The following is a 57,671-nucleotide window of genomic DNA, read 5'->3' as shown; positions in this document are numbered from 1 at the left end:
GAACATATGTAATTAGTGCAAAACTTAAAGATGCAGAGGAAGGAAATCCTTATGCAAAAGCTAGTACATATGTTGAAGTTATTTATAGCAGTGATTTTTATAACGAGGAAAAGTTCAAAGCCGCATTTCCGGATGAGGCTTTCGGATTTGAGGTGTTGAAAGCTTTAGACGCAGTAACCGGTAGTGTTTATAGTGTGGATTACAAAACAGTAGATTGGCAAAGGGTTAATGATGTACGATTATCCCAAATTAAGCATTTATACGTTTCTAATGATGGCGTGTCCGATTTAACAGGATTGGAAAAGCTAAATGGACTACAAAATCTAAATATATCCTATTCAAAGATCAATGGGTTTCCAAACGATATCGAAAGCAAGCTTTCAAATCTGAAATCTTTGAGCCTTTCCGATAATGTAAACGCAATCACTGTACCTAAATTTGCAAATCTTACTAACCTTATATGTGGTTATGTATCCAGTCAGGCATTGTCAGTAGTCCAGAATATTACAAAGGATTCAATAGATTCAATTTGTTCCATGAAGAATTTAAAGAGCTTGTCACTTAATAATGCAAAAGATTTGAATCAAAATTTGGTTCTGGCTAATTCTATAGATTATACCAAGCTTCAAAACCTCGAAAAATTGGAAATTTTAAACAATGGATTTGAAGAGCTGCCGAAGGGTATTGAAACACTAAAGAACCTTGTGTCAATTGACTTATCATATAATAATTTAAAGTCATTGCCAAGCTATTTCGAAACATCCTTTCCTAACTTACAGGATATATCGTTAAAAAGTTGTAAGCTGGAATCATTTCCTGATGTTATCTCGAAATTAACAAATTTGTATACTTTGGATCTAGGAAGCAATGATTTAAAAGAAATACCCAAAGACAAAGGGCTTGCAGCATTAAAGAACTTAAAATGGTTAGACCTTAGTAAATGCGAATTAGCAACATTTCCTGAGGACATTTTAAAACTTAATAACCTTAATTATTTATATTTATCCCATAATAAAATTAAAAGCCTGCCTTCTAACATGGATGCAATATGGAATCTGTGGTCTTTGGATATATCAAATAATGAATTTGAAAGATTTCCAGAAGAAGTTCTCAATCTATATACTTTAAAGGGATTATCACTTAATGAGAATGTAAATATAAAAGAAGTACCCGGTGGAGCTGAGGGGATAGGCAAACTTAAGCAAATATCAAGCATTGGCCTAAGCAATTGCGGATTGAAACAGGTCCCTGATTTTAGTGCTAATACTAATCTTTACATGATAAATCTATCTAGTAATAATATTCTGAAAATCCCTGATGATTTTAATTTGCCAAGTAAAACGATAAATTATGTTGACTTTTCAAATAATAATATTTCAAGTATACCAGTATCAATCATTAATGATGCAAAGAACTGGAACTCAACATACTGGTTTTCACAAAACTATTTAACCCCTTTTGTGGGCCAGCTCTCTAATAGGATTATTATAGAAAATTCTAAACAGCTTGCCTTTAAATCAAGCATGCCGGAGAGCTTTGACGCTTCAAACAAGTTTGATTTAAAAAACTATATAGTATATAAGATTGGAAATGAGACAGAAAGCAGTAATGGGCTGGAAAATGCTGTAGAATACTGCTATATGGATAGTGGAGGAAATGTAAATCTTGTAGAAGACGGAGTATTAAGTATAGATAAGCCTGGTACCTATACTGTTAAAGGTATTATAAAGGGAGCGGACTCAACTAATGTAAATGCTGTTGCAACTAGAGTACTTTCTGTTGATGCTGTCGCAACGCCTTCACCGACTACAACTCCGTCGCCGACGCAAGCAAGTCAGGCTCCTGTACCGCCGCCGGTTCAGTCAACAGTACAGGCATCCCCGACGCCTACCCTCGCAATTGTAACTATGCCTGTTGATGATAAGGGGGTTCCGGCAGTTAATCCAAACGGATTAATCATAACCGCAGATAAAAACAAGACTATAGTGGATATAAAAGCAAGCGAAGACTATATGACCAAAATGATTAAAAACAAGGTTTGTGAAATAGACCTTTTTAAAGAAATCAATACTATAAGCAGCATGGTAAATATCCCTGAAAACTTTATTAAAAGCCTTGACGAAAAGGGAGTAAGTGACATAAGGCTGATTACGCCGTTTATCACCATTAGATTTAGCATAAAGGAATTTGCTTCAAAGGATATATCCAAGCTTTCAATAAACCTTGGAAAAAGGTCCGACTTAAGTCTTACTAAAGAGCAAAAGAGAATAATAGGACCTTCAGAGGTTATTTATATGGCATTTGAAGTAGAGAATGCAGACGGTAAAAAGACTGAATTAAAGAAGACCAAAAGCCCGATAAGTATAAAACTTCCTTATGAATTGGAAGGTAAAAATGACAGGCTTACTTTATACAGTTTAGGCACTGAAGGTGAAATAGATAACCTTGCTGCAAAGTACGATGAGGCTTTAAAGGCCGTCACAACCAAAACAAAAACAATTGCCTCTGTATCGGTAGTAAATAACAGTATCCAGTATAATGATGTGAAAAAGGGCAATTGGGCACAAAATTACATAGAAGTCATGTCCGCAAAGGGAATTGTTAAGGGTTATGAAAACGGCATATTTAAGCCTGATCTTAATATTACAAGAGCGGAGTTTGCTTCCATAATAACAAGGCTCTTGAAGCTTGAAGCAAGTGGCCAAAGCACGTTTACAGACATAAAAGATGGCGATTGGTATAAAGATGCTGTAATGGCAGCGGCAGAGGCTAATATAATTACCGGCTGGAAGGGCAAATTCATGCCCAATGACAGGATCACAAGAGAAGATGCGGCTGTAATGATTTCAAGGGCGTTAGCATATGTCAACGGCCTTTCGGAGGATCACGGAGGTGAGCTGACGTTCAGGGATAAAAAGAAAATATCTCTGTATGCAGAAGAACATATCAGGTTTGTAGTTGGTAAGGGGATCATGTCAGGTAAAGCTGATAGCTATTTTGATCCTAAAGGCTACACAACAAGGGCCGAAGTAGCAAAAATGGTTTACATGCTCTTTGAACAGATGTAGGGATTAAACTATATAAATAACATAGTCCTGAAATAATTTTGCAACTATTTATAAACTAAAAAACTAAAGACTAAGATTGGAGTTGCAGCAATTGAAAAAAGTCAAAAAAGCATATGCAAGAAGTGATGAAAGAAATAAAATCCAAAATATACTTGCTATATGTGTGGTGATATTTACAGTAGCATTTATACCCATTATAGTGAGACTGAAGATTTTTGAAGACCCGGCTAATACTTTACCCGATGCATATGACTTTTTTGCCTTTTGGAAATCATGGGCATTATACATAACTGCTATTGCCGCATTAATTCCTTTGTTTATAGCATTAAAGAATTTTTTGTTTAATAAAAAGCAAGAAGCAATAATAAGCATAATAAGTAAAGAAAAGAGAATATTTCTAATATTAACGGGTCTTTATCTTGCAGCATGCTTATTTTCGACCATACTTTCCAAAAACATAAGCATTGCATTGTTTGGATATAGGTGTCAAAGTGAAGGCTTTTTTACAATTGCTTCAGTATTTATAATTACTGCCTGCGGAATGCTTTTTATAAAAGGCTGCAAAATAAATTTAATTTATAAAGCTATATACATTTCTGCCGGTATTATTTTTATTATAGGTATTTTTCAGTTTATTGGGCTTGACCCATTTAAGGCAGATTTGATAAAGAGCATTATAATTCCAGGTAAATATGGGGACCTGGCAAACAGTATACTATTTCCCGATAATCCGTCATCATCCTTTAGAAACTCTATTTATTCAACCCTTTACAATTCAAATGTTTTTGGTACTTATGCTGCATTAATAATGGTTTTTTCCATGTCCAGGGCCATTTATTCAGCAGATAAAAAGCATAGGATGTTTTCTCTTTTTATCATGTCGCTGGCTTTATTCACATTGATAAACTGTTTTTCAAGAGGTGCCTACCTTGGAGCAGCATTTGGAAGCATAGTAATAGCACTAATGACTTTGAAAAGAATTAAGAATTATTATAAAAGCATAATACCTGTTGCTATTATTATTGTTTTGGTGATTATCGCAGCCGCACTGATAGGTAAAGGCAAAGTTTTTGAAAGGCTGTCTACTGTCGATATTGATACCCAGGATGCTGCTACGGGTGTTACCGAGAGGATTAGTGACTTTAGTTTGATAAATAATAAATTGATCCTTTTTTTTAATAAAAGAAGCCTTAACATAGAAAAAAGAGGCAATGACCTTGTGTTTTCGGATACTGAGGGCAGAGAAATGACCATTGATTATTCGCCAGAGGATGAAGGATATAAAATAAACAAGGACAATTATCGTGACTTTATCGTGTTTGCAGACCGGGAAAATCTATTTGTGAAGAAGAAAAATGCACTTTTAAGATTCATTATTAGGGATGATGGGTTTATTCTTGCGGATGCTGCAGGAAAGGAAGCCAAAATAAGTGGGCCTCAGTCAGGTGTTTTTACCGGAAGGGAAAGGTTTGCATCGGGTAGGGGATACATATGGTCAAGGACAATTCCCCTTATCAAAAAAAACATTGTAGTTGGCAGCGGCCCTGATACATTTTATTATGCTTTTCCACAGGATGACTACCAGGGTAAGCTCAAGTTTATGTACAATGCCTATATAAATATCGATATGGCACACAATATATTCCTACAAAAAGCCATTGAAACAGGCGGATTTTCTATGATAATATTTGTCATAATTATTATATGGATGCTGCTATCAGCTTTCAGGAAATCAAGTGCATTAATGCTGGCTATTACTGTTGTCTACTGCGTTTGTGGGCTTTTTACAGATGAAAACATATGTACCATGATTGTTTTCTGGCCCCTTATAGGTATTGAATTTGCAAATTTGTACTCATCTGATGGAAGTGAATGAGCAAGTTTATGAAGGTATATTTATTGAAAAATAAAGGTATTGAATGTAAAGATGCATATAGAGAAGATAAATGCAGGTATAACCCTTAAGACAATCTTGACATTGTTGAATATTATATAGTAAATTACAATAAAATAAAGAAATTTGGAGTGATAGTAGAAATGGATGATAACCCTGATGATATACAAAGTAGTAAAGCACTATGTGAGTCATTTTTAGGATCTAAGAATCGGTTAATAACAAGTTTTAGTAAAAGGCTTTAAATCCAAAAGACAGGATTAGTATGCCTTTTTTTAGTACGTTAAACTATTTACATGGAGGATGAAAATTTGTTTCCCGAGATTCTATTATTTGTAATGCTTATAGTGTTGGTTGGGTTTTTTAATGTATCTGAGGCTGCTTTGATTTCGTTAAATGACAACAAAATAAAATTAATGTCTGAAGAACAAAATAAAAAAGCAAAGCTGCTTAAAATACTTGTTGAAGAGCCAAGCAGGTTTCTTGCCACCATTCAGATAGGTATAGCTTTCTCCTACATTCTTGCCAGTGCTTTTATTGCGGAAAATTTTGCAATAAGGGTTGTAGATCTAATTAAGCTGACAAATCTTTCTTTATCTGAATTATGGCTTAAAAACATTTCAATGGTTATAATTACAATAGTGTTATTATATTTTACGCTTGTTTTGGGAGAAATGGTGCCAAAGAAATTGGCTGTGAAAAAGGCTGAGGGAGTGGCAAGATTTGTTGCAGGGCCTTTGTATTTTCTATCGATTTTGTCTTACCCATTTATTAAAATACTTACGGTGTCAACGGGATTTTTAGTAAGGATGTTTGGTGTTGATCCAAATGAAGATGAAGAACAGGTCACAGAAGAGGAAATCAGATTGTTGGTGGATGTGGGAGAAGAAAAAGGCACCATTGATGAAACTGAGAAAGAAATGATTAATAATATTTTTGATTTTAACAATAAAATTGTTTCAGATATTATGACTCACAGGACTGACATAGAGGCTCTTCCTGTGGATGCAAGCTTAAATGAGGTAACTTCCTTCATAAATTCTGAAAAGTATTCCAGAATACCGATTTATGAGGATAATATAGACAACATAATAGGAGTAATGCACTCAAAGTACATTATTCAGTATTTGGCTGAGGAAGGTGACAAGAAGAATTTTAGCCTGAGAGATATTATAAGGCAGCCATATTTTGTGCCAGCTTCAAAAAGAACAGATGAACTACTAAAAGAGCTTCAGAGAAACAAAACCCATATGGCGGTTATTATAGACGAATACGGAGGAACAGCCGGGATTGTTACATTGGAGGATTTGATTGAGGAGATTGTAGGAAACATATTTGATGAAGATGATGTAGAAGAAAAGGAAATGGAAAAAATAGATGATAATACATTCATCATAAATGGTGCTGTCAGTCTCGATGAAGTACAGGAAGCTCTCGGAGTAGACCTTCCAATAGACGATTATGAGACACTGAGCGGGTTTGTTATAGGCCAGATGGGGAGGATTCCTGAAAAAGGGGATACATCAACCATAGAGTTTAATGAATTGATGCTAAAGGTAGAAGAGGTGGAAGAAAAGAAAGTTTCAAAGATCAGGGTATGTAAAAACGGCAGCTGTGAATAAATTGACTGAGGAATTATGGTGTATACTGTACTCAATACAATTTCTCACGACAACGATTAAGAAAGCAGAATCGCAAGCGATTTTGTTCCAACATTTGGAGGATGGAACGTTAGAATGATTATATTTGTAAACACTTTGCTGGTGTTATTCTTTGTACTTATGAATGCGTTTTTCGTTTGTGCCGAATTTGCACTGGTTAAAGTAAGAAAATCAAGAATAGAAATACTTGCTTCCACTGGAAGTGTCCCTGCAAAATTTGCTTATAAAGTTGTAAACGATTTGAATTCTTATCTTTCTGCATGTCAGTTGGGTATTACATTGGCATCATTAGCACTTGGTTGGATCGGCGAACCTACCGTTTCCAAAATGATAGGTCCTTTGCTCCATAACTTCGGGTTATCCGAGAGTACTATACACTCTATATCCATTTTTGTAGGATTTTTCATAATAACCGGACTTCATATAGTATTAGGAGAGCTTGTGCCGAAATCACTTGCCATAATAAGCTCAGAGAGGTTTTCAATAGCAACGGGAATGCCGCTGTTTCTTTTCTTTAGAGCAACATATCCTATTATGTGGGTATTTAACCACACTACCAACTTTATATTAAAGCTGATGGGATATTCTATGATAGATGAGCATGAGGCAGCTCATACCGATGATGAGATCAAAATATTGGTTGAGGAAAGCTATAAGCATGGCCTTATTGATAAGGCAGAATATACTTATGTTGACAATATATTTGAATTTAACGAGAAAAATGTAAAAGACATAATGATTCCACGAATGGATATGGTATGTGTCTATAAAGAAGACTCATTTGAAACTATCCTAAAAACCGCAATGGATGAGAAGTACACACGATATCCGGTATGTGAGGGCGACAAGGATAATGTAGTAGGTTTTATACACATAAGAGATTTATATGAACAAAAAATCCAAGGTAATACAAAAAACATTAATGGTTTTATAAGGAATGTTATATCGGTTCCTGAGAGCATACCCATAAATGAAATGCTTAAAAGATTTAAGAAGGAAAAAATAAATATAGCGGTTGTCATTGATGAATACGGCGGCACAGCAGGTATGGTAACCATTGAGGATGTTCTTGAAGAGATAGTAGGAGATTTAACAGATGAGTATGATGAAGAGGAAGAAAAGGAAATTGAAACTCTAGATGATAACTCATATCGTGCTAAAGGTATTGTGGATTTGGATAAAGTTGCTGATTTAACAGGGGTAGAGCTTCCTGTTGATGAGTATGATACATTAAGCGGATTTTTAGTAGGGCAGCTTGGACGAATACCTGCTGAGACTGAAAACCCTGTTATAGAGTATGAAAAGCTTGTATTTAAAGTTGAAAAAGTAGAAGATAAGAGGATATTACTTGTAAAGATATGTAAACATAGTGAAGAGGAGCCAGCATAATGCAGGCTCCTTCACTTTTTAATGGAAAACTATGGCGAGATGTTTATAGCAATGCAGGCTTACTATTCAGCCACCAGTACTTCATAATTGTTAACAGTTATTTCCTTGCCGCCATAAGGAATATTGGCTCCACCAAATTCTTTTCTCACCTTGCCGGGGTGAACACCTCCATTATAATTAGCCCTGGCAGCGTATAAAGGTGTACCGTTTGATTCTCTGCCGCAAATGATCGCTCCATCAGGAATATCTCCGTTAGAAGCCGATACCCATTTACCTTTGCCTACCAAAACTTCATAAGGATTTACTTTTACTTCTTCGCCTCCATATGGAATGTTGGCGGCGCCAAATTCTTTTCTCACCTTACCGGGATGCACGCCCCCTTGATAAATTGCCCTTGCTGCGTATAAAACTGTACCATCCGACTCCTTTCCACATACAATTGCTCCGTCAGGAATTTGGCCATCTGTTGCACTAATCCATAATGACATAAAAATTTCCTCCTTTTAATCAAATAGTTTTGTTTATGTATCTTCCTTACATAGAACATTTTATCGTGTTTATTTGTATCTGTAATAAATTTACTGTAACATACAATAATTGGGGGCTAACTTGCTCAGTATCACAGATGAAATACAAAGGAGGAAGATAAAAAATATGGTGTTTAGGCACTTTTATTCTTATATACCCATTTCAAGATAGAATGATGATATAGGCTTGCCATTTAATTTTAGGTATCCATCAACATATGCCCTGTTACGGATAGTACCTACATCACCTGAGAAATCAGGAAAATGGTTTTTGCCCTTTTCAGCAGTATCCACGCCTGTTATTCGGTTGTTTTGGTGTAAAGTTGTTAAAAGGTATATTGTTTCTTTAGGCTTTCCATTTTCCAAATTTGAAGAAGACTCTCTTTGCTTCACTTCAATTGTAACACCATTCTGAGGAATATAATTATTGCTCGCACTGTCCAAAGCTGGGGCAGAAGGTGTTAAATTTATGGAAAGTGTACCGACTGAAGCAGGGTAAGGGGGACATTCTAAAGAGGGTGGATTACACCTGCTTATAATTTCACTGGATTCGGAAAATGGGTCAACTTCAAGCCAAAAAGGTCCCTTTAATTTTCCTTCTTCGTAGTAGAAACCCTCAAAAATAATTTTTTCTTTACTCAAATCCAGATACATTTCGCCCTTAACGTCTGTAAGATGCTGTGACTTTAATTTAGTATCAATTAGCTCCACCTGATTTATTAGCTGAAAGCGATATAAATTCTCACTTTCGTAATCAATTTCAACATCCACATATTCTATTTTTTCTTTGTCCTTTTCAAAAAAATAAGCAGACATTTTCAGGCATAGTTTGCCAAACATGATAGGTAGTGTGTTCATTTAAAATTCCTCCCTAAACTATATTATTTACTCGTCTCCAGTGTCCCTTAAACTATAAATCAAAGAGTTTCTTAAAGCTTTTGATATAGTATCTGCTAACTGGTACTTGCTCATTTAAACCTTCCATTTTTAATAAGTATGTATTATTGAACCAAGGTATGATTTCTTTTATTTTTGCAGTATTTATAATAAAGCTTTTGTGGCATCTGAAAAACCTTTTGGAGTCCAATCTGCTTTCAAAATAAGCTAATGTATCTTTGCTTTTATAAGTCTCACCATTAGATATACTTATTTTTACATTGCCATCTTCAGATGACAGATAGCTTATTTCAAAGGGGTCGCATAAAAATATTCTTTCATCTTTCCATACAGGAATCTTAATAATTTCATTTTGCATCGCTTCAAACTGTATTGCATGGTGCTTTTTTTTATATTTGACGGGGTCGTTTTCATGCATAAGTTTATTTATCCTGTTTATTGCCATTTCAATCCTTTGATCAGAATAGGGCTTTAAAACATAATCTATCGCATTTACCTCAAAGGCCTTTATAGCATACTCATCAAACGCTGTTACAAAAACTATTTTAATCCCTTCTTCGAACTTTAGTATTTCGGAAGCAGCTTCTAATCCACTCATTTCAGGCATCATTATATCAAGAAATACTGCATCGGGTTTTTGGTCAATAATGCCTTGCAAAGCTTCGAGTGGATCCTGATACATTCCAAGTATTTCAATATTTCCATACTTCGAAAGGTAATAGTGGAGATTTTCCAGACCCGCTTTTTCATCATCAACAAGTATTACTTTCATAACTTTCACCTTCCCACCTATATTATTGGAATTGTTATACATATAATGGTGCCTTTTCCTATGGCACTTTCTATCTTGATTTTTCTTTTATAAATTCTCTGTATTCGGCCTTTCACATTTGATAAGCCTATTCCCGAAGTTTTATCCGTTCCGTTAAGTATCGAATTGAGCTTTTCTTCTGTCATACCTACTCCATTATCCTCAATCACAATGTACAGCATATTGTCTGTTTTTTTCACTGAAAGCCTTACCGTTCCACCATTTTTAAGAGGAAGGATTCCATGCCTTACGGCATTCTCAACTAAAGGCTGAAGAATATAGGGGGGGACTTTGCACTCAATATTATTGTCAATTTCATAAACAATGTTTAATTTATCGGAAAATCTAGCCTTCTCAATTTCCAGATAAGACTTCACATGGAGAATTTCCGTATCAAAGTCTACAAATTCTTCATCATTTTTGAAGCTGAACCCACACCTCAGATAATCACTTAAATATAAGAGGAGCTGAATAGTTTTTTCTGAGGATGATCTGCTTACAGAAATTATAGTATTTAATGCGTTAAAGAGAAAGTGAGGTTTAATCTGAGCCTGCAGCATTCTGAGCTCAGACCTTAAAAGGAGTTCTTCCTGTTTTACCAGTTTTCTAAAAAGCATAAAGGATTGTACAAAAATGAACAAAAACAGTCCTATGGGAATATAGAAACCGGTTTTTATTATACCATAACCATTTAGGGTATCGTTTATGGTTATGAATACGATTGATATTGTTGCAATCAAAAAAATATGTGATGCATCTCTTTTAAGATAGGCAGCTTTAGAAAGTATAAAAAGAATAAGTACTATTATGAGAACACCGCATATTTGAAAAGGCATAAGAAACAGGCTACTCAACTTATCGTTAACTGTGAGGGTTATGGTAGTAAATAATACTCCCACTATCTGTGAAATTCTTACAAACCAATAAGGGGTATCTTCAGGAAAAAATGAATGAATGAACATTACAAAAAAAGGTAAACCCAAGGAAAGGGTTGATGATGAAATCTTCAGAAATATATAAAGGGGGATGTCTGGGATAAAGTTGTAGAGCAGCATTTCTCCCATCAATAGAGTTCTAATTGATATTAAAAAACACAATATACTGAAATATAAAGTATAGAATTCTTTTCTTCTCAGTAGAAAAAGGGTTAGGTGATAAAGTCCCATAATCATAATACTGCCGAAAAGAAACATATCTCCAAAAGATCGGGTATTTTTCTGAGATACAATCGTAAGCATATCACCCAGTTCAATGCTTGTAATAAATCCGCCACTGGCATAGCCGAAGTTGGAGATCTGAAGCGTTATATAGAATTGGTTCATTTCGGGAGCGATTGGTATTACCTGGGGAGTGAATTTGCCTTTGTGGTTTTTGGCTGAATTACCAACAATTCCTGATGCATAGACCATTTTATTATCCACCCATAGCTTGCAGGAGGAGATGACAAACTTGAGATTTAGAGCTGCATTTCGGGGAATGTTGTCCATTTTAACCAGGAGTCTGTATGTTGCATACCCCTCATCATCAGGTAATTCATCACCCCTCACTACTGTGCTTTTCCAGGGTGAGGGGACGGTTGACATATCTGTTTTGGATATAGTAAATTGTTGAGGGATTAAAAGCTTATTCCAATAGAATTCCCATTGGCCGTCTAAGCGGATGCTTCCATCCGTTTTAAAGTCCCATCCTGCAAGGTCCAAAATACCGGATGTTGCATAGGGCAGATTTTTATGGGTATGACCCTTTGATCTACAGCTAGCTAATAATGGAAATGCTAAAAGAAGTACAAAAACTAAAACAGCAAATTTTTTAAACTGATACATGATTTTCCCACCAATTAACTGAAATAAATGTGTAATGTAAGATTAATTGCATCTTTGATTTAGTACAGTTTAACTATACCAGAAATTACATAAAAGTGCTATTAATAATATTTAATATCAAAATTGAATAGAAAGGGCCAGGTATATATTCAACATTTTTCTATATATTTGAAAGTTTAATCAGGTTCAAATTGGCTTTTATAAAGCTTTGTATAATAACCGTTTTTATTTAAAAGCTCTTTATGGGTTCCGCTTTCCACAATATTACCTTTATCCATCACTAAAATCATATCCGATTCCCGTATTGTCGAAAGCCTGTGAGCTATAACAAAGCTGGTCCTGCCTGCAATCATTTTCATAAATGCTTTTTGTATCTGTAGTTCTGTCCTTGTATCTATACTGCTTGTTGCCTCATCTAAAATCAAGATTGGCGGATCAACCAGCATTACCCGTGCAATAGTAAGAAGTTGCTTTTGACCTTGGGAAAGGTTTTCGCCTGATTCTGTAATCAAAGTATCATAGCCTTCGGGTAAACGCATAATAAAGCTGTGAGCCTCCGCAGCTTTAGCTGCTGCAATGATTTGAGCTTCCGTCGCAGTTTCCCTTCCATATGCAATATTATCCCTAATGCTTCCGGCAAATAACCATGTATCCTGAAGGACCATTCCAAAATTTTGCCTAAGGCTGTCTAGTGTAACGTCTTTGATGTTTATTCCGTCAAGCAAGATTGAACCGCTGTCTATATTGTAAAACCTCATCAGAAGATTGACAAGAGTTGTTTTGCCGGCACCTGTTTGCCCTACAATAGCTATTCTGCTTCCCCTGCTTACTTCAAGATTGAAATTTGTAATAAGTGGACGATCAGGTTGGTATGAAAAAGCAACATTTTTAAATATTATATTGCCCTGAGCCACTTTCATATCCAGTGCATTTTTCATATTCATTGATTCAGCGGGTAAATCCAGCACATGGAATATGCGTTGTAGTGAGGCAAATGCAGCTTGCATCTGTGCCAGAACACCGGATATTTCATTGAAGGGCTTGCCGAACAAGCTTGCGTAGATCAAAAAGCTGGATATACCTCCTACGGTTATCATTCCCGAAGTGGCAGCAATACTTCCGATAATACCAATTCCTGCGTATGTGATGTTATTAACAAGGCGAGTTGACGGATTGGTTAGTGAAGAATAAAACTGTGCCTTTACTCCGGTTTTATAAAGGACATTATTAATATCTTCAAACTTCCTTAAAGACCTTTCCTCAAAGCCAAATGCCTTAACTACTTTCTGTCCTCCGATTATTTCTTCAGCATAACCGTTTAGCTCACCTGAAATCTTTGCCTGTTGCTTGAAGAATTGCTGTGAACGTTTGGAAATAAAACGTGCAACCAGAAAGGACACTGGGGCCGACAACAATACAAATACTGTCATAAATGGATTGATATAAAGCATTAATCCAACCGCTCCAAAGACAGTTACAATACCTGTAAAGAGGGTCGTAATACCCTGCTGAACTCCATCAGAGACTGAATCCATATCATTTACAAACCGATTGATCGTGTCGCCATGAGGTGTAGTGTCATAAAACTTTAAAGGCAGAGTGCAGAGCTTTTCAAAAAGTTTGTCTCTCATATCGTTTACGGTTCTATATGCTATGCTGTTTGTCAAATAGGTAAGAAGCCACCCAAATAGGCTTCCCCCTGCATAAATAAAGGACAGGTAAACTAGAATATGTGACATGGAAATGAAATTAACTGTGTCTTCTCCAACCATGTAATCAATAGTCTTACCTATCAGCATCGGTCCTAGCAGGCTGGCTGCCACGCTTAAAAGTGCACAGATCATAGATAAAATCAAGAAAATTTTATGTTTTCCAATATGGCCCAAAAGCCTGATTAATAGTTTTTTATTCATATGCCAGCCTCCTCGGTTGAAAGCTGAGACATGCATATTTCCTTATATACCTGACAGTTTTCTATTAGCTCATCATGTATACCTATTCCCTTAATATGTCCGTCATCAAATACGATAATTTTATCTGAATGTTTTACCGAACTAACTCTCTGTGATACCGTTAAGACTGTCATATTTTTACTGCTTTGATTGATTGCTTTTTTAAGTGCTGCCTCTGTTGCAAAGTCCAATGCACTAGAAGAATCATCAAGTATCAATATTTCAGGCTGTGCAACCAAAGCTCGGGCAATGGAAATACGCTGTTTCTGGCCTCCGGAAAAATTTGCTCCTCCTCGGGATACTTTAGTGTTATATCCATCAGGCAAGTTCGAAATAAACTCATGTGCCTGTGCAATTTGTGCGGCTGCTACAATTTCCTCCTCTGAGGCATTTTCCTTTCCCCAACGGATGTTTTCTGCAACAGTTCCTGTAAAGAGCACGGATTTCTGGGGTACAACAGCAATTTTCCTGCGTAATTCATGAATGAGGTAATCCTTTACATCCATGCCATCTATGTAGATATTACCATTAAATACATCATAAAACCTTGCGATCAGATTTACAAAGGTTGACTTGCCTGTACCTGTACTGCCAATAATCCCCACGGTTTCGCCATGCCTGATGTCTACCGATACATTTTTAAGTGCCATATCTCCGGTTGTGCTATAACCGAATGAAGCTTTATCAAACCTGATTGCAAGGGCGTCTTTATCTTTTATATTTTTAATACTTTTATCTGTAATATTCTTTTTAGCAGCATTCCTTTCTGCAATGGACGGTACAGTTTCCAACACCTCGATAACACGTGCTGCCGATGCAAATGCACGGGTAAATATAATAACCAGGTTTGATACAACAACTAGGGCTAGTAATATCTGTGTTATATAGTTGACATAAGCAATAATCTCTCCCTGGGAAAGTCTGCCTGAATTGATACGCAGCCCCCCGTACCACAAAATGGCGATAACAGCCCCGTTCACCACAAGAGTCGTAAGTGGATTTAAAAGAGCGGATATCTTGCTTACATTAATAACTATGTCGGTCAAATCATCATTGGATTTTTTGAATCTCTGCTTTTCACTTCTATTCTTAGCAAAAGTACGAATTACTCTTACCCCTGATAGATTCTCTCGGAGCACAACAACTATTCTATCAAGGTGTTGTTGAGATTTGCGATAGAGCGGGGAGGATCTGCTTACAATAAAATACAGAATAATTCCCAAAATAGGAGTAGATGCTATAATAATTAGGGATAGCTGTAAATCTAGTATCATTGCCATTATAACAGCTCCGATGCATATAAAGGGGGCCCTTATAACAAGGCGTATGAGCATGGCTATTGCAAGCTGAAGCTGATTTATGTCATTTGTAATTCGGTTTATTAATGACGGTGTTCCGAACTTATCAATCTGCTCATAGGAAAGAGTTGATATATGCTTAAAAATTTTGTTTCGCAGTGTTGTTCCAAACCCTTGTGATGCCAGGGCAGCATAATACTGGCATACCACTGAACTGCCAAACCCCAATACTGCCATCAGCAACATAAGTCCACCCATTTTGAGTATATAATCATTGTCTTGTCTTATTACCCCATTGTTGATGATAAGTGCCATGATTGTAGGCATAATAAGCTCCAATATTGCTTCAAGCAGCTTAAAGGCCGGGCCAACAATGCATTCTTTTTTATAAGGCTTTAAAAAGGTTACAAGTTTAAACAATTTCACCATTCCTAACTTTACATTTATGTTATTTCTCGCGACAACGACCAAGGTTGCAAAATCGCAAGCCCGGTTATGATTATAACATAAGATTATGTAAAGTTGAATTTGTGACATAATACCATAATATAACTGACGAATAATTCTGTTCTGTCATTGTTTTATAAGGTCTTTTCATTTTCTATTTTTTCTGATAAAATGTGTATAGGCATACCTTTCTTGTTTTGTATTACTGCATTATTTTTGGTTGATGATGCTTCCATATTTATTGACCTATAATTATTGATTTTCAAGGCCTAGATGACTTTTCTCGTGGGCAAAGTTTGAGTTTAGTAATTTATAATCTTTATTTTGAAATAGAATTTATGAAGCAAATGCATTTATTCATGTCTATGAAATTATGGTGTTCTCAACACCACGATTTCTCACGACAACGACCAATATTGCAAAATTGCAAGCAACTTTGTTTAATGAAAATAAATTTTTGCAACATAGGAATAAAGGAAAATGTATTGCAATAATTTTAGAAAAGGGGGGAGAGTATGGATAAAATTCCATTACCAGTTTTGTGGTTGATAATTGCTGTAGTACTCGGTGTTATTGAAGCATCATCCTTAAATCTTATAACATTATGGTTTGCAATAGGTGCTGTAGCTGCGATGATTTCTGCACTTTTTGGCATTCCGTTTATTTATCAGGTTGTTATATTTGTCATCGTGTCGGCTTTGATGCTTTATTTTACAAAACCTTTAATTAAAAAGTTCCTTTATGTGAGAAAAGAAAAAACCAATGCTGACAGGATAATTGGAGATAAGGGTATTGTTGTAGAAAAAATTGATCCTGTAAACAGTACCGGTCAGGTAAAGATACGAGGTCAGATATGGACTGCACGTTCAACAGACGATAAAATAATCGAATTGGATGAATTAGTGGAAGTTCAGGAAATATCAGGTGTTAAACTATTTGTAAAAAAGTCTTCAGATATAAATAAGAATGAAAAACAATGAAAAACAATGAAAAACAATGAATAGCAATAGATAACTATATATAACAAATAAGGGGGATTTAAGAATGGAATGGGTAATTATTAGTTTTGCTATTATATTATTGATACTCGTGGTTTCAAATGTTAGAATTGTACCTCAGGCTAATGCCTACGTAATTGAAAGATTGGGAGCGTATATGACTACATGGCAGGTTGGCCTCCATGTAAAAATTCCTTTAATAGACAAGGTAGCAAAAAGAGTTTCTTTAAAGGAAAATGTTGTAGACTTCGCACCACAACCGGTAATTACAAAGGACAATGTAACAATGCAAATTGATACTGTAGTATATTTTCAAATCACCGACCCTAAAATGTACGCATATGGTGTAAACAATCCAATGGCAGCAATTGAAAATCTTACTGCTACTTCATTGAGAAATATTATCGGTGACCTTGAACTTGACCAGACATTGACATCGCGTGATACAATTAACACAAAGATGAGGGCCATTCTCGATGAAGCTACCGATCCTTGGGGTATTAAAATCAACCGTGTTGAATTAAAAAATATTATTCCTCCAAGAGAAATACAGGATGCTATGGAAAAGCAGATGAAGGCAGAAAGAGAAAGAAGAGAATCCATACTTCGTGCCGAAGGTGAAAAAAAGTCTGCAGTACTTGTTGCCGAAGGTCAGAAGGAAGCTACAATACTTAATGCCGAAGCTGCCAAGCAATCTGCAATATTAAAAGCTGAAGCTCAGAAGGAAGCACAAATAAAAGAAGCTGAAGGTGAAGCTGAAGCAATATTAAAAGTTCAACAGGCTACAGCAGAAGGTTTGAAAATGCTTAACCAAGCCAACCCAATTCAAGCAGTTATAGCACTAAAAGGTCTTGAAGCATTTGCAAAAGCCGCAGACGGCAAAGCAACCAAGATTATTATCCCTTCAGAAATACAGGGATTGGCCGGGCTGGCGACTTCCTTAACTGAGCTATTAGAGAAAAAGGGAATTGATGATTGACGATTTTAGTCATAGCAGGCATAAATTATAAATATCGAGCGGTAAAGTTTCATAATTGATATAAACTTTACCGCTCGATATTTTTTTCTTTTCCTTCTGGTGTTACAATACATGCGGTTATCCTTGCTTTATGTACATCCAATTCCCAAAGCATTACCCTTGATGATTGAAAGCTTTTACATTTAGTTGATATTTATGTATATAAATGATAAAATTTATCTAATAAAAGATTTAATTTCATATTTGTTAGGGAATACTTTAGATATCATTCATATTCTACATAGGATTTAAAAGCCATTTTATTTATTTTATATCATATATTAAAACTTCTGCTTACCTTTATGAATAGAATTTTTCTTTAACTATTCCCAGAATAAAAAGGGGAGAAAAATATGATAGTTAAAGGGATTAAAAAGAGTTTATGCATTTTCTCTGCAGTTTGTCTACTGATGATGAACTATAATATGAGTTTCTCAATTAATTCGCAAATTACACCAACTACAGAACCTCCTACCGTGGTTAATGCAGTTTATTCCTCACCTATTCCGACAATTACTCCAACTCCAGCAAAAAGTGAACCCGATGATTATGGAGACGATATTTCCAGTGCCTTCACTATCTCTACAGACATTCATACAACAGGAAAGATTAATAGCTCTGATCCTGCAGACATATTTTGTTTTTCTACTGACATAGATGTAGACGCTGCTGTTACAATAAAATACAGCGATTGTGTTACGGCAAGTATATTGGATATATCAGAAAATGAGATTGATTGTGATGAAAGGCATGGAAATGGATCTTTAACTCTTGGCGTTCATGCTTTGAAAAAAAACAGGTATTTTATAAAAATTAAAAGTACTCATCAGAAACCAGTGGATTACACAGTTAGTGTTGCATGTAAGATTGATGATGTCGGCAATGACTTTGCAAATGCAAAAGAGATCGTAATTGATCAGTTAATTACAGGAAACCTATTAAATGATACTGATGTAGATTGTTTTAAGTTTACGCCCTCTAAAAAAGGTGCATATAAAATAAATTCAAATCTTGACTCTAATAACTATTATTTGAATATATATGATAATAGAGGCACATATGTCCCTACTGCGGATAATTTTATTATTCTAAATGATAATGACACATACTATTTTAGAGTCAGCAGAAATTATATTTTACCATATCCTTACTCATATAATTTTCAAATAGAAGGACCTATAATTGATGATTTTGGAGATTCACAAGAAACAGCACAGGATATTCAATTGGATGATGAAGTTAAAGGAAGTATCAGCCATAGCTACGATAAAGACATTTTTTCCTTCAAGCCTTCAAGAGATGGCGAATACTACGTTTATAATTTTTCTGCATATGATGTCAGCGGTAATAATATCATAAGATACGATACAATCAGTGTTTTTGATTCTAACAGCAATTATTTAAGCATAAATAATGATGTCACAAATTTGAAAAAACATTTTTATTTATCTAAGGATAAAACATACTATATCTCCATATCAACAAGCTATATTCCCGTTTTATACAATTATTCATTTACGCTTAAAGGGCCATTGGAAGATGATTTTGGAAATACAAAAGAATCTGCCCATGAAATACAAGTGGATAAACAAATTGTAGGAACTGCAGAGTATATAAATGACAAAGACTATTTCATATTTAGACCTACAGAGGATGGGGCATATCAAATAGAAAACTTTACTATATTGGAAAAATGCGAGAGTGGTGTCACACCAAAGTTAGAGAATGTTTTATGGGTTTGTGATGCCAATAACAAAAATATATATCCAAGTTTTCAAAACAACTCAAACGCGTATTTTTATTTTTCCAAGGGTAATAAGTATTTCATTTCCATTAATAATAACAACATTAACTTATATTTTAAATATTCATTTGGATTTAAAGGAATCACCAATGATGATTTCGGTAATACTAAGGAGTCTTCCCAAGAGATCCTACTCGATACAAAAGTGAATGCTAAATTTAATTATTATAACGACAAAGACTGCTTTAGCTTTGTACCTTCAGATGACGGAGCATATTATATAGAATCTGATAATAATACAGGTTTTATTATTATAGATGAGAATAATGAAAGTATCAACACTTATTCCCATAACTCAAATACACAGTTCAATTTAAAGAAAAATATCAAGTATTATATATTTGCATCCGGCTATAATACCTACTCGGCATGTGATTATTCTTTCTTGTTAAAAGGTCCGCTAGTTGATGATTTTGGTGATTTAAAAGAAAATGCACAGGAAATAAAATTAAACAGTTTTATAGAAGGTGAAATAGAGAGCTATCCTGATAGGGACTATTTCAGTTTTACTCCCTCTGCTGAAGGTTATTATTACATCGATAAATTCTCATCATATGACGGTGATAATATAGGAATAGGCAATGTTCTGAAATTTTATGATGAGAATGGACAAAGCGTACAAATGAATTTATACCGTTCCCTTTATTCATATTTTCTGGAAAGCGGCAAAACCTACTATATATCAATCTCAAATGATAATTACGTTAATAAAACTTTCTGCTATTCTTATATTCTTAGAGGGCCAATTATTGATGATCATGGTAATACAATGGGATCTGCTTCCAAAATTCAGTTAGACAGCCCTGTTGAAGGGTATATAAGCTTAAATGACATTGATTATTTCAGTTTTAAGCCAACAAAAGATGGATTGTACTACATTGAAAATTACCAAATAGAGGATTATGTTCGAAATTATACACGTCCAATTGACGGAGTTATTTTTTATGATGAAGAGGGCAAAGTGTTAAGCCGTTACAGCGATTATTTAAAAGCTTATTATATGGAAAAAGATCATACTTATTATATTTCTGTTGCAACAGGCTATAACATGCCTCTAATATTTAATTACTACATATTACTGAAAGGGCCTATTGAAGATGATTATGGCAATACGAAAGCAGCCGCAAGGGAAATAGGACTAAATGAAAATGTTCAAGGCAGTGTGAATTATAATAACGATATTGATTATTTCAGCTTCAGATCTACAATTAACGGTATGTATTATATGGATAGCTCGACTGTAGGTAGAGATTCTTTTAATGTTTATAATGAAGATGGTGAAAAGTTTACAATTATAACTAACGGTTCCAATGATTATTTCGCATTGGAAGAGGATACCATATATTATATCGCTGTTACAAGTCTTTATTCAAAAAGCAATTACTCATTTTCTATAAAACTATCCAGCACCGATGATTATGGAGATTCAATGAAAACAGCGAAGGAAATTCAATCGGGAAGTCAGATTAAGGGTTTTGCAGATATTTTGTGCGACATTGACTATTTCTGTTTTAAGCCTTCTGAGTCTGGTACATACTACATTGATAATTTTTATGCACAGAGAAGTAGTTTTGGAAATGATTATATATACATAAGCAATGTTTTGATAGTTGTTAGTTCAAGCAGTGGTAATGTTTATCCTAAGTATGATTACAATGGAAGGAAAAGAGCATATATAAATATGGTAGAAGATGAAACATATTATATTTATATAAAAAATCCTGAATACTACTCATCTTTTAACTATTCATTTGCACTTGAGGGACCGATTGTGGATGATTATGGTGATTCTCAAGAGTCAGCTATGGAAATACAATTGGATAAAGAGGTTAAGGGCAGTATTAATAATGTTCCGGATTATGACTATTTTGTATTGGAACCGTCTATTACGGGAATATACTGTTTAGATAGCTTTAAAATAACCTCCTATATATACAATGATTCACCTAATCCAAACATAGAAATAGTAGATTCAAATGGTACTTGTGTAGATAAAACTTATGGAGACTATAGTTCTAATAAAGCTTATTTTTCTTTAAACAAAGGTATTAAATATTATATTTATGTAAATAGCAATAATGAATTTTCACTATTTAATTATTCATTCACAATAAGAGGACCAATTATAGACGATATTGAAAATACGCCAAGCCTTTCAAAAACATTGGAAATCGGAAAGATTACAGATGGAAAAATAGATTATTATTACGATAAGGATTTTTTCAGTTTTACAACTAATGAAAAAGGCTATTATTCATTGTCGCTAAATTGTACAAATTTGATTGATATAGCTCTTTATGATGAACATTATAATATGGTTGCCAAATCCGCATTTAATGTTGATGCTGCCAAACCATATTATAATCTTTTGCCCAATAAGACTTACTATTTAAGCATATCCAGTCACCACAATACAAAAAGTGAACTTAATTATAGTATTTCTGTAAACGGGCTAATTGTTGATGATTATGGTAATTCTCTGTATGACAGTTCTTTGGTTAAAATAGGTAATACCAATGTAAAAATTGAATATTCAGATGATGTTGATATTTTGAAATTTATTCCTTCTTCAACCGGTACTTACTATTTTAAACTTGACACTAATATTGCTTCTAAGGTGAAGTTTTATAATACATATGAATCACCTCAAAGTTATACCATTGTAGATGCCAATACAGCCAGCTGCAATCTTTCAGCATATGATATTTGTTATATTGCCATAAATGATAATGCAACAATTCCGATTGGGAATTATACCCTTACAATCAGTAACGCCCTGGAACAGGACACCTTGAAATTAACGGGATACGTGATGCCTGATTTTGTTGATAATTCACCAAACCCTTTAAAAGCAGGATTTAAAGTATTGTTGCAAGGTACACAGAGTTCAGCTATCTCAGATGAAAATGGATACTTTGAGATTACAAATATACCTAAGTCAGATAAGGTATATGATATTGAAATAACAAAAGACAATTATCTAAAAAGGGAAATCAATAATGTTATTGTAAATGATAACATCTCATTGTCCACATCGTTTTTGCCAATAGAGATGTGGGCTGGAGACACGGAAGAATCAAAAGATAATGCTATAAATATTAAAGACATAATTAAAATTGCAAAAGCCTTCAATTCTTATAAAGGAGATCCTTCATATTCAGCAGGCATAGATTTTGACAACAATTCTGCTATTAATATTTTAGATGTAATCATTATGGCAAAACACTTTAATGAATCGGCTGAAAGCTACCCTAAAGTATTATTTTAGTAAATAAGATACAATAGATGTTTTCTTCATACGAATAGAAATTGCTTATATATAGGAAAGTTATACAATAAAAGCCTTGTTTTTGTTTGGTTGCACCCGAAGCAATACAATTTAACCCAGCTATGATTTCACCTTAACTAGTGGTATGTATTTGAAAGAGTGTAGATTTGTGGAGGTTATTATGAGGGATGGGATTGTTACAAGTAAGCACTATAGAAAAACCTGTATAGGAAAACTTATGACTTTGCTTATAACACAATCACAATCTTTAGAAACGCCCCCGGCAACACAAATGAGTTCAACTGCCATAACAATAATTACTGATATTGCAAATTGGAACCATCCTGTAAAGTCAGTTATGCAGCAAAACAGTATCACCATTAAAAAAGTAGAGTTAAAAAACAACAAGACTTATCCAATGTTTTATGTAACAATGCAGTCTGAAAGCTATATTATTGACTATGTTATCTTATGTTTGTTTTTTGTATTATAATCAAGATACACTTTATGATATTGCATGGAGAATACTATGGTGAAATAATGTAATATGAATCTTATGAATTCAATATATTGAAGGCACCAGAGTAAAATGTTAAACTATATAATGAAACTTAAGCTCATAAGAAATATCTTTTGACTGCTTATATTATACGAGGGGAGAAATTAATGAAAAATATCAGAATCAAAATTATTTCCGGTGCTGCTCTGGCAGTATTGATATTCTCAAGCCTTATTGTGTTTAAATCACAGGCTTTTGCCGAAACCGGTAATAATGGTATTAAAGTAGCTATTGACGAAAAGTTTTTGACATTTGATGTTGCACCCACTGTTGTTTCAGGAAGAACTATGGTGCCTTTGAGAGTCATATTTGAAGGACTTGGTGCATCGGTAACATGGGATGACAAAACAAAGACTGTAATTGGAAAAAAACAGGGAAAGACTGTTAAGCTTACTATTAACAATAAAAATGCTTATGTAAACGGCAAACTTATCAAAATTGATGTGCCGCCCAAGGTGATAAGCGGCAGGACATTGGTTCCTACAAGGTTTATAGCTGAGAGCCTTGGAACAGACGTTTATTGGGAAGAAAAAGCTAAAATAGTAAGTATAATACCGCCTAAAGCGATCAAATTTTCAGATGCAAAGTTGGAATCGGCAATTAGAGCAGCATTGAAAAAAACAACCGGAAGTATTACCACCACAGATGCCAAAAAAGTTAAAACACTCAATCTTGAGAATAAAGGAATAACTAACATTGAAGGCTTGCAGTATTTCAGAGGGCTTACAGAACTTAACCTAATAGAGAATAAGGTTAAGGATATTATGAAGCTAGGCTCACTTACAGAATTGAAAACACTCAAAATGGATAAAAACAGGGTGTATGATATTTCGCCGCTAAAGTATTTAACCAAATTAACGGTGGTTTGGATTCAAGAAAACCACGTGAAGGATTTAAGTCCACTTAAAGAATTAACAGGCATGAGAGGTCTTGTTCTGACTTACAATCAGATTTTTGACATATCTCCCCTTGCCAACATGAAGAAGCTGGATTACCTTTATATTGCGGGTAATCCAATTACAGATATAAATATTTTAAAGGGACTAAAAAATATTAACAAGCTGATTTTCGAGGATTATACCAACTATAAAAATTCTGACAAAATAGATCAACAATTATTTGATAAGTACAATAAGCTTGAAAATAAAGTAAAAGAAATAATAGCCAATGTAATAAAGCCTGAAATGACAGAATTGGAAAAGGAGATGGCATTACACGATTATATTGTCACCCATGTAAGATATGATATGGAGAATTTTAAAAAAAATACAATTCCTGCTAATAGACATACTGTTTATGGTGCACTTATTGAAAATAGTGCAGTATGTGACGGGTATGCAAGGTCACTTCAGCTACTTTTAAACAGGGTTGGCATCGAGTCTATAATGGTGACAGGAAATACTGACAACATAAACGGCTCTGTGGACCCAAAAAGAACACTCCACGCATGGAATATAGTCAAAATAAATGGGGCTTACTACCAAGTTGATCCGACATTTGATGACAGGGATCTTGAAAACGGAAGAAGTGATATAACTTACTATTATTTCAATTTATCGGATAAACAAATGGGTCTTAATTACATATGGGATAGGGAAGCATATCCTCAATGTACTACTGATGGAGCTGTATTTGATTTGCAAAACAGGGAGAAAAGAAATGCTATTGTAACGGATAATCAGTACTTTTTTATAAATGATAAAAAGAACATAATTAAAAAATCTTTTGACGGTAAAAAAACAAATGTTGGCGGTGATAAGGCGAATCAAATCCTGCTCCACGGTGACTGGATCTACTATATAAACGAAACTGACGGGAATAATATTTATAAAATAAAGACTGATGGTACATCAAGGAGCAAACTTGGTGATGGAAAAGCAAATGAAATAGAAATAGCAGGGGAAAGTATTTATTATATCAAAGACAATAAAATATGGAGAATGAACCTGGATGGATCTAACCAGTCAACAGTTAATTCAGATGTTTCCGCTTTATGGGTTGATATTATAGGCGAAACTATGTATTATAAGGTTTTTAATTATGGGATTGGGGGAAGACTTGTAAAATCAGATCTTAACGGGAATAACAGAGTAGATATCTGTTCTGACGAGCCGGCAGGTTTTGTACATAGCAGCAATGGGGGAGCCAGCTTCTGGTATAGGCATAATGAACATATAGTAGGTGATTGGATATATTATATAAATGCATATGATCAGAAAAGCATATATAAAATCAAAACAGATGGTACCGAGAGGACCAAAATAACAGCGGACAGCGTAATGGATAATAATTACCCTGATATAAACATTGTAGATAATTATATTTACTATAGAAATGCATCGGACGGAGATAAGCTTTACAGGATAAAAGCAGACGGTACAAACAGGCAGGCATTGGAATAGTTTTATACTTATTATTGATGCAAAATAAAAAGGTATTCTGCAGTTCATTAAGCAAGGTGCTGCAGGATACCTTTTTTACAATTGGAGAATTTTGGAGAATTGTTAAGTTTCATATACCATTTAATTAAGCCTCTCTGTTTTTCAAAACCTCCACCATGTCAAGGTTTTTTATGCTCTTTCTGATAGTAAGCTGTGCAAGGGAAATATATAACAATACACTTAATATGGTTACTGTATATGTCCTAACAGAAATGACCGATTCCAAATACATGAGCCTGCTGTTAAGCTCGGGGATAATAAGATTGCTAAGTGTTATACCAAATAAAATGCCCGGTATAAGAGCAATGATTCCAAGAATTATGTTTTCTCTGAATATTGTCCGGCCTATTTCTCTATCAGAATAGCCTAATACCTTCAAAGAAGCAAGCTCTCTGGTCCTTTCTGTAAGGTTGATAACTGTTGTTATGAAAATGATTGAAAAGCCCATTATCACGCAAAATACTGCCATAAATCCCACGAAAATGTAAATAAGCTTGATAAGAGACTTAACGGTGGTTAATGCTTTTTGGCGGCTTTCAACAGATTCTACTTCAGGTATGTTTAAAAGACTTTTTTCCAATGGTTCCTTGTTGCTATCCAATGTTTTTACCAGCAGCCCGGTAGCATATTTTGGTGCACTTAAATATCTTGTGACTGCATCAATGTTCATATAACAGTTAAAACCAATTGCTTGCTTTATTATGCCCTCAACCTTTAAAGTTACCACTTTAGCCTCTTTGTAGTATAGTTTTACTTTTATAAAGTCTCCTTTTTTTATAGACAGCTTTTTGGCAATGCCGTTGGCTACAAGTATACCGTCATCAGGAATAGCCATATTATTACCATTATCATCAATCAATTTGTTAAGTTTCATATCTTTTTGTACTGCTATCAGCTTGGTATCCCTCTTTTGGGCTTCTTTACTAATTTCAATGGGGAGTTCAAGAATGGGTTCAGCCTTAGAGTCACCACTTCTTTTTGATAAATTCACAGCATTTTGGAAGGGAAGTGGCTGTTTGAAATCTGCTGTATAGTCCTGAGCTTGTTGAGTATTAAAGTGAAAGTCGAGTACATTGTCTACTGTGTCGGTTACAGAAAACACTACAACAAAAAGCATGATGGAGAATACAAATCCCATTACGGTCAAAAGAGATCTTTGGCGGCTTCTGAATACGTTTCTTAAAGTAACCTTCCAGCCAAAATCAAGCCTTTTCCACAGGAAAGTCAATCTTTCAACAAGGATCCGCCTGCCTGCTTTTGGTGCTTCAGACCGCATTGCCTGTGCAGGCTCAATTTTTAGAATCTTTTTTGCTGCATTTAGACTCCCGACCACACAAAACAAAAGGCTTAACAGAATTGAAACAGCAAAGAGATCAAGGCTAGAGCTTGTTATTACCTTGGGGAACTCATACATTTTAAGGTACATTTCATAGGTCATAATCTTACTTAATATTGTGCCTGCAAGTATTGCCGGTATTGAGCCCATTAGAGAAAGCAAAACAGAAAACTTAATATAATGAAAAAGTATTCTTATGTCCCCATAGCCTAAAGCCTTAAGAGACCCGATTATTACCCGCTGATTTGCAATTATCCTTTTTTGCATTATGTATATTATAGCTGCTGCCACCAATAAAAAAAGTACTGGGATTACTGCTGCAAGGGTTTTGATCTGATCAATATCGTCACTGACCATAATATGGCTAAGCTGCCTGCTGCGTTCTGTTGATGACATTAAGCCTATGGGCATTAGGAGTTCTTCTGTCTTTTTAATAACTTCCTCCTTATTAGCATCTTTGGAAAAAATAATATGAACCTCATTGTAGTTTCCCTTTGAATTGAGCATTGAAGAGAGTTTGGATTCTCTAATAAAAACCAGCCCGAAATCTCCGTCGGAGTCAGAAAGGGAAGAGGGGGACTTCATGAGCTTGAAGAATTCCGGGCCCAGTGCAAGACCTGCCACTTTAAGGCTTAAGTCTTTATTATTTATGGAAATGCTTATTGTATCTCCGTTTTTTATGTCATGGTACTTACCGAACCTGTTTGATAAGAGGCATTCATTATTGCTTACAGGATAATTACCTGACATTACTGAGATGCTGTTTATGGGGGGCATACCCTGATCAGGAACTGATAGGACTCTTACCGAAAGCTTTTGCTTACCCTTTAAATTGCCTGATGCATCGGCAGTAAGTCTTCCCATGACCTTTTCCACTCCGTCCAGCTTCATGATCTTTTCTATAAGGTCACTTGTGATATTTGCACCTACAGTCTTTGCTTGGAAATCTAAAAATCTATACTTTTCATAACTGTAATCCATTGAATTTTTCAGATTCCTATACGAAATTATAGTTGCAGTAAATATGGTGATTCCTGCAAAAATAACCAAGGCTGCTGATATAAACTGCCATTTGTTTTTTAATATTTCTCTGATGAGCATTTTGTTTAGCTTGTTCATTTAAATCACCCTCCCGGATAATGTATCTACCATTCTATAGTTTCAGGATCAACGGGATTTTTGTTCTCATAAATGCTTGCAATTTCTCCGCTTCGCATTTTAACCACTTTATCTGCCATTTGAGCAATAGGCTGGTTATGGGTTATTATAATGACGGTTTTTCCCATGGTTTTATTAATTTCTTTAAGAAGTGCAAGGACCTTGATGCCTGTAGAATAATCAAGTGCACCTGTAGGTTCATCGCATAGAAGCACATCAGGATTTTTAGCTATAGCTCGTGCTATGGCTACTCTCTGTTGTTCACCACCGCTCATTTGGGCTGGGAAGTGATTGCTCCTGTCCTTTAAACCCACCTTCTCCAAAACCTCATCTGTGCTTAATGAATTTTTAGATATTTCAGTGGATATTTCCACGTTTTCTTTGGCGGTGAGATTGGGCATAAGGTTGTAAAATTGAAATATAAAGCCTATTTTGTTTCTTCTGAAAAGAGTGAGTTTTTTATTGTCATAGGTTGAAATATCTTCGCCGTCGAAAACCACATGTCCTTCAGTAGGAAGATCCATCCCACCGATTATGTTTAGGAGGGTGCTTTTTCCCGATCCGCTCGGACCCAAAACAACTACAAGTTCTCCCTTTTTGATTTCAAAGGATGTGTTCTTTAGTGCCAATACCGAAACATCACCAGACTTGTATTCCTTCATAATCCTATCAAGCTTAAATATTGTGTTAGTCATGTTTTAACCACCTTCCAAATTGAACAAAGTTCATTGTACCTTTTTTAGCACCCAATAGCCTTTCCACAAAATCCTCTATGGCCATAATCCTCTTCTCTAATGCCTCTGAGTACTCTAATGGAAATTTGATGTTTATATGGAGCAAACCGGCCCACATAAGAAGAGTTTCGGTCACTTCATCAGGGTACTCCGTATCAAAGCTTTTTTCCCTGATTCCCTGTCTGATAACCTCTGCAACCACTGGAGTCATCAGCTCTACATACTTTTTTGCCACTCTCTGATGCATTACCATGTTATCATCATTATGGAAGTGCTTGGCCAGGCTCATCATACCTTTTTTTCTGACCCCCAATACATCAAGCATCTCTTCAATGAGATTATGTATTTTCGTGACAGCATCATACTGCGGGTTATCCGTAACCTTCCTGGTTTTTTTCATCAGCGAGCTGAGGTATTTTTCCGCTAGGGCATTTAGTATTTCATCCTTACACTTAAAATAATAATAGAAGAGACCCTGGGCAACACCTACCTTTTTAACGATATCACTTACCGATGTCTTATCGTATCCCTTTGTATGAAACAGCTCTTCAGCAGCATCTACTATTTCGTTTTTTCTCTCTTCCGGATCCTTTGAGATTCTTACCATTTTTATTATCTCCTTTGTATGGATACGTGACTGACTGAGTGTCAATCAGTAATTTAATTATACTCCATTGACTGGTAGTCAGTCAATAAAAATTTGGAAAATAACGATGTATGATATATCACAATTTATCCTGGAACATAAAGGACAGAGATCAAGGCTGTAAAATCACTCTGTGATTTTGTTCTTGAATAAATATAGATTTATGTTAAAATTATTAGGAATATAGAACAAAATCACCATAGATTTTGTTCCTAAGTCATAGATAAATACCAAAGGCCGAGGTGTTGATAATTGTACCTTAAAAGGTTAGAAATTCAAGGCTTTAAGTCATTTGCAGATAAGATTAATCTTGAATTCAATTCAGGAATAACATCTGTTGTAGGTCCGAATGGTAGCGGTAAAAGCAATGTAGCTGATGCCGTAAGATGGGTTTTAGGTGAGCAAAGTGCCAAAACCCTTAGGGGAACCAAAATGGAGGATGTCATATTTGCAGGAACCGAGCACAGAAAAGCAATGGGGCTTGCAGAGGTTTCGCTTACCATAGATAATTCTTCCCATACTCTTCCAATCCAGTTTGATGAGGTCACCATCACAAGAAGGGTATTTCGTTCAGGTGAAAGTGAATATTTTATAAACAAGACTCTGTGCCGCCTTAAGGATATACATGAACTGTTCCTAGACACCGGTATAGGCAAGGATGGCTACTCAATCATCGGACAGGGCAGGGTTGACGAGATATTGAGTACCAAGTCGGAGGAAAGAAGGCATATCTTTGAAGAAGCCTCCGGTATCATGAAATACAAGGTAAGGAAACAGGAAGCTGAGAAAAAGCTTGATTTAACTGAGCAGAATTTGGTAAGAATTAATGATATAATAAATGAATTGGAAACTCAGCTTGAGCCGCTGAAATTACAGTCTGAGACAGCAAAAAAGTATCTTTCATACAGGGATGCTTTAAAAGAGTTGGAAATAAATGTTTATATAGATAGTATAGCCAGATTCAAGGAAAAGATTAAGGAGCATGAAGAACAGTATTTAAAGATAAAGGAAAGCATTGATAACGAAAACTTAAACCTGGAAAGCATTACAAGGCAAAACAAAGAAAAGACTGATAGAATGAAGGTAATGGAAGAGACATTGGAGAATGCCAGGCAGGAGTTTTACAACCTTGAGAACAATTTGGAAAAATGCAGTTCCGAGATAAAGTTAAACGATGAAAAAATTCATAACTTCAATCAGAATATAGAGAGAATTGATGCTGAATTACTTGAAATAAACGACAAGATAGGGCAGCTCAATAAAGACGAAGCAGCTAAAAACGATAAAATCAATTATTTGACCGAGAGGATGGCTGAATACTCCAGTAAGCTGTCTGAACATGAAGAGAAAATGGCAGCCTTAAATGAGACATTGGATGAGAATCAAAGGTATATTGAAAACCTTAAGGACAGTATAATGGACAAGCTCGATCTTCTTTCCGATAAGAAGTCCCAGATAGGAAATATAAAGGTTCATGTTGAGAACCTTAAAAAGAGGCAGCACGGTATTGAAATGGAAATTTACCAGATTGCTTTGGATAAGGACAGGGAATTAATCAAGAAGGAAGACATACAGGAAAACATCAACAAGGCCAAGGCTGCTATTGACAAAGCCAGGTCGGAAATTGACGGGCTTTCAAATCAAAGGAAGGATTGTGAAGCTGCACTTTCCGACCTTAGAAGGAAGCACACGGAAGTGGTAAATGACTACCAGTTCAAGTCCTCAAGGCACAAAATGCTTCAGGATATGGAAAATAAGCTTGAGGGGTACAATAGGAGTGTTAAAGTTGTGCTTCAGGCCTGCCAGCAATCCAAAGAGTTCGGACATGGTATTCATGGTGCACTTGCACAGCTTATAACAGTTGACAAGAAGTATGAAACTGCAATAGAGATGACTCTTGGCGGTGCACTTCAAAACATAGTGACATCCAGTGAAGAAGATGCAAAAAGGGCTATAGAATACCTGAAAAAGAACAGGCTTGGAAGAGCTACATTTCTTCCAATTACCTCAGTAAAGGGAAGGTATTTAGATAACAATATTTTAAATGAGGTCCGCGGCCAGCAAGGTTTTGTAGGTGTTGCCTCCGATCTTATAAAGTGCGGCAGTGAATTTAACGGTATAATTCTAAACCTTCTTGGTAAGGTTGTTGTAGTAGAAAACCTTGATGCAGGTATCAGGATAGCCAAACGGTTTGGATACAGCTTCAGGATTGTAACCTTAGAAGGTGATATACTAAGCACCAGCGGTTCCATGTCGGGAGGTAGCACTGATAATGCAGGGCCTGGAATATTAAGCAGGAACAGGGAGATAACCGAATTAAAGACCGAAATTTCAAAACTTGCATTGATTCAGCAATCTCTTGATACAAAGATAAATGAAGCATCAAACATGCTTCAGGAGATTTTAAATGATATATCGAATGAGGAAAAGAATATTAACAACAATGAGCTTATAAAAATAAGGGATGAGAGCCACCTGGCACAAATAGAGGAAAACATTAGAAAGGCCGATGCCAAGGCGGATATGTTGAGAGACGAAAAGGCACAGCTTTTAAAACAGGAGCAGGATACAGACATTGAGCTTCAAAAATACAATCAGGAACTGACCGACATTGAAAATGACATTAACAGCACAAAGGAAATAATATCAAAGCACCAGGAAAAGCATAAGGAAGACCAGACATTAAGGGATACTCTCCATAATGATATTATGAACTTTAAAATATCTGTAAACTCCGTTAAGGAGAGCCTTGAAGCTGTAAAAGAGACTCTTCATAGAATAATAGAGGAAAGAGATCAGCTTGGCAGGAGTGCTAACAGGAAGACAGGTGAAAAGGAAAAATACCTGTCCGAGATAGAAGGTTTAAAGGCTGAAAATACAGGCCTTGGAAAAAGAGTTAAGGCACTTGAGGAAGAAAAAACAGGAAAGGTGTTCCAGATTGATAAGGCGGTTGAAGAAAAGAAGGTATTGGAGGAGGAATTGTCCGACACCATAAACCAGATACAAAACGCCAACAAAAACATCATTCTGCTTCAAGAGGACTACAACAGGGTAGAAGTCAGAAAGGCCAAGGTTGAAGCAGAGCTTGAGGTGATACAGAATAGGATGTGGGACGAATACGAGCTGACCTATACCAATGCCATGGAGTTTAAGAAGGATATAGGAAGCATTCCTCAGGCACAAAAAAGGATAAACGAGATAAAAAATGACATTAAGGCATTAGGCCCTGTTAATATTGCGGCTATTGAGGAATATATAAAGACAAAGGAACGCTATGAATTCATGTCGGGCCAGAGAAATGACATGGAGCAGGCAAAGGAAAAACTCAAGAAGGTTATAAGTGAAATGATAAGCATTATGAAGAGGCAGTTTTTAGAACAATTCAAGCTTATCAACGAGAACTTCAATATAGTATTCCGCGAGTTGTTCGAGGGAGGAAGGGCAGAACTTATTTTAGTGGATATGGAAAATGTACTTGAAAGCGGTATCGAAATAGAAGTCCAGCCTCCAGGCAAAAGGCTTCAGAATATGATGCTTTTATCGGGTGGAGAAAGAGCATTTACCGCAATAGCACTGCTGTTTTCCATATTAAGGCTCAGACCTACCCCCTTCTGTATACTTGACGAAATTGAGGCTGCTCTCGATGACGCCAATGTTTACAGGTTTGCAGAATACCTTAAGAGGTATACAATTAATACCCAGTTTATTATGGTAACCCACAGAAAGGGTACCATGGAAGCTGCAAACACTCTCTATGGCGTAACAATGCAGGAGCATGGTGTATCAAAGATTGTGTCAATGAGAATGGGTGAAAAAGCCAGTTAGCACAATCAAAAAATAACTTAAAAAAAGATAAAGAGTCACAAAGGAGATGACGTATGGGTTTTTTTGACAGACTTAAAGAAGGATTGACCAAGACAAGAAAGAGTATAACAGAAAAGATTGACCAGGTATTAGTTGCATTCGGTAAGGTTGATGACGAGTTGTTTGATGAGTTGGAAGAAATACTTGTCACTTCAGATATTGGGGTAGATGCTTCTCTGAAGGTAATCGAGGACCTTAAAAAGAAGGTAAGAGAGCAAAGGGTTACTGATGCAATGAAGGTTAAGGAGCTTTTAAAGGAAGAGCTTGCAGAGATACTTGCCGAGGAAAACTCAGAGCTCAATGTTGAGTCCAAGCCGTCCATAATTCTTGTTGTGGGTGTTAACGGTGTAGGAAAAACAACCTCTATAGGAAAGATTGCAAATCTCTTAAAGCAGAGGGGTAAAAAGGTTATTTTAGCAGCTGGAGATACTTTCAGGGCTGCAGCCATTGACCAGCTTGAGATTTGGGCCAACAGGGTGGGAGTTGATCTGATAAGGCAAGCTGAGGGATCTGATCCTGCGGCAGTTATTTTTGATGCAATTCAGGCAGCCAAATCCAGAAAAGCGGATGTTCTCATATGCGACACTGCCGGAAGACTTCATACAAAAAAGAATCTTATGGACGAGCTTAAAAAAATATACAAAGTAATCGACAGGGAATTACCAGGTATTTCACGTGAAACCCTGTTGGTTCTAGATGCAACAACAGGTCAGAATGCGGTTTCCCAAGCCAAGACCTTTAATGAGATTTCCGACATAACAGGCATTGTTTTGACAAAATTAGACGGAACTGCCAAAGGTGGAATAATTGTTGCAATTAAATCAGAATTGGATATTCCTGTTAAGCTTATCGGCGTGGGAGAAAAGATGGAAGATTTACAGAAGTTTGATGCGAAGGAATTTGTGGAAGCACTGTTTTCATAAGGTGGATTTATGGGTGATAAATTAAATGTTTCATGCGTACAAATGAATTGCAAGCCTGGTGATATAGAGTTTAACCTAAATAAGGCCGCAGATTTTGCATCAGAAGCAAGGAAGACCGATACCCAAATGCTGGTTCTTCCTGAGCTTTTTGACATAGGCTATGATCTTGCCTCTTTGGATACACTGAAAATCAATACTCAAAAAACAGTTGATGCGGTGTCAAAGATTGCAAGAGACAATAACATGTTTATTGCGGCAGGTCTTACAGAAAATAACGGTGAGGCACTTTATAATTCATTATATATAATAAATGATTTGGGTGAAGTGGTTGAAAAATACAGGAAAATAAACCTGTTTTCATTAAGTAAGGAGAACCATTACTTTAAACCTGGGACAAAGCCCCAATCTTTTATTATAAAGGGCATTAAAATCGGAATAATGATATGCTATGATATAAGATTTCCCGAGTTGGGAAGAAACTACCTAAAGGATGGATGCAGTGCCATCCTGATTTCATCCGCATTCCCAAAACCCAGACAGGAGCATTGGAATACTCTTTTAAAGGCAAGGGCTGTTGAAAATCAGCTTTATGTAATTGCATCAAACAGGACAGGAAGGGTAGATTCGATTGAATTTGCAGGCTGTAGCTCCATAATAGACCCTTGGGGGGTGGTTTCCGATAAGCTTGATGATGAAGAAGGAATAATAAACAGCACCATAACCATGGATAAGGTGGATGAAGTAAGGAAGCTTATTCCGTGTTATGATGATATGACAAGGCTTGAAGGACTTCTTAGGATTTAAAGCAGGAAGAAAAAGCTAATAATTAAGGCAATGGGCGAATAGGAATAGGATTAGCAGCACATAAAACAATTAATGCCGGGAAATTCAAAAAAGGAGGTCGTAGTTGGCATGGATATTAATGAGTTTAATAATTTTTATGACAGGAACGAAATCAGGAATGTAGCAAAAAAGATCAAAGGAAAGGTAATTGGAGCTATTGCTATTTTTGCTGTAATATTAGGGCTGGTTGTAGCTGCCGGCATTTATCTTGATATTATCCAGTTAAACGAGATAGGAAAAAAGCTTTCAAGCATCTATATCAAGAACATTCAATACAAATTGATTTTCGGAGCATTTTCGTTTATATTGATTTTTGCTGCTATTAGTATAACCAATGTTTTCACTAAAAAAATATTAATAAAATTTTTAAAGAAAAATGGTACAGAAAGTAATATCAAGTTTCCGAATTTATCCATAGCCGCTCTAATCGCTCTCTTAGGGGCATTTATGACAAGAGACTTCTTCTATCAGAAGGCTATGACATTTTTTAATTCAGAGGTTTTTAACCTAAAAGACCCGCTTTTTAGTAAAGATGTTGGGTATTATGTTTTTCAGAGGCCGTTTCTCATTTCTCTTTATGATTTTGTATCTTATCTATGGATTTTTGTGATTTTTTATACCGCAGCATATTATCTCATTTCACTTGTTACGGTTTATAAGAATATCAACATTGAGGACCTGAAGTTTAAAAGCCTTGTAAGACACAATATAATAAACATTGCAATCTTTTTCCTTATAAAAGCAGTCTCCTATACATTTGAAAAAGAAGGGCTTCTTTTTGGAAGTTTTGCAAATGTAAGAGGCGTAGGATCTTTATTAGGAGCAGGATACATCGCAAATAATATCTGGAAGCTTTACTTTACCGTTGCACCGTTTTTGCTTCTTGCGATTGTGGCTGTGACATTTGTTTCTGTTTGGCGTGGCAAACTTAGGATAGCGGGGTTTTCTATAGCAGTATATCCGGCTGTCTGGATTGTGGTTAGCATCATAGCAGCAATAACCCAGATTGCCTATGTAAAGCCTGATGAGATACAGGCAGAAGGAAATTACCTTAAAAACAATATGACTATGACAAGAAAAGCATATAATATTGATAATATTGAAAGCTATCCTTTTAACCTTGAGCCCTTAAAGCCTGAAATAATTGAAAGGAACAAGGAAACCGTAGACAACATAAGAGTTGTGGACTATAAAGCAACCCTTGACAGCAACAAACAGCTTCAGGGATTAACAAACTTCTACAGCTTCCATGAAGGAGACATAATCAACTACAATATAAACGGCAAGGAGACACCCGTTTTTATATCCGCCAGGGAAATCAACAAGGATTTGCTTCAGTCAAAGTCATATACCAATATGATGTTTAAATACACTCATGGTTATGGTATTGTAATGAACCCAATTAACAGGTTCACCAGAGAAGGTCAGTCTGAATTCATAATCAGCGGACTTCAGAATGAGGAAACCGAGCTTAAAATAAAAGAACCTAGAATTTACTTTGGAGAACTCACAAAGGACTATGTTGTTGTTAATCCTGCCTCGGAAGGCAAGCTGAAGGAAACAGATTATGATGGAAAAACCGAGGTAAGTTACGACACTGTAAACGGCGGCGGAATTAAACTCGGATTTTTTAACAAGGTGCTTTTTGCACTTAAATACCATGATTACAACTTCCTTGTTTCCAGCAATATAACATCAAATTCAAAGATTCTTTTGAACAGGCAGGTAGTGGATAGGGCACAAAAGGCGGTACCGTTTTTAAAGGTAGACAATGACCCTTATATACTGCTGACGGATGACGGAAAGCTCAAATGGATTTTGGATGCATATACAACCACCAATCTATTTCCGTATTCCCAGGATTTCGGAGGATTTAACTATATAAGAAACTCGGTTAAAATAATTATCGATGCCTATACAGGTGCAACGGATTATTATATAATCGATAATAATGATCCTATGATAAAGGTATACAACAAGATATATCCAGGTATTTTTAACACCATCGATAAGCTTCCGGAATTCCTTAAAAATCATATGAGATATCCAGAATATCTCTTTAAGCTTCAGACCGAGGTGTTAAAGAAATACCATATAAAGCCTGACAGCGATCAAAATATAACCAACTTCTACGGAGGTCAGGACTTATGGAAATTGGCATCAATTCCTGACAAAGAATCAGGTGAGGAAATTCTTGAACCTTACTATAATATGATAAAGCTTCCGGGTAAATTCGGTAAAAAAGAAGAGCTTATACTGATGAGGCCGTTTACACCATCAGGCGAAAGGCATAATCTAGGCTCGTGGCTCTCTGTAAGAAATTCAATGGAAAACTATGGGCACCTAATACAGTTTACATTCCCTAATGAGGCACAGAATATATTCGGTCCATATCAGGTTGAGGTAAAGATTAATCAGATTGACTCTATCTCAAAGGACATAACTCTATGGAGTCAAAGCGGAAGTGCTGTATTTAAGGGAAATCTCCTGGTCATACCTATAGAGAACAGCATACTTTATGTTGAGCCTATATATATAAGGTCCACAGGTAATGCAATACCTGAGGTAAGAAGGATTATAACCGGATATCAGGAAGGAAACGAATTCAGGTATGGAATCGGCACCGATTTAAAGAGTGCACTTAATAATATGTTTTCCGCAAATCCAAGCCCTGTGGTGGATGGTAAGGAGATACCACCTGCAGATAACGTGGAGCCTGGGACGGATACTGCCAAGAACCCCTCACAAAATGGTAATACAGGAGATAAACAGCAGGTAATAGACCAGATTCTATCGAAGTATGATGCTTTGAGGAAGCAAATGGATGAACTCGATAAGCTCATGGAAGACTTAAGGTAATATCCTGTAAACACATTAAGGGGCTGTGTGTACATGCGGTTATTTAACCACTAGTGCTACAGCCCCTTAAAAATTATGATTTATTCTACAATATAATTCTACATGACAACATTAAATTTTATGCAAAATTATATTGCTAGTGGATTGCTCTCTTTTTGTTCTTTCCCCCCATAACATCAGATACATCATGTATAGTTACGAAAGCGTTTTCGTCTTTATCATTAATAATAGCCATTAGCTTTGCTATTTCCAAACGTGTAACTACAGAATAAATTATGTTTTTCTGCTGTTCCTCATAAGCTCCTTTTCCTTCTAGGAAGGTAACACCTCTTCCCAGTCTGGCCATAATGGATTCTGCAATTTCATCGGTATAGTCGGAGATAATCATTGCTGCCTTTGCTTCGTCTATTCCTTCAATGATGATATCTATAGCTTTATAAGCTATAAAATATGCCAGTATTGAATACATAGCCCTGTCCCATCCAAAAACCAAACCTGCACTGCTTAAAATAAATATGTTAAAAAACATGACAATTTGACCAACAGATAATATAGTCCGTCTATTTAAAACAATAGCAATTATTTCGGTTCCATCCAATGATCCCCCAAAGCGAATGATTAGTCCGACACCCACTCCCAGAATAATCCCCCCGAATACCGTTGCCAACAAAATATCGTCGGTTAAACTTGGAATAGGATGGAATATTGATAAAAAAAAGGAAAAACAAGTTATGGAAAAAATTGATGATATCACAAAAGACTTGCCGATTTGCTTATAACCAAATATAAGAAAAGGTATATTTAAGAAAAAAGTAAACAACCCAAGAGGTATCCCGGATAAATAGCTGGATATAATTGATATACCTACAATTCCGCCGTCAATAATTTTATTTGGTATCAAAAAGAATTCCAATCCAGCTGCAGCTAAAGTTGAACCTAGAAGTAAAAAGATGTATTTTTGGATTAATCGTAAAACTCGCTTTTTTTTTGTCATTAATTGACCTCCTTTGGGTGATTTGGGATAGGGCAGGCATATTGTTGGTATTATTATTAACAATTGCCTACCCTTTATTTATATTAAAATGTCAATAATCTAGCATTTATCACTTTTAATTTATTATTCTTTTTTATTTTTATTCATGGACTCAGCATCTTTTTCACTAATCTTATTGGCATAGTGACCGATTATAGTTCCGCCAACCAAAAAAACTACAACAAGTACAATTACAACTATAACTGTTATATCCATCTTATCACCTCCAATACACATAGACTAATAGTAAAATTAATCTATTAACTTAGTGTACTTATATTTTAGAGGTTATATGCTTGTACTTGGTACCGTGAAAATAATCGGAAAGCATTCTTTCTATCTTTTGACGGAAATTGAAGGGGTTCCTTTTTTCAGAATGTAATTGCGGGACATAGATAAAGAAGGCAAAAGGAATGCATGTAAAGAAAGGATTGGATGATAGATGCTTAAAAGCCGGCTTTTTAGTATCACTTACCGGTAGAAAGCTAACATTATGAGTAAGCGATAATATAACGTCATTTGTGCTGGGTGCTTGGTTTAAGATGTCAAGGTTGAAAGGAAGAAACAGGGCATTAATATTGAATAAAATTAGCAGTAATATAATTAATATTCTGTTATATATATTAAGCCTAAAAATCTTCAAACCGATTGCATCCTCCCATTATTTCTTAATCCTTAGCTTTATAAGGTTGTTGATCCTGCCGGGTACCGCAATATGGACAGTACTTGTAACCCGCAGGAAACTTTTTGTTACAAAATCGGCAGTTTTTTTTGTTTGTGCCGCCTTTGCCTTTTTCTGATTTGGTTTTGCTTAAGAATAACTGATACAGAACTTGAAACATGTCCGCTCCTTTTCTTCTTTTAAAGTAATTATAACTAATTAATACTAACACATCAACAAGTAATATATACTTATCAATATAATGCTTATTTCTAATATACCATATTTATTAATATTTAAATTGCGACTTTCCTTTTTTCGAGGTATAATCATAATATATGGACAATGGACTTTAAACATTAATATGTAAAGATGCTTGCAAGTTATTCCATTTTATACCTATCATTTCTTTCTATCACCCAAAATAAGACAAGCATCAGGCTTGGTGGTCGGCGATGGTTTACAACTTTGTGCCGGCAATCTAAAAGTGCATTACCATATAGTAAAATAATTTTTCAAAAGGGGATGTCATATGAAGAAAAGTCGAATTCTGTTGGTCTTGGCATTAGTATTAGTTTTTACCAGTTTATCTGTAACATCTGTTTTTGCAGATTCACTTCCGAGTATTGGTATCGAGCTTGACAAAACAGAGGCTAAGGTTGGGGATGTCATAAAAGCTACTGTTAAGGTCAATAATATTAAAAACCTCAATGGATTCCAAGTAAACATGAGATACAATCAGGAAGTACTGAAAGTAATATCCGAAGATGGGTCTGATAATTTTGGGGATGCATCATGTCCTAACAATGGTGAATTAATCAGAAACGAAAGCTATTCATTGTTTCCTGCCGCGGCTAATGTGATTTCAGCAGGAATATTAAACTTTGGCAGGTCCTACATAGATATGGGGTCTTACAAAAAAAGCAATAAGCCTGAAAGTACCGGCTCCATAGCTATATTGTACTTCAAGGTAATAAAAGATGCAGCTACTGAAATAGTATTCGAAGAGCTTGGTACCATGCCGGGTTCAAATAAGGGTACTTTGCTTTTTGATTGGGATGGAAATATCGTAAAAGACTACAGTGTAAATGATTCTTCTAAAATCAATCCCAATTCAAGCCCTGCACCTATGCCAAAGTATACAATGAAAGGGATTGAGCTTCCCAAAAATGAGGAAAAAAACAGTAACATATTTGTTTTTATTCTTGTAGCTGTTATTGTTATTGTTGTTTTACTTCTTGTTATATTCATGTTTGCAGGTAAAAACAAATCTTCCGGCGATACTGATGACGATGCTTTCATTGATGATGAAGATAGCCAGGATGATTATAGTGACAATGAAGATAACCAAGATAGCGACTCTCAAGACTTTGAAACAGATGATTCTGATTCTGCAGATAAAAACGATAAAATATAAGCATTTTGTAATAAAAACAAAGGGGAAGCGGTTAATTACTGCTTCCCCAAACTGAGAGGAGCGATTAATATTGAATAGGGCTGTTTTCAAACAATTAATCAAAAAAATATTTGTGTTTTCTGTCATTTTATCAATCTTAGGTTCAAACCTTCTAGTGGGATTTTCTGAAACGTCAGCATCAGATATAAAAATCAGTATAGGCTCAGGATCGGGGGACCCTGAGGCAGCAGTTACAATACCTGTAAACATATTGTTTATCCCAGCTGGTGGGATAAACAATATGGATTTTAAATTGAGTTACGACAGTAATAATCTTGAACTTGTGAGTATTGATGCAGGTAATATCTTTGATATACCGGTTGATTTTTCGTTCTTTAGTACTCCGGGTACTGGAATAGGGCAAATAAGCTTTTTATTTAGTGATTCCACCCAGGGTAGCTTCCCGCTGAAAAAAGAAGGTACTATGGCTAAGTTAAACTTTAAAGTAAAGAAAAATGCGGTTCAAGGTGTTTATAGAGTTCAAAAGATTAGTATGGGCTCATGTTCAATTTTAGATGCAAGCAAGAAAATGGTACATGTAAACATAGCTTTCAGTGATGGTCCCATAACTGTCATAAATGGTGCTACTCAAACGCCTGTTCCTACAGAGCTTGCTCCATCTGGAAGCGGGACACCTACTCCAAGAATTTCAGATACTCCTTCAGTTACACCATCGGCAGCGGCTTCGCAAAGCACTCCTAGAAATACTCCATCTCAATCACAGGTTATACCGACACCAACCACTGCTATAAAAGCAACGCCTATAATTTTGGTCAGCGAGAAAAAGAATCTCATTCCAAACGGTATTCCAGCTGATCTGGCCATAAGTGTAAAGACAGACAAGAATATATACAAGGAAAACGAGATAATAAAGTTTACTGTCAAATACCTTAACAGATTGGACAAGGCTGCATCAAATGTTGTTATAAGTGCACAGGTTCCAGACGGAACTTCACCCATAATGAGCTCTGTGAAGCCATTAGGTAAGCCAAAGGATAATGGCATAGAGTGGGAAATAGACAGCCTTGAAGTGGGCAAAGTAGGTGAAGTGGAATTTCAGCTTCAAGTAAAAAATCCTCCAGCTGAAATGTCAATTGTAAATGCAATGGTCACAATAGACAGTAAGGACAATGTTTTGAAGAACGATGACAACAAGTCAATAGCAAGGTTTCTCATAATGAAAGATAACATAACTTTCAACCACAAGAAGTTTATGAACGGATATCCCGACGGCACTATAAAGCCTGATAAGGAAATTACAAGGGCTGAGGTAGCTGTATTGTTTGCAAATTTGCTGGACCTTAATACATCCGATCAAACAGCAGGTACTTATCAGGATGTTAAAAAGGGGCATTGGGCATTAAAATACATAAATGCTGTTTCAAAAAAAGGAATATTCAAAGGAACAGTGGTAAAGGGAGTATCCCTGTTCAACCCAAATAGCTTTATAACAAGGGCAGAGCTTGCTACTGCCATATCAAGATACTTAAATCTTGGTGAAAACCTTACTCCGCTGGAAGTGCATTTTTCAGACGTATTGGGGCACTGGTCCATGAAATATGTGGAAGAAGCATTCAGGCTTAATATTGTCAGTGGTTACAGCAATGCTAAATTCCTGCCGAACAATAAAATAAAGAGGGCAGAGGTTTTGGTTATGTTAAACAGAATGTCATTCAGGGGCCCTGTTGAAAGTGATGAGGACAGCCCTTTCAAGGACCTTAGCAAAAAGCATTGGGCATATGGACACATAATTGAAAGCACAGTTGATCATAATACTATCTTGAACGGGCTGACTGAAGTAACGAAGTAAAATATAATCTGTTAAAAGCAATAATAAAAAGCAATAAAAAAGTGAGCTGTTGCACGACTTTAATGGGTCAGTTGATTTGCAACAGCTCTTTTTGATGTTTGGAAAATATGCCACAACTATTTATATATAAAGGAATTTTAGTGAAATAAAATGACTTTTTTAAATTAACAACATACGATTTAATGCAAGTTGCAAAAATTTGTTGTATAATATTACTATATAGGATTTTATAAGGAGGGTTGTCGATAAAGCAAATAAGTTTGGGTTTGTATATCAAAAGAGCATTAGAATTAAAAAGACTAATAAAGGCAATTATTGCCATACTTGTGCCTTAAGTGTACAAGCCTTGTTATTTTTTACTTGGAAGGGGATTATGTTTAAATGGTGTTAAAAAGTAAATTATCTGCAATTCTTTCGTTTATTATTGTTTTTAGTAGTCTTGCTGTGCCTTACATCAATGTAAATGCAAACAGTAATTCGCAGTTTATACTCGAATCGGATCGGACAAGTATAAAAATTGGGGATACCGTTAAGGTTTCTTTAAGGATAAAAGATTTTCCATCTTTTGCGGGTTATCAAGCAAATATCAACTATGACCCTACTGTCCTCAAGCCCGCTTACTCTGATGGAACTTACTATGATGGTACATCCACACCGGAGACAGGTGATATATTACAAAAAAGGTATTCTCCTACTGATATGGGAGCTCACAATCTGGATAAGGGAAACCTTACTTTTGGAAGAACCTACATGAATATGGCGAGCTATGAAGCTTCCGGAAATCCAGAAAGCTCAGGAACTTTAGCATATATTTATTTTGAGGTTCTGAAAACAGCAAACACAGAAATAAAATTGGAAAATGCCGCATCATTAACAAATGCAGTTAGCGGAACTATGGCTTTTGATTGGAAGGGAGCACAGTTTAGCGATTATACCGTTTTAGGGGCTGTATCACTGACGGGGCAAGTATCATCCCAGACCCCAACAGTTGCTGCGACCCCAACAGCTTCTAATAATGTTACACCCACAAGGTCAGCGGTTACTGGCACCAGTACACCAACAAATCCAAATAGAACGGTGACGCCTACAGCGGTTTCAAATACGCCTGCACCCACAAAAAAGATAGACATTGTTACATATATACCTGCAGTAATTGTAGAGGATCTGGCAATTTCTATAAGTGCAGATAAAAAGATATACAATGAGGGCAGTGTTATAACATATACAATAAAGTATAAAAACAGAACAAATGAGACTGCGGTAGGTGCTGAAATATCAGCAGACATATCGGATTTTACATCATTTGTAAGCGGGGCAAACGGTAGTATGGAGGATGGCAAAATCAAATGGAATATTGGAAATATTGCTTCCAACAAATCAGGTGAGCTTAAGTATGCAGTAAAGGTATTACCCCTAGACAAAGCTGAAGAGGAAATATCCACTACTGCAAGCATAAGCGTCTTACTTGGCTCGGAAGAGATAGCCCAATCAACGGTTAGAGTTTTGGCTACATCCAATAAGTTCGGAGAGGTTTCCCATAAAAAGTATATAAAAGGCTATCCTGATAACACATTTAAACCAACTAAGGAAATAACCAGGGCTGAAGCGGCTGTTATGTTCTGCAACATACTGGGTATTGATGTATCAGGCAATAACGACCAGGTTTTTGATGATGTAGAGAGTGACCATTGGGCAGCACCATACATAAACGCTGTGAACAATGCAGGCATTTTTAAAGGTGTCAGTGACGGCAAATTTGTTCCTAACGGTATGATAACAAGAGCAGAAATGGCAACTGCCATAGCAAGATTCTTAAGCCTAAGTGAGGCAGAGCCAATAGAGGTTCACTTTAAAGATATTTCTAATCACTGGGCGTTAAAGTATATTGAAGAAATTTACAGGGTAAAGATAACAAACGGATATAAGGACGGTAGGTTTTTACCCAATAATAAAATCAAAAGAGGAGAAGCAGTAACAATGCTTAACAATATGTTGCTGAGAGGCCCGTTGACTGGAGTCCCTTCAACCTTTGACGATGTAGGGTATGATTACTGGGCAATAGGACATATAGAGGAAGCTGCCAACGATCATACAAGCACCAGAAGTTCAAATGGAGATGAGGCTGCTTAGGCAAGCCAACCCCATATGTAGATAACAAAAAGTAAAACACTAGGTTTGCAATAGTGTTTTACTTTTTGTTATTTCTCAAAAAAACAATAAAAAGTAAAAAGGCTGTTTCATTAACAGCCTTTTTACTCAGTAATTATTTCAGGAAAGTATGGAATCTATTAAAATTAAGAAATTGGCGATTTAGACTCCCCTAACAAAACAAATTTAAAACAAACATTTAACTATTAATTATCTTCTAAAACAATTATATTTTTTTTATGCAAAAATATTAATGATTTTTATTTTAATTTAATGATATTTTATTAGAATTTCTAAAAAATATAAAAATTATAAGAATTATAAGAAAATAAAAATTGGTTGTTTATTCTTATAACTAAAAGATAAAAAAAATATATCAATTGCATAATTTATTTATCTTTGGTGTTAATTTTATTTGGAATTTAATTAAATTCGTATTATAATAATAATCAAAGAGGTTTTTATATATAATTAAGTAAGAATTTTGTTTATGTTCTTATAATTCGGGCTGGCTATATAAGGATGCACTTTATTTAGCTGGGTATTGGGTTAATTGGGGATGTTTTTAATATAGTTTATAATATTCTCATATAGCTTTTTTGGGGGGGACTAATGTGCAGAAGACTGTGGGTGTATTCTACTTTTCGGGTACTGGAAATACTGAAATAGTTGTTAACTTGCTGGGAAATGAAATTTTAAAAAGCGGTAATAAAATAGAAATAATTAGAATAGAAGACATTTTAAAGGATAATGTATATTTTGATGTAAACAATTACGATTTGATTGGTATATGTTATCCAATACATGCTTTTAATGCTCCCGGCATAGTATATGATTTTATCAAAAAGCTTCCGAGGGTTAAAGATAAGTATACCTTTATTATAAAGAACGCGGGATCCAACTTTCTTCAAGGAGGATCAACAAAGATTATAAAAAACAAACTAATTGCAAAGGGATTTGATCTATTTAATGAAAGCTTAGTGCTAATGCCAAGTAATATATTCACAAAATATCCGGATGAGCTTTCAAAACAGTTGTATCTTACAGCTATAAAGAAAGTAAACAGGGTTGTAAGAGAAATATTAAATGGAAAGATGAGGAGACAGAAAAACTCAGTCTTTCTCACTCTATTTACTGGGGTAGCAAGCTTTTTTGAAGGAGTTGGAGTACCTTTATTCGGAAGGGACTTGAAGGTAAGCAGTAATTGTGTCAGCTGCAGCAAATGTGTAAAGAATTGCCCTCGTGGCAATATAAGAATGGAAGGTTTGAAGGTTAAGTTCGGATGGAAATGTATGGGATGCTTGCGTTGTATATACAGATGCCCTAATGGGTCTATAAAACCTACTATTTTTAAATTTGCTGTATTTAAAGACGGGTACAACCTTCAGAGCATAATAGAAAACTCTGAGATAAAAGGGGAATATATAACTCCCGGGACAAAGGGTAAATATAAAGAATTCTACAATTACATTTTTAATGAAGACTAATATTTGGGCTGTAGACATGGGCTTGATTATTTATAAATAAACTTCACGTTACCTTTTTATTGATATCGGACCTAAAGTCATATATCAGTTCGGTATTTGTAGAAAAAGGTTGCGTGAAGTTGTTTTAATTTGATGGGTATAGAAACTTTATTGATTTTTGTACAAATTGATTATTTTCATATATTTATGGTAAAATTACACTATGTAAAAATGAAAAGATCAAATAAACTTAAGGAGAATAAAATATGGATATTATTGATATGGCTAAAGAACTAGGAAATATGCTCAAGGAGTCGCAGCAAATGGTAAGTTTAAAAAAATCCGAAGAGGTGCTGATGCAGGATGAAAAAGGCAAGGGTCTTCTAAATGATCTGTACATGCTGCAGCAGGAGATGTCCAATGCAATGAGTGAAACAACCGATAGAGACATTCTTGAAGATATACAAAAGAGGTATTCCCTAAAGCAAGATGAGGTGCTTGCTTATGACGCGACAAGGGCATATTTCGAAGCAAAAGGCAACTTTGACGGTCTTATGAAGAAAATAAACGATGTGATATTGTACAGTATTACAGGTCAGGAGCCATGTTCAGATGACAACTGTTCATCCTGTGGATGCGGATGCGGACATTAATATGATTTTAACAGTTATATTTAAAGTGAGGTAGATTGTAGCAATGGCAACACTTACACCAATGATGCAGCAATACATTGATATCAAGGAAAGGTATGATGACTGCATTCTGTTTTTCAGGCTAGGGGATTTCTATGAAATGTTTTTCAAGGATGCCCAAACAGCTTCCAGAGAGCTGGAAATAACTCTTACAGGAAGAGATTGTGGGCAGGAGGAAAAGGCACCGATGTGTGGAGTGCCTTTTCATTCTGCTGAAGGCTATATTGCAAGGCTTGTCAATAAGGGATATAAGGTTGCAATATGTGAGCAGGTTGAAGACCCGGCTGTTGCAAAGGGTATAGTTAAAAGGGATGTTGTCAGGGTAGTTACTCCCGGTACTGTGATAGACTCTTCAATGCTTGATGAGAGGAAGAATAATTACCTTTTGTCGATATATAAAAGCAAAGATTATTTCGGTATCGCTGCGGTTGACATAACGACAGGAGAATTTTCAGCTACTTCAGTTAGTTGGGGTAATACCATTCAAAAAATGATGGATGAAATCGCAAAATACTCGCCCTCTGAAATTATTGCCAATAGAGAGTTGTGTGAGAATAAAACAATCATGTCCGTTATTAAAAACAGGTTTAATTCCTTTGTAACATGCCTTGGTGATGAAAGCTTTTCAAGGGAAAAAGCTGAGGATAAGTTTTGCGACAAATTGGGTGAGAAATGTGCCGGAGATTCTTTCAACCTTCCTCTTATTGCTTCTGGAGCACTTTTGCAGTACATAGAGCAGACCCAGAAAGTAAGTCTTCACCATATACAGGATATAAATCTGTACAGGATAGAAGAGTTTATGGTATTGGACATGTCTACAAGACGAAACCTTGAGCTTTCCGAGACAATGAGGGAAAAGTCCAAAAAAGGAACTCTCCTGTGGGCTTTGGACAAAACAATGACATCAATGGGAGGCAGAACAATAAGAAGATGGGTAGAGCAGCCTCTTCTTAACACATCCGATATAAATGAACGACTTTTTGCTGTCAGTGAATTAAAAGAAAAGTTCATGTTTAGGGTGGAAATAAGGGAGCTTTTAAAAAGGGTATATGACATTGAAAGGCTTATGGGAAAGGTCATTCTAGGAAATGTAAACTGCAGAGACCTTGTTTCCTTGAAAAATTCAATGGGGCAGATACCGTATATTAAAGAGCTTCTCAAAGATTTTTCAGCATCCTTGATCGAAAGAAAAAATAATGAAATTGATCTTCTTCAAGATGTTTATGAACTTATTGAAAATGCCATTGCTGATGAGCCGCCAGTATCAGTTAAGGAAGGCGGTATAATCAAAACAGGTTATAATGAAGAGGTTGACAAATACAGGAATGCAACTACCGAAGGTAAAACATGGATTGCAGCTTTGGAAACAAGCGAAAGGGAAAAGACAGGTATAAAAAACCTGAAGGTTGGATTTAATAAGGTTTTCGGATATTTCATAGAGGTTACAAAATCATACTTTTCATTGGTGCCTGAAAGCTATATAAGAAAACAAACCCTGGCAAACTGTGAGAGGTATATTACCCCTGTGCTTAAAGAAATAGAGGACACCATATTAGGTGCGGAGGAAAAGGTTGTAGACCTTGAGTACAAGCTGTTTCTTGAGGTTAAGGACAAAATAGCAGGGGAGATAGAAAGAATAAAAAGGACAGCTAATGCAATTGCGGAAATAGATGTATTATGTTCATTTGCAGAAGTGGCTGACAGAGAGTCCTACTGTTTTCCTGTCGTTGACAATGGTGAGAAAATAGAAATAGTTGACGGAAGACATCCTGTGGTGGAAAAAATGCTTGAGCAGGGCTATTTTGTGCCAAATGATGTTAATCTTGACATGTCGGAAAACAGGCTGGCCATTATCACAGGACCTAATATGGCGGGTAAATCAACCTACATGAGGCAGACAGCTTTGATTGTTCTTATGGCCCAGATAGGAAGCTTCGTGCCTGCCAAGAGTGCAAAAGTAGGTGTGGTTGACAGGATATTTACAAGGGTTGGTGCATCGGATGACCTCTCTGCCGGACAAAGTACATTTATGGTAGAAATGTCTGAGATGGCAAATATACTCATAAATGCGACAAATAAAAGCCTTTTGATTCTAGATGAGATTGGAAGAGGGACAAGCACTTTTGACGGTCTTAGCATCGCATGGGCTGTTATCGAATATATATGCGATAAAAACAAGCTTGGAAGCAGGACACTTTTTGCAACACATTACCATGAGCTTACAGAGCTGGAAGGTAAGATTGGAGGCATAAAGAACTACTGCATTTCTGTTATGGAAAAAGGCGAGGATATCGTATTTTTAAGGAAGATAATAAGGGGTGGTGCCGATGACAGTTACGGCATTCAGGTGGCAAGGCTTGCGGGATTGCCTCAGGCTGTTTTAAGCCGTGCAAAGGAGATTTTAAAAGAGCTGGAAGATGCAGATATAAACAAAAAAGAAATGAGGATCAGAAAAAAGAATCTGCCTATTGACGGGCAAATGAATTTGTTTTCGGTTAAGCCTGAAAACAAGGGTTTCCAGGAGGTTATTGAGGAGTTAAAAACCGTTGATGTAAGTGCTTTGACTCCTTTAGATGCACTTAATGTAATCTATAAACTCCAACAAAAGCTCAGGAATTCTTGACAGTCCATCAATATTAAATTGACAAATATATTACATTTGTCTGTTAATGGAGCTTATTTTCAATACTTATAATAATTAGCAGAAGGGATACTATGGGAAAGATTGTACTACTTGATGAAAATACTTCCAATAAAATCGCTGCGGGTGAAGTGGTTGAAAGACCTGCTTCTGTAATTAAGGAGCTTGTGGAAAATTCAATAGACGCAGGGGCAGATAATATAGTCGTAGAGGCAAAGAACGGCGGAATAAGCCTTATGAGAGTCACCGACAATGGCTCGGGTATAGAAGACGATGACGTTGAAATAGCCTTTGAAAGGCATGCCACGAGTAAAATACGAAGCTCAAATGATCTGGAATCCATAGGTACATTAGGATTTAGAGGGGAAGCTTTAGCCAGCATTGCATCTGTGTCCGTTGTGGAGCTTACAACCAGGACCAGGGCTAACCAGTATGGTATTTATGTAAGGGTTGAGGGGGGCACAGTAAAGGAAATAAAACAGGTGGGGTGTCCTGTTGGAACTAGTTTTACAGTAAGCAGTTTATTCTATAATACCCCAGCCAGATACAAATTTCTTAAAAAAGACAGCACCGAGTTCGGATACATTTCTGAAATTGTAAATAGAATAGCTCTCGCAAAGCCGGGCATTTCTATGAAGCTTATTGGGAACAGCTCGGTTGTGCTACATTCCCCAGGCAATAATGATCTTTTAAGTGTCATATTCAGCATATATGGTAAAGAAGTAAGCAGAAATCTTTTACCTATTGATTATGAAGACTCCATTCTTAAAATCAAAGGTTATGTTGGTAAGCCTGAGATATCCCGATCTACAAGGGAGTACCAATCGGTTTTTATTAACGGACGGTACATAAAAAGCAAGCTTATCTCTGCAGCCATTGAGGAAGCGTATAAGACTTTTGTAATGAAGAACAAGCATCCTTTTACCGTTTTAAATATCAATATAAATCCAATGTTGGTTGATGTCAATGTTCATCCTACAAAAATGGAAATAAGGTTTTCAAAGGAGCAGGAGGTATTTAGGAGTGTTTATCATGCTATAAATAATGCACTTTTAAGTACTCCCCTTATTAGAAACGCCTATTTTACAGAAAAAAGCGGAAATCTGTTTAAAATTACGGATCAGGAGATAAAAAAGCCGGATTTTGTTCAGCAAAATATTGAGACAGCAAGTATTCTAAAAAATAAAAATGAGTTAACGGATAAAAATGAGTTAACAAACCAGAATAGGGATAAAGGTGCGGCTAAAGCAGTCAAGGAAGAAAAATCTAATTATAATTATATAGATATAAACAGTACGCCGCCAAATATTGGCACAGAAGAAAGTAAAAATATAGAGGTGTTTCAAGGATCTGATTTAAGTACACAAAATGAAATAGTAAAAAAGGAAAGTTTACATAATAATAATTTAAATAGCAATAATTTATTTAGTAAAAAGTTATGTGAACAAAGTGGCGATAACAATAAGAAAGAAATTGAAAGTCCAGAAAGTAAGCAAACAAACAAAGAATACAACTTGATTGTATCTGATAAAACTGATTCAATAGATAAATGTAAGAGTGATGATAAAGAGGATGGGAGGGCCAAAGAAGAGAAACTTGAGGTGTTTAAAAATGCCACAATAATTGGGCAGGTTTTTTCCACCTATATTCTTATACAAAAAGATAATAACCTCCTTCTTATTGATCAACACGCGGCACATGAAAGAATTATGTATGAGTACTATAGGGAAAAGTTCAGTAAAAAGGAGCCTTTTTCACAAATCCTCTTAACACCTGAGGTTGTAGAGATACCGTATAACGAAATAAAGTTTATTGAAGGTAAGAAGGAAATTTTTAATAATTTAGGTTTTAATTTTGAGAATTTTGGAAATAATTCAATTATCATAAGATCAGTTCCTTTTATAAATGATATAAATTCTGTTAAGGAGCTGTTTTTAGAGATTGTTGACAAGATAAAGAAGTCAAATGTTGACAATATTGATATTATGGCGGATGAAGCCATCTACACAATTGCCTGCAAGGCAGCTGTAAAAGCTAATAAAAAGCTTGATGAAAAAGAAATAATCAGTGTCATGGATAAGCTTGGAGAAACAAGGAATCCATATACATGTCCTCATGGAAGGCCTGTTATTGTAAAGCTTACAAAGCATGAGCTGGAAAAAATGTTTAAAAGGGTTTTGTAGGGGTGGTTATGGGTAAGGTTATTGTAATAGTAGGTCCCACAGCATCAGGTAAAACAGCATTGTCTATTAAATTGGCAAAGGAACTGGAAGGGGAGATAATCTCTGCGGATTCAATGCAAATTTACAGGTATATGGATATCGGAACAGCTAAGCCTGATGAGGAAGAGATGTCAGGAATCAAGCACTATCTTATTGATGAAGTAAATCCTGATGAAGAGTTTAGTGTGGCAAGATATAAAGAGCTGGCGACCAAATATATCGATGAAATATTAAATAAAGGAAAACAGCCTATAGTTGTAGGGGGGACTGGGCTTTATATCAATTCCCTTCTTTATAATATAGATTTTTCAGAGACTGTATGCGACTGGGAGCTTAGGGAAAGACTTAAGAAGGAAGCTGAGGAACTGGGAAATGATTATCTTCATGACAAACTCAAATCTGTTGACCCATTAGCCGCTGGAAGAATTCATAAGAATGACACAAAGCGGGTCATTAGGGCATTAGAGGTATATGAGTATTCTAAAAAGACAATATCTGAGCATCAGGAGGTGTCCAGGAAAAACCCTTCCAGGTATGAGTTTTATACCTATGGCCTTAAAATGGGCAGGGAAAGGTTGTATGATAGAATAAACAAAAGAGTAGATTTAATGTTTGAAAGGGGATTGATTGAAGAAGTAAAAGACCTTATAAGGATGGGCTATGATAGAAATACCATTGCAATGCAAGCTTTAGGATATAAAGAACTGCTTTTATACCTTAAGGATGAAATTACTTTAGAGGATGCAAAGGAAATAATAAAGATGGGATCAAGAAGGTATGCCAAGCGTCAAATAACGTGGTTTAAAAAGACCGAAGGTATTAAATGGATTGATTTGGATTCGGAGCAGGACATAAATAAAATTGCAAAAAATATTGAAAATGATATTGCAACAAATGGTAATTTCCTATAGAATAATTGTATAGTTTCGGGTAAGTGTTATGTTTTAGCATGGATAAAAATAGATAGATAGAGGAGGAGTCCCGTGAACAAGAATAATATTAATTTACAAGATGTTTTTTTAAATCAGGTTAGAAAAGAGCATATTGCTGTAACAATCTACCTGACAAATGGTTTTCAGTTAAAAGGTATGGTAAAAGGTTTTGATAATTTTACAGTAGTTTTGGATAGCGATGGAAGACAACAGCTTGTTTACAAGCATGCTATATCAACTATAAGTCCTATGAAACTTGTAAATCTTATATTTAATGATAACAGAGAACAGTAAAAAAAGCCGCTTAGCGGCTTTTTTAATGCTGTATTAAAGTTTTCTGAAAACACCAATAACCTTTCCTAAAATACTCAAGTTTTCTCTTACAATTATAGGCTCTAAGTATTTATTCTCAGGCTGGAGCCGAACATATCCATTTTCCTTATAAAATGTTTTTACTGTAGCTTCATCACCAATCAGTGCCACCACTATATCCCCGTTATTAGCTGTAGCCTGCTGCTTTACTAAAACAAGGTCCTTGTCGAATATACCCACCTCAATCATACTGTCACCCTGTACCTTTAGCATAAAAGCGGTTGAATTTTGCACAAAGTCTACTGGTAATGGAAAAGTGTCCTCCACATTTTGAACAGCTAAAATTGGCTGGCCGGCTGTTACCTTACCGACAATAGGAACATCAACCATTTCTTTTACTGTATAATACCCCTTGTCATTCTTTTGCGTGCTTGCATTTTTGGAGCCTACTATCTTCAAAGCTCGCGGTTTTGTGGGGGTCTTTTGGATTTGACCGGTTTTACTGAGCTTTTCTAGGTATCCGTGAACCGTTGATGTTGACTTTAAGCCTACGGCTTTGCATATTTCTCGAACTGAGGGGGGATAACCCTTTTCAGCCACTTCCTTGTTTATAAAATCTAGAATTTTCTTTTGATTTTCATTCTGCTTCTCATGCATACCATACACCCCGTTTAAATTTAATGAATATGGATTAAATCGATTTATGATTTTTATATTCTAAGTACATTTAATTCCTTGAAAGGTTTCGTCAGGATTATTATATCATATAATTTTAAAAAATCAAACTAATGTTCGAAAAATAATTGACAAAGAACGGATGTTTGGGTATAATTATCATAAAGAACGGGTGTTCGGAGGGATTATAATGAAGAAAAAATATACTTTAAAAAATAAAAAAAGATTTTTTACATTTTTATTTTTAATTTTAGGTATTATGATTACTTTTGTTTTTGCCGATATATCGTATGGAATTAAGAAAAAAGAATATAAGTTGATAGAAATAAAATATGGTGATACCCTATGGGATATCGCGGACCGTTATAGGGGTAGCATTGAAATACGTAAATTTTTATATGAAATTAAAAAAGCTAATAGCCTTGACTCAAGCGAAATATACACAGGAGATACGCTAAAAATTCCTGTTGCAGGATAAAAATGATATAAGAGAATTGGACTTGAAGCAACCTAACTTTATTAAAGGATGTGATACCATGGCAGGATATAATCTTGATGATAAGACTGGATTGCTGGGCGTATTTACGAAGGCCAGTCTAAAAGTTATTAAGGTAAGCAGTGACATAGATATGAAGCATTATAATGTCTATAATGATCTAGTAGCAACTGTAGAGTCTGTCAGTGATCCAATAATAAAGCTTACTTTAAAGGAAAATGTAAAGGACCTGATATTAGCACCGCGTGATATTATTGTTTTAAGCTATAATAGCTCTAATGAGGTTTATTTGCTTAGTGCCAGCATAGTATCTATTGATGATGACGAACCTATACAGTTTACAGTATCAATCTTAAAAATTGAAAAACTCAAGGACTTAAGAAAAGCAGAAAGGTTTTTTATTAGTAAGGCTGCACATGTTAAGGTTCAGGGAATACTTGATCCCATATTCGGCATCGCTACTAATATTAGTGTATCCGGGGTAAAAATTGTTTGTAATATCAACTTGATACTTGATGATGTTATGGAAATTACTATTGCACTGGATAAAAATGAAAAAGTTGTTTTCAGAGGCAAAATAGTGAGAAAGAATAAAATAATGGACTTATATGAGTATGGTTTTGAGATTTATGAGATATCGGAAGTCAATAGGAGAAATTTGCACCATTATGTAAATAAATTCAAGTTCGGGAATCCTTAGAAAGTTAGAGGCAAATTCTATTAAAGGTTGTAAGTTAATTATATAATTATAAATTGGCTAAGCAAATAACACTAGTGTTCAGGTTATTTTACTTAGCCAATTTTAATGCTCAAAAATATAGAATCACAAAGTCACTTTGCAGTCCTGTATATTTAAGTGTTAATTATTAAAAATGTAAATTGATTATTGCAAAACATATAGTTTGTGTTATATTAAAACTACTGAGTGATTTCACATATTAAAAGTGTTAATAACCATACTTTTGGCGGAACAGGTAACGAACGGAGTATAAATTTATAAAAAAGGACTGAGACTTATGGGAAAAGAGTGTTTGATATATGATCGTGCTTGTATTAAATGCTATGAATGTGAAAAATGTGATTTGGACAGCACAAAAAGATGCAATAACTGTGAGAAGTGCTTGGAGCATAGTGGAGAATACAGATCTGTGAATATAGAAGAGTTTATTAAGGAAAAAGAGGAAAAAGATGAATAACGAGATTTTTTTAGATAACAGTTCAACTACAAAGCCTTATGATGAAGTTGTAGAATTGATGGGGGTCATTAGCAAAGAAGTTTACGGAAACCCATCATCTCTTCACAAAAAAGGTATTGAGGCAGAAAGAGAGATCAAAAAGTCAAGGCAGGTTATTGCTGACAGCCTGAGAGTAAATTCAAATGAAATATATTTTACTTCAGGAGGCACAGAGTCAAATAATTTAGCCATAACAGGATATCTTTTCGGAAACCCCAGGAAGGGCAAACACATTATAACTTCATCTATAGAGCATCCTTCGGTAATGGAGATTTATCAGCATTTGGAGAGTTCAGGCTATACAGTTGATTTTTTGAGTGTTGACAGCAACGGCTTAGTAGATATGGGTGAGCTTAAGTCAAAGATTACGGGGGAGACTGCATTAATAAGCATTATTCTTGTAAATAACGAAGTTGGTGCAATTCAGCCCATTGATGAAATAATAAAAATAAAAGATTCTATAAATAAAAATGCTGTTATACATGTAGATGCAGTTCAGGCATATGGGAAGATGGATATTTTCCCTAAAAGCGTTGGCATTGACATGATATCTATGAGTGCACACAAGATACATGGACCAAAAGGCAGCGGAGCTTTATATGTAAACAAGTCCATAAGGTTGAATCCTCTCTTTCTAGGAGGAGGCCAAGAGTCGCTGTTAAGGTCAGGGACTGAAAATGTTCCGGGAATATGCGGTTTTGGGAAAGCTGTAGAAATAACTTTTAAAAACATGAAGGAAAATTATAAAGCGGTAGATGCTTTGAAAGGTAGCTTTATTATGGAAATACAAAAGAATATTGAGGACTTTAGGATCATTTCATCGGAAAACTCAAGCCCTTATATTCTCAATGTAGCTTTTGGAGGCATAAAATCAGAGGTTTTGCTGCATCACTTAGAAGAGAAAAACATATATGTTTCGACAGGATCTGCATGTTCCTCAAGAAAAAAGATTCACAGCAGAGTTCTGAAGGCAATGGGAGTCCCGGCAAAATACATTGACGGTGCAATTCGAATAAGCCTTTCTGCTTTCAATACTGATGATCAGGTTATTACTGCTGCTAATGCGATTAAGGAAATATTGCCGAGAATCAGGAAAACTTCCAGGTCTAAATAAATTTTAATATGAAAAGTGATAATCTTTTATAATTGAAAGAGTTTACACTTTTCATATAACCTAAAAGTAATATAATTCATTTCAATTTAAATATTAATAGTTTTAACCCACTCTTTGATTCTCCTGATTCCTTCACTCTTGTCTTCTAAGGGTGATTTTATTTCCAATTCTCCTATAAATTGATTACCGTTTAGTACATTTTTCATATTATCGAAGGTTTTTCCCTTAGAGCCTCCATAGCAGCAGTAAAGGGCAATCTTTTTACCTTTGATATCTATTTGGGAAAAGAATGTATTAAAGGGTGAGGCAAATGAACTTGCCCAGACGGGGGTGCCTATAATGACCATGTCATAATCCATAGGTTTTTTATCCACAGGAAGTAGATCAGGCTTAATTTTAAAAACAACCTGCATTCCTCCTACAAAAAGCTTAAAAAAGGTTGACTTTGGAAGGCTTTTTTTAGTCTTGATTTCGAGAGTGTCAGCTTTTATTTCCTGTGCAATTGTTTCGGCAACGAATTTACTATTACCTGATTGGGTATAGTAAACTATTAGTATTCT

40 protein-coding genes (2 of these 40 cut by a window edge) are annotated in these 57,671 nt (G+C 35.5%); 26 read left to right on the top strand and 14 right to left on the bottom strand.

Translation table 11 applies throughout. The features are described 5' to 3' along the window. The 4 genes from VIO64_RS00530 to VIO64_RS00515 form a co-directional block, all read left to right on the top strand. Window positions 1-3,068: the 3' portion of an S-layer homology domain-containing protein gene (locus VIO64_RS00530; protein ID WP_331914150.1), read on the top strand. 1,729 nt of this gene lie to the left of the window's left edge; the window shows 3,068 of its 4,797 coding nt (coding positions 1,730-4,797); its start codon lies off the left edge, out of view; the stop codon is at window positions 3,066-3,068. A gap of 91 nt (window positions 3,069-3,159) precedes the next feature. Then, window positions 3,160-4,944 carry an O-antigen ligase family protein gene (locus tag VIO64_RS00525; RefSeq protein WP_331914148.1) on the top strand — a complete coding sequence of 595 codons (1,785 nt, stop codon included), beginning with the start codon at window positions 3,160-3,162 and terminating at the stop codon, window positions 4,942-4,944. A gap of 329 nt (window positions 4,945-5,273) precedes the next feature. After that, window positions 5,274-6,584 carry a hemolysin family protein gene (locus VIO64_RS00520; RefSeq protein ID WP_331914146.1) on the top strand — a complete coding sequence of 437 codons (1,311 nt, stop codon included), beginning with the start codon at window positions 5,274-5,276 and terminating at the stop codon, window positions 6,582-6,584. 114 nt (window positions 6,585-6,698) lie between these two features. Then, window positions 6,699-8,012 (top strand): hemolysin family protein, encoded by a 1,314-nt coding sequence (locus VIO64_RS00515; protein WP_331914144.1) that lies wholly within the window; start codon window positions 6,699-6,701, stop codon window positions 8,010-8,012. A 62-nt stretch (window positions 8,013-8,074) separates the two neighbouring features. Here VIO64_RS00515 and VIO64_RS00510 read toward each other — a convergent pair whose 3' ends face one another. From VIO64_RS00510 to VIO64_RS00485, 6 genes are all read right to left on the bottom strand, one after another. Next, a complete protein-coding gene (locus VIO64_RS00510; protein WP_331914142.1) occupies window positions 8,075-8,500 on the bottom strand; it encodes a DUF3421 domain-containing protein in 426 nt (141 codons plus the stop codon). 189 nt (window positions 8,501-8,689) lie between these two features. Beyond that, window positions 8,690-9,397 (bottom strand): hypothetical protein, encoded by a 708-nt coding sequence (locus VIO64_RS00505; RefSeq protein ID WP_331914140.1) that lies wholly within the window; start codon window positions 9,395-9,397, stop codon window positions 8,690-8,692. A gap of 52 nt (window positions 9,398-9,449) precedes the next feature. Beyond that, window positions 9,450-10,208 carry a LytTR family DNA-binding domain-containing protein gene (locus VIO64_RS00500; protein WP_331914138.1) on the bottom strand — a complete coding sequence of 253 codons (759 nt, stop codon included), beginning with the start codon at window positions 10,206-10,208 and terminating at the stop codon, window positions 9,450-9,452. Between the two features lie 17 nt (window positions 10,209-10,225). Continuing rightward, the gene (locus VIO64_RS00495) at window positions 10,226-12,070 is read right to left on the bottom strand and encodes a sensor histidine kinase (protein WP_331914136.1); all 1,845 of its coding nucleotides are present in this window, start codon (window positions 12,068-12,070) and stop codon (window positions 10,226-10,228) included. Between the two features lie 176 nt (window positions 12,071-12,246). Beyond that, window positions 12,247-13,983: an ABC transporter ATP-binding protein gene (locus VIO64_RS00490; protein WP_331914134.1), complete on the bottom strand. Its 1,737-nt coding sequence runs from the start codon at window positions 13,981-13,983 to the stop codon at window positions 12,247-12,249. Beyond that, entirely contained in the window at window positions 13,980-15,740 is a 1,761-nt protein-coding gene (locus VIO64_RS00485) for an ABC transporter ATP-binding protein (protein WP_331914132.1), read from the bottom strand. Before VIO64_RS00485 ends, VIO64_RS00490 begins: the two co-directional genes overlap by 4 nt. Before the next feature lie 542 nt (window positions 15,741-16,282). Here VIO64_RS00485 and VIO64_RS00480 point away from each other — a divergent pair. From VIO64_RS00480 to VIO64_RS00460, 5 genes are all read left to right on the top strand, one after another. After that, entirely contained in the window at window positions 16,283-16,747 is a 465-nt protein-coding gene (locus VIO64_RS00480; protein WP_331914130.1) for an NfeD family protein, read from the top strand. 64 nt (window positions 16,748-16,811) lie between these two features. Continuing rightward, complete coding sequence (locus VIO64_RS00475; protein WP_331914128.1) at window positions 16,812-17,744, top strand: SPFH domain-containing protein; 933 nt, start codon at window positions 16,812-16,814, stop codon at window positions 17,742-17,744. 392 nt (window positions 17,745-18,136) lie between these two features. Next, window positions 18,137-22,855, top strand: coding sequence for a hypothetical protein (locus VIO64_RS00470; RefSeq protein ID WP_331914126.1), 4,719 nt, complete (start codon window positions 18,137-18,139; stop codon window positions 22,853-22,855). Between the two features lie 181 nt (window positions 22,856-23,036). Continuing rightward, window positions 23,037-23,348, top strand: coding sequence for a hypothetical protein (locus VIO64_RS00465; RefSeq protein WP_331914124.1), 312 nt, complete (start codon window positions 23,037-23,039; stop codon window positions 23,346-23,348). Window positions 23,349-23,521: 173 nt separating this feature from the next. Next, window positions 23,522-25,816, top strand: coding sequence for a stalk domain-containing protein (locus VIO64_RS00460; protein ID WP_331914122.1), 2,295 nt, complete (start codon window positions 23,522-23,524; stop codon window positions 25,814-25,816). Window positions 25,817-25,940: 124 nt separating this feature from the next. Here the strand turns inward: VIO64_RS00460 and VIO64_RS00455 are convergent, their stop codons facing one another. From VIO64_RS00455 to VIO64_RS00445, 3 genes are read right to left on the bottom strand one after another with little or no spacing between them, the layout of a single operon-like run. Beyond that, entirely contained in the window at window positions 25,941-28,310 is a 2,370-nt protein-coding gene (locus VIO64_RS00455) for an ABC transporter permease (RefSeq protein WP_331914121.1), read from the bottom strand. A gap of 26 nt (window positions 28,311-28,336) precedes the next feature. After that, entirely contained in the window at window positions 28,337-29,044 is a 708-nt protein-coding gene (locus VIO64_RS00450; protein ID WP_331914119.1) for an ABC transporter ATP-binding protein, read from the bottom strand. Continuing rightward, on the bottom strand, window positions 29,037-29,690 hold the full coding sequence (locus VIO64_RS00445; protein WP_331914117.1) for a TetR/AcrR family transcriptional regulator: 654 nt from the start codon (window positions 29,688-29,690) through the stop codon (window positions 29,037-29,039). The genes VIO64_RS00450 and VIO64_RS00445 overlap by 8 nt, the downstream gene beginning before the upstream one ends. 291 nt (window positions 29,691-29,981) lie before the next feature. On the opposite strand from VIO64_RS00445, the gene smc reads away from it, so the two are divergent. The 4 genes from smc to VIO64_RS00425 all read left to right on the top strand — a co-directional run bounded on the left by smc (window position 29,982) and on the right by VIO64_RS00425 (window position 38,218). Continuing rightward, window positions 29,982-33,554 carry a chromosome segregation protein SMC gene (smc, locus tag VIO64_RS00440; protein WP_331914115.1) on the top strand — a complete coding sequence of 1,191 codons (3,573 nt, stop codon included), beginning with the start codon at window positions 29,982-29,984 and terminating at the stop codon, window positions 33,552-33,554. A 53-nt stretch (window positions 33,555-33,607) separates the two neighbouring features. After that, the gene (gene ftsY, locus VIO64_RS00435; RefSeq protein WP_331914113.1) at window positions 33,608-34,516 is read left to right on the top strand and encodes a signal recognition particle-docking protein FtsY; all 909 of its coding nucleotides are present in this window, start codon (window positions 33,608-33,610) and stop codon (window positions 34,514-34,516) included. Window positions 34,517-34,525: 9 nt separating this feature from the next. After that, complete coding sequence (locus VIO64_RS00430; protein WP_331914111.1) at window positions 34,526-35,320, top strand: nitrilase-related carbon-nitrogen hydrolase; 795 nt, start codon at window positions 34,526-34,528, stop codon at window positions 35,318-35,320. A 108-nt stretch (window positions 35,321-35,428) separates the two neighbouring features. Then, a complete protein-coding gene (locus VIO64_RS00425) occupies window positions 35,429-38,218 on the top strand; it encodes a UPF0182 family protein (protein WP_331914109.1) in 2,790 nt (929 codons plus the stop codon). Between the two features lie 136 nt (window positions 38,219-38,354). Here the strand turns inward: VIO64_RS00425 and VIO64_RS00420 are convergent, their stop codons facing one another. From VIO64_RS00420 to VIO64_RS00410, 3 genes are all read right to left on the bottom strand, one after another. Then, on the bottom strand, window positions 38,355-39,212 hold the full coding sequence (locus tag VIO64_RS00420; protein WP_331914108.1) for a YitT family protein: 858 nt from the start codon (window positions 39,210-39,212) through the stop codon (window positions 38,355-38,357). A 123-nt stretch (window positions 39,213-39,335) separates the two neighbouring features. Then, on the bottom strand, window positions 39,336-39,467 hold the full coding sequence (locus VIO64_RS00415) for a hypothetical protein (protein ID WP_331914106.1): 132 nt from the start codon (window positions 39,465-39,467) through the stop codon (window positions 39,336-39,338). Window positions 39,468-39,919: 452 nt separating this feature from the next. Continuing rightward, entirely contained in the window at window positions 39,920-40,093 is a 174-nt protein-coding gene (locus VIO64_RS00410) for a hypothetical protein (protein WP_331914104.1), read from the bottom strand. A 351-nt stretch (window positions 40,094-40,444) separates the two neighbouring features. On the opposite strand from VIO64_RS00410, the gene VIO64_RS00405 reads away from it, so the two are divergent. The 9 genes from VIO64_RS00405 to hfq all read left to right on the top strand — a co-directional run bounded on the left by VIO64_RS00405 (window position 40,445) and on the right by hfq (window position 53,573). Beyond that, on the top strand, window positions 40,445-41,329 hold the full coding sequence (locus VIO64_RS00405) for a cohesin domain-containing protein (RefSeq protein WP_331914102.1): 885 nt from the start codon (window positions 40,445-40,447) through the stop codon (window positions 41,327-41,329). Window positions 41,330-41,399: 70 nt separating this feature from the next. Further along, window positions 41,400-43,178, top strand: coding sequence for an S-layer homology domain-containing protein (locus VIO64_RS00400; RefSeq protein WP_331914100.1), 1,779 nt, complete (start codon window positions 41,400-41,402; stop codon window positions 43,176-43,178). 381 nt (window positions 43,179-43,559) lie between these two features. Continuing rightward, on the top strand, window positions 43,560-45,308 hold the full coding sequence (locus VIO64_RS00395) for an S-layer homology domain-containing protein (protein ID WP_331914098.1): 1,749 nt from the start codon (window positions 43,560-43,562) through the stop codon (window positions 45,306-45,308). 632 nt (window positions 45,309-45,940) lie between these two features. After that, the gene (locus VIO64_RS00390; RefSeq protein WP_331914096.1) at window positions 45,941-46,813 is read left to right on the top strand and encodes an EFR1 family ferrodoxin; all 873 of its coding nucleotides are present in this window, start codon (window positions 45,941-45,943) and stop codon (window positions 46,811-46,813) included. Window positions 46,814-47,058: 245 nt separating this feature from the next. Then, window positions 47,059-47,445: a YlbF family regulator gene (locus tag VIO64_RS00385; protein WP_331914094.1), complete on the top strand. Its 387-nt coding sequence runs from the start codon at window positions 47,059-47,061 to the stop codon at window positions 47,443-47,445. 43 nt (window positions 47,446-47,488) lie between these two features. Further along, window positions 47,489-50,107 (top strand): DNA mismatch repair protein MutS, encoded by a 2,619-nt coding sequence (gene mutS, locus VIO64_RS00380; RefSeq protein WP_331914092.1) that lies wholly within the window; start codon window positions 47,489-47,491, stop codon window positions 50,105-50,107. A gap of 92 nt (window positions 50,108-50,199) precedes the next feature. Continuing rightward, window positions 50,200-52,308, top strand: coding sequence for a DNA mismatch repair endonuclease MutL (gene mutL, locus VIO64_RS00375; RefSeq protein ID WP_331914090.1), 2,109 nt, complete (start codon window positions 50,200-50,202; stop codon window positions 52,306-52,308). A gap of 8 nt (window positions 52,309-52,316) precedes the next feature. Continuing rightward, complete coding sequence (miaA, locus tag VIO64_RS00370) at window positions 52,317-53,258, top strand: tRNA (adenosine(37)-N6)-dimethylallyltransferase MiaA (protein WP_331914088.1); 942 nt, start codon at window positions 52,317-52,319, stop codon at window positions 53,256-53,258. 72 nt (window positions 53,259-53,330) lie between these two features. After that, on the top strand, window positions 53,331-53,573 hold the full coding sequence (gene hfq, locus VIO64_RS00365; RefSeq protein WP_036940396.1) for an RNA chaperone Hfq: 243 nt from the start codon (window positions 53,331-53,333) through the stop codon (window positions 53,571-53,573). 33 nt (window positions 53,574-53,606) lie between these two features. On the opposite strand, the gene lexA is transcribed toward hfq, so the two are convergent. Continuing rightward, window positions 53,607-54,248 carry a transcriptional repressor LexA gene (lexA, locus tag VIO64_RS00360; RefSeq protein WP_331914051.1) on the bottom strand — a complete coding sequence of 214 codons (642 nt, stop codon included), beginning with the start codon at window positions 54,246-54,248 and terminating at the stop codon, window positions 53,607-53,609. Between the two features lie 208 nt (window positions 54,249-54,456). On the opposite strand from lexA, the gene yneA reads away from it, so the two are divergent. The 4 genes from yneA (at window position 54,457) to VIO64_RS00340 (ending at window position 57,111) form a co-directional block, all read left to right on the top strand. Then, window positions 54,457-54,744, top strand: a complete 288-nt coding sequence (yneA, locus tag VIO64_RS00355) for a cell division suppressor protein YneA (RefSeq protein WP_331914049.1) — start codon at window positions 54,457-54,459, stop codon at window positions 54,742-54,744. A gap of 58 nt (window positions 54,745-54,802) precedes the next feature. Further along, a complete protein-coding gene (locus tag VIO64_RS00350; protein WP_331914047.1) occupies window positions 54,803-55,462 on the top strand; it encodes a PilZ domain-containing protein in 660 nt (219 codons plus the stop codon). A gap of 316 nt (window positions 55,463-55,778) precedes the next feature. After that, the gene (locus VIO64_RS00345; RefSeq protein ID WP_331914045.1) at window positions 55,779-55,958 is read left to right on the top strand and encodes a hypothetical protein; all 180 of its coding nucleotides are present in this window, start codon (window positions 55,779-55,781) and stop codon (window positions 55,956-55,958) included. Next, window positions 55,951-57,111, top strand: coding sequence for a cysteine desulfurase family protein (locus tag VIO64_RS00340; protein ID WP_331914043.1), 1,161 nt, complete (start codon window positions 55,951-55,953; stop codon window positions 57,109-57,111). Before VIO64_RS00345 ends, VIO64_RS00340 begins: the two co-directional genes overlap by 8 nt. A gap of 86 nt (window positions 57,112-57,197) precedes the next feature. Here VIO64_RS00340 and VIO64_RS00335 read toward each other — a convergent pair whose 3' ends face one another. Further along, a protein-coding gene (locus tag VIO64_RS00335; RefSeq protein ID WP_331914041.1) for a flavodoxin family protein crosses the window boundary here: on the bottom strand, window positions 57,198-57,671 show its 3' portion. The gene runs 24 nt beyond the window's last position; only the last 474 of its 498 coding nucleotides appear in the window; the start codon falls outside the window, past its right edge — the gene reads right to left on this strand; it ends in the stop codon at window positions 57,198-57,200.

Source organism: Pseudobacteroides sp. (assembly GCF_036567765.1).
In the GTDB taxonomy this organism is placed as follows: domain Bacteria; phylum Bacillota; class Clostridia; order Acetivibrionales; family DSM-2933; genus Pseudobacteroides.
This window is presented reverse-complemented; position numbering and strand designations above follow the sequence as displayed.

Coding starts and splice junctions, on each gene's coding strand:
- VIO64_RS00410 (WP_331914104.1), bottom strand. CDS start 40,093: ATGTTTCAAGTTCTGTATCAGTTATTCTTAAGCAAAACCAAATCAGAA.
- VIO64_RS00500 (WP_331914138.1), bottom strand. CDS start 10,208: ATGAAAGTAATACTTGTTGATGATGAAAAAGCGGGTCTGGAAAATCTC.
- VIO64_RS00505 (WP_331914140.1), bottom strand. CDS start 9,397: ATGAACACACTACCTATCATGTTTGGCAAACTATGCCTGAAAATGTCT.
- VIO64_RS00475 (WP_331914128.1), top strand. CDS start 16,812: ATGGAATGGGTAATTATTAGTTTTGCTATTATATTATTGATACTCGTG.
- VIO64_RS00450 (WP_331914119.1), bottom strand. CDS start 29,044: ATGACTAACACAATATTTAAGCTTGATAGGATTATGAAGGAATACAAG.
- VIO64_RS00340 (WP_331914043.1), top strand. CDS start 55,951: ATGAATAACGAGATTTTTTTAGATAACAGTTCAACTACAAAGCCTTAT.
- VIO64_RS00490 (WP_331914134.1), bottom strand. CDS start 13,983: ATGAATAAAAAACTATTAATCAGGCTTTTGGGCCATATTGGAAAACAT.
- VIO64_RS00385 (WP_331914094.1), top strand. CDS start 47,059: ATGGATATTATTGATATGGCTAAAGAACTAGGAAATATGCTCAAGGAG.
- VIO64_RS00465 (WP_331914124.1), top strand. CDS start 23,037: ATGAGGGATGGGATTGTTACAAGTAAGCACTATAGAAAAACCTGTATA.
- yneA (WP_331914049.1), top strand. CDS start 54,457: ATGAAGAAAAAATATACTTTAAAAAATAAAAAAAGATTTTTTACATTT.
- VIO64_RS00460 (WP_331914122.1), top strand. CDS start 23,522: ATGAAAAATATCAGAATCAAAATTATTTCCGGTGCTGCTCTGGCAGTA.
- VIO64_RS00430 (WP_331914111.1), top strand. CDS start 34,526: ATGGGTGATAAATTAAATGTTTCATGCGTACAAATGAATTGCAAGCCT.
- VIO64_RS00350 (WP_331914047.1), top strand. CDS start 54,803: ATGGCAGGATATAATCTTGATGATAAGACTGGATTGCTGGGCGTATTT.
- VIO64_RS00425 (WP_331914109.1), top strand. CDS start 35,429: ATGGATATTAATGAGTTTAATAATTTTTATGACAGGAACGAAATCAGG.
- VIO64_RS00515 (WP_331914144.1), top strand. CDS start 6,699: ATGATTATATTTGTAAACACTTTGCTGGTGTTATTCTTTGTACTTATG.
- VIO64_RS00510 (WP_331914142.1), bottom strand. CDS start 8,500: ATGTCATTATGGATTAGTGCAACAGATGGCCAAATTCCTGACGGAGCA.
- VIO64_RS00445 (WP_331914117.1), bottom strand. CDS start 29,690: ATGGTAAGAATCTCAAAGGATCCGGAAGAGAGAAAAAACGAAATAGTA.
- VIO64_RS00405 (WP_331914102.1), top strand. CDS start 40,445: ATGAAGAAAAGTCGAATTCTGTTGGTCTTGGCATTAGTATTAGTTTTT.
- VIO64_RS00480 (WP_331914130.1), top strand. CDS start 16,283: ATGGATAAAATTCCATTACCAGTTTTGTGGTTGATAATTGCTGTAGTA.
- VIO64_RS00455 (WP_331914121.1), bottom strand. CDS start 28,310: ATGAACAAGCTAAACAAAATGCTCATCAGAGAAATATTAAAAAACAAA.
- VIO64_RS00345 (WP_331914045.1), top strand. CDS start 55,779: ATGGGAAAAGAGTGTTTGATATATGATCGTGCTTGTATTAAATGCTAT.
- VIO64_RS00395 (WP_331914098.1), top strand. CDS start 43,560: ATGGTGTTAAAAAGTAAATTATCTGCAATTCTTTCGTTTATTATTGTT.
- VIO64_RS00415 (WP_331914106.1), bottom strand. CDS start 39,467: ATGGATATAACAGTTATAGTTGTAATTGTACTTGTTGTAGTTTTTTTG.
- VIO64_RS00470 (WP_331914126.1), top strand. CDS start 18,137: ATGATAGTTAAAGGGATTAAAAAGAGTTTATGCATTTTCTCTGCAGTT.
- ftsY (WP_331914113.1), top strand. CDS start 33,608: ATGGGTTTTTTTGACAGACTTAAAGAAGGATTGACCAAGACAAGAAAG.
- VIO64_RS00495 (WP_331914136.1), bottom strand. CDS start 12,070: ATGTATCAGTTTAAAAAATTTGCTGTTTTAGTTTTTGTACTTCTTTTA.
- lexA (WP_331914051.1), bottom strand. CDS start 54,248: ATGCATGAGAAGCAGAATGAAAATCAAAAGAAAATTCTAGATTTTATA.
- mutL (WP_331914090.1), top strand. CDS start 50,200: ATGGGAAAGATTGTACTACTTGATGAAAATACTTCCAATAAAATCGCT.
- mutS (WP_331914092.1), top strand. CDS start 47,489: ATGGCAACACTTACACCAATGATGCAGCAATACATTGATATCAAGGAA.
- miaA (WP_331914088.1), top strand. CDS start 52,317: ATGGGTAAGGTTATTGTAATAGTAGGTCCCACAGCATCAGGTAAAACA.
- VIO64_RS00420 (WP_331914108.1), bottom strand. CDS start 39,212: ATGACAAAAAAAAAGCGAGTTTTACGATTAATCCAAAAATACATCTTT.